At 43.9% G+C, this 49,632-nt stretch carries 47 protein-coding genes (1 of these 47 cut by a window edge); 28 read left to right on the top strand and 19 right to left on the bottom strand.

Features of this window, described 5'->3' with window-relative positions:
* Positions 1-210: 210 nt before the first annotated feature.
* Positions 211-1,257, top strand: coding sequence for a lactonase family protein (locus ED652_RS07840; protein ID WP_122054183.1), 1,047 nt, complete (start codon positions 211-213; stop codon positions 1,255-1,257).
* A gap of 88 nt (positions 1,258-1,345) precedes the next feature.
* Here ED652_RS07840 and ED652_RS07835 read toward each other — a convergent pair whose 3' ends face one another.
* Positions 1,346-2,521: a 2-octaprenyl-3-methyl-6-methoxy-1,4-benzoquinol hydroxylase gene (locus ED652_RS07835; protein WP_122054181.1), complete on the bottom strand. Its 1,176-nt coding sequence runs from the start codon at positions 2,519-2,521 to the stop codon at positions 1,346-1,348.
* Positions 2,522-2,830: 309 nt separating this feature from the next.
* On the opposite strand from ED652_RS07835, the gene miaB reads away from it, so the two are divergent.
* The 5 genes from miaB to lnt all read left to right on the top strand — a co-directional run bounded on the left by miaB (position 2,831) and on the right by lnt (position 8,557).
* Entirely contained in the window at positions 2,831-4,255 is a 1,425-nt protein-coding gene (gene miaB, locus ED652_RS07830) for a tRNA (N6-isopentenyl adenosine(37)-C2)-methylthiotransferase MiaB (protein ID WP_017104422.1), read from the top strand.
* 160 nt (positions 4,256-4,415) lie between these two features.
* Positions 4,416-5,537 carry a PhoH family protein gene (locus tag ED652_RS07825; RefSeq protein WP_065104948.1) on the top strand — a complete coding sequence of 374 codons (1,122 nt, stop codon included), beginning with the start codon at positions 4,416-4,418 and terminating at the stop codon, positions 5,535-5,537.
* On the top strand, positions 5,538-5,999 hold the full coding sequence (ybeY, locus tag ED652_RS07820) for an rRNA maturation RNase YbeY (protein ID WP_065113503.1): 462 nt from the start codon (positions 5,538-5,540) through the stop codon (positions 5,997-5,999). It begins immediately after the preceding gene.
* Positions 6,000-6,119: 120 nt separating this feature from the next.
* Positions 6,120-7,010 (top strand): CNNM family magnesium/cobalt transport protein CorC, encoded by an 891-nt coding sequence (gene corC, locus ED652_RS07815; RefSeq protein ID WP_017104425.1) that lies wholly within the window; start codon positions 6,120-6,122, stop codon positions 7,008-7,010.
* Between the two features lie 32 nt (positions 7,011-7,042).
* On the top strand, positions 7,043-8,557 hold the full coding sequence (lnt, locus tag ED652_RS07810) for an apolipoprotein N-acyltransferase (RefSeq protein WP_102525798.1): 1,515 nt from the start codon (positions 7,043-7,045) through the stop codon (positions 8,555-8,557).
* A gap of 113 nt (positions 8,558-8,670) precedes the next feature.
* Here the strand turns inward: lnt and ED652_RS07805 are convergent, their stop codons facing one another.
* Positions 8,671-9,141, bottom strand: coding sequence for a zinc ribbon-containing protein (locus ED652_RS07805; RefSeq protein WP_099167163.1), 471 nt, complete (start codon positions 9,139-9,141; stop codon positions 8,671-8,673).
* Positions 9,142-9,406: 265 nt separating this feature from the next.
* On the opposite strand from ED652_RS07805, the gene leuS reads away from it, so the two are divergent.
* From leuS to lipA, 12 genes are all read left to right on the top strand, one after another.
* Positions 9,407-11,983, top strand: coding sequence for a leucine--tRNA ligase (leuS, locus tag ED652_RS07800; RefSeq protein ID WP_102340706.1), 2,577 nt, complete (start codon positions 9,407-9,409; stop codon positions 11,981-11,983).
* Between the two features lie 213 nt (positions 11,984-12,196).
* The gene (gene lptE, locus ED652_RS07795; protein WP_122054180.1) at positions 12,197-12,853 is read left to right on the top strand and encodes an LPS assembly lipoprotein LptE; all 657 of its coding nucleotides are present in this window, start codon (positions 12,197-12,199) and stop codon (positions 12,851-12,853) included.
* Positions 12,854-12,862: 9 nt separating this feature from the next.
* Positions 12,863-13,888 (top strand): DNA polymerase III subunit delta, encoded by a 1,026-nt coding sequence (gene holA, locus ED652_RS07790; protein ID WP_017104430.1) that lies wholly within the window; start codon positions 12,863-12,865, stop codon positions 13,886-13,888.
* Positions 13,889-13,954: 66 nt separating this feature from the next.
* On the top strand, positions 13,955-14,272 hold the full coding sequence (rsfS, locus tag ED652_RS07785; protein WP_017104431.1) for a ribosome silencing factor: 318 nt from the start codon (positions 13,955-13,957) through the stop codon (positions 14,270-14,272).
* 3 nt (positions 14,273-14,275) lie between these two features.
* Complete coding sequence (rlmH, locus tag ED652_RS07780; protein WP_065104956.1) at positions 14,276-14,746, top strand: 23S rRNA (pseudouridine(1915)-N(3))-methyltransferase RlmH; 471 nt, start codon at positions 14,276-14,278, stop codon at positions 14,744-14,746.
* A gap of 6 nt (positions 14,747-14,752) precedes the next feature.
* A complete protein-coding gene (gene mrdA / locus ED652_RS07775; protein ID WP_122054178.1) occupies positions 14,753-16,645 on the top strand; it encodes a penicillin-binding protein 2 in 1,893 nt (630 codons plus the stop codon).
* Positions 16,645-17,766: a rod shape-determining protein RodA gene (rodA, locus tag ED652_RS07770; protein ID WP_065104958.1), complete on the top strand. Its 1,122-nt coding sequence runs from the start codon at positions 16,645-16,647 to the stop codon at positions 17,764-17,766. Before mrdA ends, rodA begins: the two co-directional genes overlap by 1 nt.
* Positions 17,767-17,769: 3 nt before the next feature.
* A complete protein-coding gene (locus tag ED652_RS07765; RefSeq protein ID WP_122054177.1) occupies positions 17,770-18,609 on the top strand; it encodes a septal ring lytic transglycosylase RlpA family protein in 840 nt (279 codons plus the stop codon).
* A 93-nt stretch (positions 18,610-18,702) separates the two neighbouring features.
* The gene (locus ED652_RS07760) at positions 18,703-19,884 is read left to right on the top strand and encodes a serine hydrolase (protein WP_170961303.1); all 1,182 of its coding nucleotides are present in this window, start codon (positions 18,703-18,705) and stop codon (positions 19,882-19,884) included.
* A gap of 231 nt (positions 19,885-20,115) precedes the next feature.
* The gene (gene ybeD, locus ED652_RS07755) at positions 20,116-20,394 is read left to right on the top strand and encodes a DUF493 family protein YbeD (protein ID WP_029223455.1); all 279 of its coding nucleotides are present in this window, start codon (positions 20,116-20,118) and stop codon (positions 20,392-20,394) included.
* Between the two features lie 195 nt (positions 20,395-20,589).
* Positions 20,590-21,249, top strand: coding sequence for a lipoyl(octanoyl) transferase LipB (lipB, locus tag ED652_RS07750; RefSeq protein WP_076668146.1), 660 nt, complete (start codon positions 20,590-20,592; stop codon positions 21,247-21,249).
* 4 nt (positions 21,250-21,253) lie between these two features.
* A complete protein-coding gene (gene lipA / locus ED652_RS07745) occupies positions 21,254-22,219 on the top strand; it encodes a lipoyl synthase (protein WP_017110197.1) in 966 nt (321 codons plus the stop codon).
* 159 nt (positions 22,220-22,378) lie between these two features.
* On the opposite strand, the gene ED652_RS07740 is transcribed toward lipA, so the two are convergent.
* From ED652_RS07740 to ED652_RS07730, 3 genes are all read right to left on the bottom strand, one after another.
* Positions 22,379-23,740, bottom strand: coding sequence for a sodium-dependent transporter (locus ED652_RS07740; RefSeq protein ID WP_017104438.1), 1,362 nt, complete (start codon positions 23,738-23,740; stop codon positions 22,379-22,381).
* Between the two features lie 274 nt (positions 23,741-24,014).
* Complete coding sequence (locus ED652_RS07735) at positions 24,015-24,773, bottom strand: YggN family protein (RefSeq protein ID WP_017104439.1); 759 nt, start codon at positions 24,771-24,773, stop codon at positions 24,015-24,017.
* Positions 24,774-24,860: 87 nt separating this feature from the next.
* Positions 24,861-25,334 (bottom strand): GreA/GreB family elongation factor, encoded by a 474-nt coding sequence (locus ED652_RS07730; protein WP_102514098.1) that lies wholly within the window; start codon positions 25,332-25,334, stop codon positions 24,861-24,863.
* A 145-nt stretch (positions 25,335-25,479) separates the two neighbouring features.
* On the opposite strand from ED652_RS07730, the gene ED652_RS07725 reads away from it, so the two are divergent.
* A complete protein-coding gene (locus tag ED652_RS07725) occupies positions 25,480-27,414 on the top strand; it encodes an ATP-dependent DNA helicase RecQ (RefSeq protein ID WP_122054185.1) in 1,935 nt (644 codons plus the stop codon).
* 66 nt (positions 27,415-27,480) lie between these two features.
* Here the strand turns inward: ED652_RS07725 and dinB are convergent, their stop codons facing one another.
* A complete protein-coding gene (gene dinB / locus ED652_RS07720) occupies positions 27,481-28,557 on the bottom strand; it encodes a DNA polymerase IV (protein WP_122054175.1) in 1,077 nt (358 codons plus the stop codon).
* Between the two features lie 162 nt (positions 28,558-28,719).
* Between dinB and ED652_RS07715 the strand changes: the two genes are divergently transcribed.
* Positions 28,720-29,949 (top strand): response regulator, encoded by a 1,230-nt coding sequence (locus tag ED652_RS07715; RefSeq protein ID WP_065104964.1) that lies wholly within the window; start codon positions 28,720-28,722, stop codon positions 29,947-29,949.
* Positions 29,950-30,143: 194 nt separating this feature from the next.
* On the opposite strand, the gene nqrM is transcribed toward ED652_RS07715, so the two are convergent.
* From nqrM to bolA, 9 genes are all read right to left on the bottom strand, one after another.
* A complete protein-coding gene (gene nqrM, locus ED652_RS07710; protein WP_017104444.1) occupies positions 30,144-30,398 on the bottom strand; it encodes a (Na+)-NQR maturation NqrM in 255 nt (84 codons plus the stop codon).
* Between the two features lie 16 nt (positions 30,399-30,414).
* Positions 30,415-31,419: an FAD:protein FMN transferase gene (locus ED652_RS07705; RefSeq protein ID WP_122054174.1), complete on the bottom strand. Its 1,005-nt coding sequence runs from the start codon at positions 31,417-31,419 to the stop codon at positions 30,415-30,417.
* Positions 31,420-31,592: 173 nt separating this feature from the next.
* Positions 31,593-32,819: an NADH:ubiquinone reductase (Na(+)-transporting) subunit F gene (gene nqrF, locus ED652_RS07700; protein WP_009848376.1), complete on the bottom strand. Its 1,227-nt coding sequence runs from the start codon at positions 32,817-32,819 to the stop codon at positions 31,593-31,595.
* 29 nt (positions 32,820-32,848) lie between these two features.
* Positions 32,849-33,445, bottom strand: a complete 597-nt coding sequence (gene nqrE, locus ED652_RS07695; RefSeq protein WP_004735211.1) for an NADH:ubiquinone reductase (Na(+)-transporting) subunit E — start codon at positions 33,443-33,445, stop codon at positions 32,849-32,851.
* 7 nt (positions 33,446-33,452) lie between these two features.
* A complete protein-coding gene (locus ED652_RS07690; RefSeq protein ID WP_004735210.1) occupies positions 33,453-34,085 on the bottom strand; it encodes an NADH:ubiquinone reductase (Na(+)-transporting) subunit D in 633 nt (210 codons plus the stop codon).
* Positions 34,085-34,852 carry a Na(+)-translocating NADH-quinone reductase subunit C gene (locus ED652_RS07685; RefSeq protein ID WP_122054172.1) on the bottom strand — a complete coding sequence of 256 codons (768 nt, stop codon included), beginning with the start codon at positions 34,850-34,852 and terminating at the stop codon, positions 34,085-34,087. The genes ED652_RS07690 and ED652_RS07685 overlap by 1 nt, the downstream gene beginning before the upstream one ends.
* Positions 34,842-36,086, bottom strand: coding sequence for an NADH:ubiquinone reductase (Na(+)-transporting) subunit B (locus tag ED652_RS07680; protein ID WP_122054171.1), 1,245 nt, complete (start codon positions 36,084-36,086; stop codon positions 34,842-34,844). Before ED652_RS07680 ends, ED652_RS07685 begins: the two co-directional genes overlap by 11 nt.
* Positions 36,087-36,091: 5 nt before the next feature.
* Complete coding sequence (locus ED652_RS07675) at positions 36,092-37,432, bottom strand: Na(+)-translocating NADH-quinone reductase subunit A (protein ID WP_122054169.1); 1,341 nt, start codon at positions 37,430-37,432, stop codon at positions 36,092-36,094.
* A 521-nt stretch (positions 37,433-37,953) separates the two neighbouring features.
* Positions 37,954-38,262, bottom strand: coding sequence for a transcriptional regulator BolA (gene bolA, locus ED652_RS07670; protein WP_017064186.1), 309 nt, complete (start codon positions 38,260-38,262; stop codon positions 37,954-37,956).
* Positions 38,263-38,437: 175 nt separating this feature from the next.
* On the opposite strand from bolA, the gene ED652_RS07665 reads away from it, so the two are divergent.
* The 7 genes from ED652_RS07665 (at position 38,438) to csdA (ending at position 46,098) form a co-directional block, all read left to right on the top strand.
* Positions 38,438-39,589, top strand: coding sequence for a methyltransferase (locus ED652_RS07665; RefSeq protein ID WP_122054168.1), 1,152 nt, complete (start codon positions 38,438-38,440; stop codon positions 39,587-39,589).
* A gap of 67 nt (positions 39,590-39,656) precedes the next feature.
* Positions 39,657-40,226, top strand: coding sequence for a YajG family lipoprotein (locus ED652_RS07660; RefSeq protein WP_017104451.1), 570 nt, complete (start codon positions 39,657-39,659; stop codon positions 40,224-40,226).
* The gene (locus ED652_RS07655) at positions 40,226-40,774 is read left to right on the top strand and encodes a peptidylprolyl isomerase (RefSeq protein WP_017104452.1); all 549 of its coding nucleotides are present in this window, start codon (positions 40,226-40,228) and stop codon (positions 40,772-40,774) included. The genes ED652_RS07660 and ED652_RS07655 overlap by 1 nt, the downstream gene beginning before the upstream one ends.
* Positions 40,775-40,828: 54 nt before the next feature.
* The gene (locus ED652_RS07650) at positions 40,829-42,187 is read left to right on the top strand and encodes an MFS transporter (protein WP_122054166.1); all 1,359 of its coding nucleotides are present in this window, start codon (positions 40,829-40,831) and stop codon (positions 42,185-42,187) included.
* Positions 42,188-42,968: 781 nt separating this feature from the next.
* Positions 42,969-43,796: an outer membrane protein OmpK gene (locus tag ED652_RS07645; protein WP_102312289.1), complete on the top strand. Its 828-nt coding sequence runs from the start codon at positions 42,969-42,971 to the stop codon at positions 43,794-43,796.
* A 110-nt stretch (positions 43,797-43,906) separates the two neighbouring features.
* Positions 43,907-44,800 carry a 2-dehydropantoate 2-reductase gene (panE, locus tag ED652_RS07640; RefSeq protein ID WP_122054164.1) on the top strand — a complete coding sequence of 298 codons (894 nt, stop codon included), beginning with the start codon at positions 43,907-43,909 and terminating at the stop codon, positions 44,798-44,800.
* A gap of 86 nt (positions 44,801-44,886) precedes the next feature.
* On the top strand, positions 44,887-46,098 hold the full coding sequence (csdA, locus tag ED652_RS07635; protein ID WP_122054162.1) for a cysteine desulfurase CsdA: 1,212 nt from the start codon (positions 44,887-44,889) through the stop codon (positions 46,096-46,098).
* Between the two features lie 69 nt (positions 46,099-46,167).
* On the opposite strand, the gene csdE is transcribed toward csdA, so the two are convergent.
* The 4 genes from csdE to ED652_RS07615 form a co-directional block, all read right to left on the bottom strand.
* Entirely contained in the window at positions 46,168-46,596 is a 429-nt protein-coding gene (gene csdE, locus ED652_RS07630; RefSeq protein ID WP_122054160.1) for a cysteine desulfurase sulfur acceptor subunit CsdE, read from the bottom strand.
* Positions 46,597-46,633: 37 nt separating this feature from the next.
* Complete coding sequence (gene tcdA / locus ED652_RS07625) at positions 46,634-47,443, bottom strand: tRNA cyclic N6-threonylcarbamoyladenosine(37) synthase TcdA (protein WP_122054158.1); 810 nt, start codon at positions 47,441-47,443, stop codon at positions 46,634-46,636.
* Between the two features lie 113 nt (positions 47,444-47,556).
* Positions 47,557-48,669, bottom strand: a complete 1,113-nt coding sequence (mltA, locus tag ED652_RS07620) for a murein transglycosylase A (protein WP_162929929.1) — start codon at positions 48,667-48,669, stop codon at positions 47,557-47,559.
* An 81-nt stretch (positions 48,670-48,750) separates the two neighbouring features.
* Positions 48,751-49,224 carry a DUF2850 domain-containing protein gene (locus tag ED652_RS07615; RefSeq protein ID WP_065104976.1) on the bottom strand — a complete coding sequence of 158 codons (474 nt, stop codon included), beginning with the start codon at positions 49,222-49,224 and terminating at the stop codon, positions 48,751-48,753.
* Positions 49,225-49,387: 163 nt separating this feature from the next.
* Here ED652_RS07615 and argA point away from each other — a divergent pair, with 163 nt between their 5' ends.
* Positions 49,388-49,632, top strand: the beginning of a protein-coding gene (argA, locus tag ED652_RS07610; RefSeq protein ID WP_122054156.1) for an amino-acid N-acetyltransferase. The gene runs 1,093 nt beyond the window's last position; 245 of the gene's 1,338 nt are visible here — the first part of the coding sequence; its start codon is at positions 49,388-49,390; its stop codon lies beyond the right edge, outside the window.

Raw genomic sequence — 49,632 nt, 5'->3', positions numbered from 1 at the left:
TTTAGGTTCTGGCGCCGAGAGGTGTGAGAGTTCAAGTCTCTCCGACCGCACCATTATTGAATAGAACCCAGCTTTTTAGCTGGGTTTTGTTTTATCTGGAATATGTAAATCTGCAAGCCAAGTCACCAAGTATTCTCTCCTAAAACCTCACTTTTACTGCGTTTTTATTAGACAATGTCTGCTCCATTTCCTAACTGAGTATGACTACCTATGAAAACCCTCCCTTTAACGATCGGTTGCTACACAGATTCTCCAAGTAATAGCCAAGGTGTTTATCAAACTCAGTTAGATCTAGAAACGGGAACGCTGTTGCCTTTAGAACTTATAGCGGCCTGCACTAACCCCTCATTTGTGACCACGACACAACTAGGGATCTACACTGCTTCTGAAGTTGACCAAAAGACACAACCACAGCTAATTCATATACCGAATGCTGATTCAACAATAGCGTCAAATACTGGGCCAATTTCAGGAGATCATCCTTGTCATGTCGCGATAGATCCCCACAATAAGTTTGCTATTACATCGCAATATTCATCAGGGACATTCGATATCTTTAGTTTAAGTATCAATGGCAATATTGATAAACGGCTCAAAACACTCAAAATGGTTGGTTCTGGACCTAATGCAGAAAGACAAACGGGCCCACATGCTCATCAAAGCCTTTTCCTGAAGAACTCTCCGCAGTTTGTCACCGTCGATCTCGGAGCCGATCGAATCAACTTCTATTGTTTTGACGAAGAGCAAGAAGAGTTCCTTGATGAACCAATGCAATCTATCAAAGTGCGTGCAGGGAATGGACCTCGTCACCTAATATTTAACCAAGCAGAAGATAGAGCCTATGTGGTGTGTGAGCTCTCTGAAACGATATTGATTTTGGAAAAATCCTTAGGGGGGTGGGGTATTGTGGAAGAGGTTGATGTATTAGCAAATATGGAGAAAGGAGAAGCAGCGGCTGCAATTAAGCTATCGCCAGATGAGCAATTCCTTTATGTATCTTGCCGACATCAATCAAGAATCAGTTGTTTTAGAATAGACTCCGTCACTCAAAAGCTCATCTTTATGGATAGTTACGATGTTGAAGGTAAGTTCCCTCGCGACTTTCATATCACTAATGACGGGCAATGGCTCATCGCCGCAAACCAGCATTCCAACAACCTCACGTCATTCAAACGAAATATTGAGGATGGCTCCCTCATCTATACTGGATGCTCTTTAGCCATTGATGCGCCTGTTTGTGTGACGCAAAAGCACTAAGCACTAAGCACTAAGCACTATCATGAAATCAAAAAAGGAGAGCCTCAGCTCTCCTTCTTTTTATAACTAGATAATTTGGACTAACCAATCACAACCCTAAAGCGTATTTAAGTACCTGTGATTTAATCGGCCCTGAGTTTTCTGCTAGCTTTAGTGCAGCATTACGCACAAACTTGAGCGGGCCAATATCATTACTGAACGTTTTGTAGAAAAAGTCCATGCCACTTTGCATCATTAGATTGTCACCTCTTCTGATCACTTCATAGCGTCTCGCCACAGATTGATTCAATTCACCTTTCTCTTTGGTGATATCCAATAGTGCTGCCACATCTTTAAAGCCCAAGTTAACACCCTGCCCTGCTAGAGGGTTAATCGTATGTGCAGAGTCCCCGACTAGAATACAATTATTCTTCGAGTATGATTGAGCATGACGTCGAGTCAGAGGGAATGAGCCCGAGTTCAACACTTTCACATCACCCAGTTCTTCAGGGAAGCTAGTGATAACTTCATTACGTAATTTTTCTGGGCTCATCGCAGAAAGTTGCTTAATACGAGATGGCGAGTCATACCATACTAAAGAACCCTGCCCCACCTCTTTGCCTTCAGACATTAGCGAGCACAATGGAAGGAATGAACGAGGCCCACTCGGTAAAAACTGTTGCCAAGTAATATCTTGCTGAGGAAGTTCTGTTTCTACATTGATAAGCATGCAGTGCTGTCGGTAATCCCAAGCTGTAATACCAATCCCAGCTTGCTGACGAACGACTGAATTTGCACCATCAGCGCCAATCACCCATTTCGCTGATAACTGAGTACCCGACTGAAGTTTCACGATATTGGTTTCGCCAAATTCAATCGTGTCCAATTTCTCTGGGCATAACAGTTCTAAATTGTCATAAGTATCAAACTGACCCCATAAACCCAATTGGATTAATCGATTCTCAACGATGTAACCTAAACGAGGTAAATCAAGAGATGTGGCATCAAAACGTGTACGACACTCTGGGTGCTCCCAAGTTTCCAAACGTTTGTAAGAACAGACACGCATTGCAGCGATGCTTTGCCATGCACCCAGCTCTTCAAGCAAATCAACTGAAGCCTGAGAAATTGCTGATACACGGATATCCATTGCTTGTGAGTCATCATAAGCTTTTGGAGCAAAGCCTTCGATCACGGCAACATTCAGTCCTTGTTTAGCAAAGCCGATTGCAGTCGCAGCACCAACCATGCCACCACCCACTACTACAATGTCGTAACTGTTCATATTTTGTACTTATCATTTTGATTCTTTGACTGTTTTCAATTGTACGTTTTCACAACTAACTTGTAACCAAAAACCTTATTCGAAAAAAGGGTTACCCCTTGCTGTACCTAGCGTTAACGATAATAAAAACCACTACCGAAGAGATTTTATCAGACTACTAGTCAGTCGGTTTTGAAACCAGTACAATACGCGGCTTGCTGCCAGAGCCAGTCATAAAAGCTGAACGAGTTAATATGACAAACGGCACTTGCAGATGAATACTGGGCGATTTGCTCCCTTAAATTAAACTAACGATCGAGCGAACAAAAAATGAGTAAGAAACTGCTAATTAAAACTTGGGGCTGTCAGATGAATGAATATGATTCATCAAAAATGGCTGACCTGCTTAACGCTGCAAATGGCTATGAGCTAACTGAAGTACCTGAGGAAGCAGATGTACTACTCCTGAATACTTGTTCTATTCGTGAAAAAGCGCAAGAAAAGGTATTCCACCAGCTTGGTCGTTGGAAAACGCTCAAAGATAAAAAAGAAGGTGTGGTGATCGGTGTGGGTGGCTGTGTAGCAACTCAAGAAGGCGACCATATCCGTCAACGCGCACCTTATGTTGACGTTATCTTTGGCCCTCAAACATTACACCGTCTGCCAGAAATGATTAAGTCATCTCTGTCTAACGAAAAACCTGTAATGGACATCTCATTCCCTGAGATCGAAAAATTCGATAACCTTCCAGAGCCAAAAGCAGACGGCGCAACGGCGTACGTTTCTATCATGGAAGGTTGTTCTAAATACTGTACTTACTGTGTTGTGCCATATACTCGTGGTGAAGAAGTTAGCCGTCCAATGGATGATGTACTTTACGAAGTTGCACAACTTGCAGAACAAGGTGTACGTGAAGTAAACCTACTTGGCCAAAATGTAAACGCATTCCGTGGTCCAACTCACGAAGGCGACATCTGCACATTTGCAGAACTACTTCGCCTAGTTGCGTCTATTGATGGTATCGACCGTATTCGTTTCACAACAAGCCACCCGCTTGAGTTCGGCGACGACATCATTGAAGTTTACAAAGACACACCGGAACTAGTGAGCTTCCTTCACTTACCAGTACAAAGTGGCAGTGACCGCATTCTAACAATGATGAAGCGTCCACATACGGCAATCGAATACAAATCTATCATTCGTAAACTGCGTAAAGCTCGCCCTGATATTCAAATCAGCTCTGACTTTATCGTTGGTTTCCCAGGAGAGTCTAAGCAAGACTTCCAAGATACGATGAAACTGATCAAAGAAGTTGATTTCGATATGAGTTTCAGCTTTGTTTTCTCTCCTCGTCCAGGTACACCGGCTGCAGATTACCCATGTGATGTGCCAGCACAAGAGAAGAAAGATCGTCTATACGAGCTGCAACAAACGGTGAACACTCAAGCTATGCGTTTCTCTCGCCTAATGTTAGGTACAGAGCAGCGTATTCTTGTAGAAGGTCCTTCAAGAAAGAACCTAATGGAGCTTCGTGGCCGTACTGAAAACAGCCGTGTTGTGAACTTCGAAGGTTCTGCTGACCTAATCGGCCAGTTCGTAGATGTGAAGATCACTGAGGTTTACACCAACTCACTACGTGGTGAACTGGTTCGTACAGAAAAAGACATGGGTCTACGCGTGGCAATGACTCCAGCAGAAATGATGGAAAAAACTAAACGCGAAGATGAGCTAGGTGTAGCAACATTTACGCCTTAGTCAGATAACGTTTGAGAACAAAGCTCAAACGAAAAGCTTGAAATTACTTAACTAAGTGACCATCTTAGAAATAGGGAATCACCATCAGAAGCCCGGTCTAAATCGGGCTTCTTGCTCTTTTTTTTATTTAAGAGTGAGTGGCACAAAATGAGAGGCTAATTTGAGCAATAAAATCGTTACTTTAGAGATCAACCTAGAACCTGCCGACAACCTACGTTTGGCAAGCTTATGTGGTCCATTCGACGACAATATCAAACACCTTGAACGCCGTCTTGGCGTTGAAATTAATTACCGTAGTAACTTCTTCACCATAGTAGGCAAGCCTCACACCACAGCGGCCGCTCTAGATATCATCAAGCACCTCTATGTAGAAACGGCTCCTGTCAAAGGCAACGTGTCCGATATTGAACCTGAACAGGTTCACCTCGCGGTCACCGAGTCAGGCATTTTGGAGCAACATGTAGAGTCTGAAATCGACTACGGCAAAGAAGTGACCATTAAGACTAAAAAAGGTGTTATCAAGCCACGTACACCCAACCAAGCTCAATACTTGATGAACATGGTCACTCATGACATCACCTTTGGTATTGGCCCTGCTGGTACAGGTAAAACGTACTTAGCAGTAGCGGCAGCGGTAGATGCTCTTGAACGCCAAGAAGTTCGCCGAATCCTACTGACTCGCCCTGCCGTTGAAGCGGGTGAGAAGCTTGGTTTCCTTCCGGGCGATTTAAGCCAGAAAGTCGATCCATATTTACGTCCACTTTACGATGCGCTCTTTGAGATGCTTGGTTTTGAGCGTGTTGAGAAACTGATTGAGCGTAACGTGATTGAAGTTGCTCCTCTGGCTTACATGCGTGGTCGTACACTGAATGATGCATTTATCATTCTAGATGAGAGCCAAAACACTACGGTAGAGCAGATGAAAATGTTCTTAACCCGTATAGGTTTTAACTCTCGCGCTGTTATCACAGGTGATATCACTCAAATCGATTTACCTCGTGGTGCGAAATCAGGCCTACGCCACGCGACTGAAGTGCTCAGTGACGTTGATGACATTAGCTTTAACTTCTTCATGTCTGAAGACGTAGTTCGTCACCCTGTGGTTGCTCGTATCGTCAACGCGTACGAGAAGTGGGAAGCAAAAGACCAGAAAGAGCGTAAAGAGTTTGAACAACGTAAGCGTGAAGAGCGCGAAGCTAAGCTTCTTGAGGCTCAACAAGCCGTTACGACACAATTAGCAACACAAAATAGCTCTGTAATTGCAGAACAAGGTGATAAATAGATGTCTATTGAACTAGACCTGCAAATAGCGGTCGAAAATGAGCAAGGTCTTCCAACCGAACAAGATATTCAGCTTTGGTTGGATAAGACAATTCCTCAGTTTCAAGAGAATGCCGAGCTCACCGTTCGTATTGTTGATACAGAAGAGAGCCACCAGCTCAACCATGACTATCGTGGAAAAGATAAGCCAACTAACGTGCTGTCTTTTCCATTTGAAGCGCCACCAGGAATGGAATTAGATCTACTGGGTGACCTTATTATCTGCCGCCAAGTTGTCGAAAAAGAAGCAGAAGAGCAAAATAAGCCTCTGCTAGCACACTGGGCTCATATGGTTGTACATGGCAGTCTGCATCTGCTAGGTTATGATCATATCGAAGATGATGAAGCTGAAGAGATGGAGTCACTCGAGACAGAAATCATGCAAACTATGGGCTTTGAAGACCCTTACATTCTAGAAAAGTAAATTGACTCTAGTAACCTAGATTGCAGAGAAACAAGAACTCATCGAACCTGTTATTTTCACAGGAATCTGAGTTTTAATGTGTGCTATCACACTTCTGATAGCGTTATTTTTTGAGAAATCATGAACGAAGGTAACCCCCCCACTTCTGAGGGAAGTAAAAAATCTGAAGGTCCGAGTAGAAAGTCCTTCTTTGAACGTCTAGGCCAAATATTTCAAGGCGAAGTTAAAGATCGCCAAGAACTTGTGGATGTTATCCGCGGTTCTGAAATCAATGACCTAATTGACCACGACACTCGCGACATGCTCGAAGGTGTTATGGAAATTTCAGAGATGCGAGTACGCGATATCATGCTGCCTCGCTCTCAAATGGTTACAGTTGAACGCACCGACGATTTAGATACGTTGATTGCGCTTATTACTGATGCTCAACACTCTCGCTACCCAGTGATCAGTGAAGATAAAGACCATGTTGAAGGCATTCTATTAGCGAAGGACCTACTTAAGTATTTGGGTTCAGAAAGTGCCCCATTTGATATCGAACAAGTGATTCGCCCTGTCGTGGTTGTTCCTGAAAGTAAGCGAGTTGATCGCCTGCTCAAGGAGTTCCAAGAAGAGCGTTACCACATGTCTATCGTTGTTGATGAGTTTGGCGGTGTTTCTGGCCTGGTAACCATTGAAGATATCCTCGAAGAAATCGTTGGTGAAATTGAAGACGAATTCGACGATGAAGAAGAAGTAGATATTCGTAAGCTGAGTAAGCATACCTTCGCTGTTAAAGCTTTAACCACTATTGAAGATTTCAACGATACGTTTGAGACCTCTTTCAGTGATGACGAAGTGGATACAGTCGGCGGCATGGTAATGACAGCATTAGGTCACTTACCGGTTCGTGGCGAAATTGTAGAAATCGAAAACTACCATTTCAAAGTGACTTCAGCTGATAACCGTCGTGTGATTCAGTTGCAGGTAACGATACCTGACGAACAACCTCTTCCAACTATCGAAGAATAACAACTTCTCTCTAAAGAGATGACAGAAATTAGATGACTAAACTATTTAATCATCGCCTATTACGGCCGCTTGCGGCCGTTTTTGTTGGCGCTATAACTACCCTTTCATTCGCTCCGTATTCAATATGGCCTCTTGCTATTCTCAGCCCAGCGTTATTGCTTTTACTGATCAACAATCGCTCTCCTAAAAGTGCGCTTTGGATTGGTTACGCATGGGGCTTAGGCCAATTCACAACAGGTATTAGTTGGGTATACGTCAGTATTGATGGCTTTGGCGGAATGCCTCTGGCTGCCAATTTATTCTTAATGGCATTGCTTGTTGGTTATCTTGCGATCTACTCAGGTCTATTTACTTGGAGTTTAAACAAATTCTTTCCAAGCAATAACCTAAGCCGATTTTTTCTTGCTGCCCCTGCACTATGGTTAATCTGTGATTGGCTACGCGGTTGGGTAATGACTGGCTTCCCGTGGTTATGGCTAGGTTACAGCCAAATCGACTCTCCACTAGGTTCATTCGCACCGATTGGTGGTGTCGAGCTTGTGACGCTAGCGATTATTGTGTCGGCTTCTGCACTCGCTTATACGATCATCAACAAAGCATGGAGTGTCGCTGTCATTCCTGCTGTTGTATTTAGCACGGGTTTTGGTCTTCGCAATGTCGATTGGGTAACGCCAAACCCTGAGAAAACAACGTCAGTGGTATTGATTCAAGGCAACGTCGATCAAGACAGCAAATGGCTACCTAGCCATCGCTGGCCAACCATGATGAAGTACACAGACCTAAGCAGAGAAAACTGGGACGCCGATATCATCATCTGGCCTGAAGCGGCTATTCCAGCATTCGAAGTTGAGATTCCATCTTTCCTACGCAACTTAGATAGCGCAGCGAAGATGAACAACAGCTCAATCATTACTGGCGTGCTGAATCAATCTAAAGATAAGAAGTACTACAACAGTGTTCTTTCACTTGGTGTGAATCCATATGGTGAGTACAGCTACGATCCAGACGAACGCTACCATAAGCATCACCTGTTACCGTTTGGTGAGTTTGTTCCGTTTGAAGATATCTTGCGCCCATTAGCACCTTTCTTTAACTTGCCAATGTCATCATTCAGCCGTGGCGACTTTGTTCAACCAAACATCGTGGCAAATGGTCGTCATCTAGCGCCTGCATTGTGTTATGAGATCATATTTAATGATCAAGTTAGACAAAACGTAACAGATGAAACTGACTTTATTCTAACGCTCTCTAACGATGCGTGGTTCGGCCGTTCGATTGGACCATTGCAACATATGGAAATCGCACAGATGCGTGCTCTGGAGCTTGGGAAGCCGCTAATTCGCTCTACCAACAATGGTGTAACGGCAGTAACGGATCACAAAGGCAAGATCATCAAACAAATACCGCAGTTTGAAACGGCAGTGTTGAAAGCTGAACTCATTTCAACGGATGGTCAAACCCCTTATCACGTGGTCGGTACTTGGCCGCTGTATATCTGGGCATTGCTGAGTTTGGTGGCGGGCTGGTTTATGAGAAGAAAAGACTAGATTCGAGATTCGAGATTCGAGATTCGAGATTCGAGATTCGACGGAAAGTTGTTGAGGGTTGGCTAATTCAGTCAACCCTTTTTTATTGCTGCGGTTTAATATGGTTCAGGAACTTATGGCTTAAGCGCTTTACGGCTAAACCCTGTCGAGCCACATTTAATACACGGAATAATCGTCGTTGGGTGGTTATATTCGGTTTGATGCCCACACTCATCACAAACGAGTGTACCGAGTCCGATAACCTCTTCCGCTTGATACAAACCTTGATGTTCTAAGTCTTGAAACAGTTCAACCCATTCCACCTTAGTGCGATCAGTGATATCCAAAAGCCCTTGCCAGATAGAATCTGTGATCATCAAATAAAATGGACCACCTTTACTCTCTTCATAGCTTTCGGAAAACTCTTTTAAATCCGATTTCACGTAAGCGGAAATCAACGACAGCTCGTCTTTGGTCATGTCATTGGCTGCTTTCGCATACTTACCTGACGTTTCTATTTTGTTGTTAAGCTCTTCAGGACTATGCTTCAGCGTTTCTATCACCTCTTCGACGACTTCTTCATAGAGTGCTTTTTTCTTCGGCATAACGACCTCCTTAAGATGACCAAGCTTTATCTTAGTGAACTGACCTTAAGTGAAGCGACCAGTTCCTAACAAACAAATGCAATTCATACCCTTAAGTATAGCTGTCCTAAGTAATTCGGTTGAATTTACGCAATCAACCATGCTGCAACTGCAAGTATGAAGGGTATAACTATTGTTGTACTAAGCTCCTTTAGGTATTCTATGACGATCTGTAAGATTCTGTTCTAACCGAACTCACAAATTCCAAGATAACCGGATACCATCGATGCAAGAACAATATAACCCGCAAGAGATTGAACAAAAGGTTCAACAACACTGGGATGACAGCGAGACTTTCGTTGTAAGTGAAGACCCAAATAAAGAAAAATTCTACTGTCTTTCTATGTTCCCGTACCCAAGTGGCCGACTGCATATGGGTCACGTGCGTAACTACACCATCGGTGATGTGGTATCTCGTTTCCAACGTCTACAAGGCAAAAACGTAATGCAGCCAATCGGTTGGGATGCATTCGGCCTACCTGCAGAAAACGCAGCTGTAAAAAACAACACAGCGCCTGCTCCGTGGACTTACGAAAACATCGAATACATGAAAAACCAGCTTAAACTTTTAGGCTTTGGTTACGACTGGAAACGTGAATTCGCAACGTGTACACCTGAGTACTACCGTTGGGAACAAGAGTTCTTCACAAAACTCTACGAACAAGGCCTAGTTTACAAGAAGACTTCTTCTGTTAACTGGTGTCCAAATGACCAAACTGTACTAGCGAACGAGCAAGTAGAAGACGGTTGCTGCTGGCGTTGTGATACTCCGGTAGAACAAAAGAAGATCCCACAGTGGTTCATTAAGATCACTGAGTACGCTCAAGAACTGCTAGATGATCTAGACAACCTTGAAGGTTGGCCTGAAATGGTTAAAACCATGCAGCGCAACTGGATCGGTCGCTCTGAAGGTGTTGAGCTATCTTTCGCTGTTAACGGTGAAGAAGCGCCACTAGAAGTTTATACAACTCGTCCAGACACACTAATGGGCGTATCTTACGTTGGTATCGCTGCGGGTCACCCACTTGCAGAGAAAGCGTCTAAGAACAACCCAGAGCTTGCTGCATTTGTTGAAGAATGTCGTAACACCAAAGTGGCTGAAGCTGAACTAGCAACGATGGAAAAGAAAGGTATGGATACTGGCCTAACGGCTATCCACCCTCTTAACGGTCGTGTTGTTCCTGTTTACGTAGCTAACTTCGTTCTTATGGATTACGGCACAGGTGCTGTAATGGCGGTTCCTGCTCACGACCAACGTGACTACGAATTCGCAACTAAGTACGGCATCGATATCATCCCAGTAATCAAGCCAGAAGATGGTTCTGAGCTAGATGTGTCTGAAGCGGCTTACACTGAGAAAGGTGTACTGTTCGATTCTGGTGAATTCGATGGTCTTGCATTCCAAGAGGCATTCGATGCAATTGCTGCGAAGCTTGAAGCTGAAGGCAAAGGTAAGAAAACAGTAAACTTCCGTCTGCGTGACTGGGGCGTTTCTCGTCAGCGTTACTGGGGTGCTCCAATCCCAATGGTAACCACTGAAGATGGTGAAGTTCACCCAGTACCAGCAGACCAACTACCCGTTATTCTTCCAGAAGACGTGGTAATGGATGGCGTAACTAGCCCAATCAAGGCGGATAAGTCTTGGGCTGAAACCACATTCAATGGCGAACCGGCTCTACGTGAAACTGATACGTTCGATACGTTCATGGAATCTTCATGGTACTACGCACGTTACTGTTCACCACAAGCTGACGATATTCTAGATCCAGAGAAAGCAAACTACTGGTTGCCAGTTGACCAATACGTTGGTGGTATCGAGCACGCATGTATGCACCTGCTTTACTCTCGCTTCTTCCACAAGCTTCTTCGTGATGCGGGTTACGTGACATCTGATGAACCGTTCAAGCAACTTCTATGTCAAGGCATGGTTCTAGCTGACGCGTTCTACCACACGAACGAGAAAGGCACGAAAGAATGGATTGCTCCAACTGACGTGACTATCGACCGAGACGCGAAAGGTCGCATTGAAAAAGCAATCGACAACCAAGGCCGCGACGTTGAGCACTCAGGCATGATCAAAATGTCTAAGTCTAAGAACAACGGTATCGACCCACAAGAGATGGTAGACAAGTACGGCGCTGATACAGTACGTCTATTCATGATGTTTGCATCGCCGGCAGACATGACGCTTGAGTGGCAAGAGTCTGGCGTTGAAGGCGCAAACCGCTTCCTTAAGCGTGTTTGGAAACTGGTTCACGCTCACTCTGCTAAAGGTGCGGCTGAATCTGTTGACGCTTCTGCGCTGTCTGGTGATCAGAAAGCACTTCGTCGTGATATCCACAAGACTATCGCGAAGGTAACGGACGATATCGGCCGTCGCCAAACATTCAACACTGCCATCGCTGCGATCATGGAACTGATGAACAAGCTAGCGAAAGCACCTCAAGAATCTGTACAAGATCGTGCAATTCTTGATGAAGCGCTAAAAGCAGTGGTTCGTATGCTTTACCCAATGACTCCACACATCTCTTACGAAATGTGGATTGCATTAGGTGAATCAAACGTAGACTCAGCAACATGGCCAACTTTCGATGAGAAAGCGCTAGTTGAAGACGAGAAGACTATTGTTGTAATGATCAACGGTAAGTTACGTGCGAAACTAACGGTTGCTGCTGACGCGACAGAAGAGCAAGTTCGTGAGCTTGGTCTAAACGATGAGAACGCTAAGAAGTTCCTAGATGGTTTAACTATCCGTAAAGTTATCTTCGTACCTGGCAAGCTTCTGAACATCGTAGCTAACTAACATTGGCTAACTAACTAGTTGCAGATTAAAGCGAACTATCTTTAGTCTGCACATATAACTACTGAAGCGAACTTATTTTGTTTTCAGTAGTCTTTAGACAGGGTGCAACATTGCCCTGTCTACTTATTTAAGTGCTTTAGACTCAGAACCCTACGATTCAAAAGCTCTAAAGCCTTTAAATAAGTATTCTACCTTCATGAGAGCCATCAAATAATGCGCCTGATTTCACTATCTTCATTGAAAGTTACTATTGTTGTTTTAACCGTTAGCCTGCTAAGTGCCTGTGGTTTCCACCTACGTGGTGATTACTCCGTACCAGAAGAACTCAACAAGATCTCTGTGACCAGTTACGACCAATACAGTACGTTCACACGTATGATGAAAGGCCAGCTGCGTATGAATGATGTAGAAATTGTGCCACCAGCTGAGAACACACCTAACTTGCACATTATTAGTGAGAGTGTAGGTGAGCGAACGCTGTCTCTATACCAAAACACTCGTGCAGCAGAAAAAGAGCTGACGTTCCGTTCTTCATATCGAGTAACCATCCCCGATCTAGGTTCAAAAACATTCTCAACCAGCGTAACCCGCAGTTACCTTGATAACCCATTAACAGCACTCGCAAAATCGGTTGAACGAGACATGATTGAAGATGAAATGCGTAAGCTTGCGACAAGCCAGATCCTTCGTCAAATGGCTCGATTGAAAGCGAACATTGCAGCCGGTAGCATGGACCTACAAGCTCTGGAAAACGTTCAAGTAAAAGAGCTAGAAAAGCAGTACAACATCAAGAACATCGAAATTGACGACGTTGAGATCGACGCCAATGCAGCACCAGATGCTGAGCCTAGCGTAACGGTTGAGCAATAGGTTTATTCGATGCGTATTTTTGCCGATCGTTTATCTGAGCAACTTGCTAAGCAGTTAAGCAACGTTTACCTAATTTTTGGTAATGAGCCTTTGCTGCTGCAAGAAAGCCGAGAAGCGATTCAAAAAACAGCCAAAGAGCAAGGCTTCGAAGAGCGTCACCGTTTTGCGATTGACAATAGCCTCGACTGGAATCAAGTCTATGACTGCACTCAAGCATTAAGCCTATTTTCAAGTCGCCAGATCATCGAACTTGAGCTGCCTGAGTCTGGGGTTAACGCTGCGATAGCGAAAGAGTTACTCGCAATTTCTGAGCATATTCACAACGACATCTTATTGATATTGGTTGGCACTAAGCTGACGAAAGCCCAAGAAAATGCAAAATGGTTCAAAGCACTCTCGAATCAAGGGCATTGGGTAAGCTGTTTAACTCCTGATGTCAGCCGCTTGCCTCAGTTTGTCCAAGCGCGTTGTCGTCAGGTTGGCCTATTACCTGATCCAGAAGCGATTCAAATGCTGGCTCAATGGCACGAAGGCAACCTCTTCGCCCTAACTCAAAGCCTTGAAAAGCTCGCTCTTCAGTATCCTGATGGAAAACTCACGTTAGTCCGACTCGAAGAGTCACTCAGCCGACATAACCACTTTACACCATTCCATTGGAGTGATGCGTTATTGGCAGGCAAAGGTAACCGTGCACAAAGAATTCTGCGTCAGTTAGAAGCCGAAGGTGTCGAACCCGTCATCTTACTGCGTAGCATACAACGTGAGCTTGCTCTGCTATTACAAATGCAGCAACAAATGAAACAGATGCCAATCGGGCAGGTTTTTGACAAGCACCGTATATGGCAATCTAAGAAACCTCTTTATAACGCAGCGCTAACAAGAGTTTCGATTTCTCGATTACACTCCCTGTTTGCGTTGCTCACTCAAGCTGAATTGATGACAAAAACCCAATATGAGCAGTCGCCTTGGCCACTAATTCATCAGTTAAGCGTAGAGTTTTGTATCCCTTCCGCTTCTATACCGTTTCACGCATAAAAGCGTGTTATATTCTAGGGTCAAAATACCCTAAACAAAGCTAAATTCAGATTAAAGGAACACCCAGTGTTACGTGAAGAACTAAAAGACTTTCTTGCAGACAAAGCCGACGACATGAAAGCAGAATCGATTGTAACTATCGATGTAGAAGGCAAATCAAGTGTGACTGATTTCATGATTGTTTGTACTGGCACTTCTAAGCGCCACGTTGCCTCTATTGCACAACATGTCGCAGATGAAGTAAGAAAAGTAGGTCTACAACCGCTAGGTATGGACGGACAAAAAGAAGGCGAATGGGTTGTCCTAGATATGGGTACGAGCATGCTGCACGTTATGCAAGAAGAGCATCGTGAGCTGTATCAACTAGAAAAGCTTTGGAGCTAAGCGTTGAAAATCCAACTGATTGCTGTTGGCACTAAAATGCCAAAGTGGGTTGAAGAAGGCTTTCAAGAGTATCGCCGCCGCTTCCCTCACGACATGCCATTAGAGCTCATTGAGATCACTGCAGGTAAACGTGGCAAAAATGCCGATATTGCACGTATTCTTCAAAAAGAAGGTGAAGCGATGTTGGCAGCGGTTCCAAAAGGCAACCGTATTGTCACGCTCGATATCCCAGGTAAAAAATGGGATACACCACAGCTTGCTGAACAATTAGAAAGTTGGAAGTTGGATGGACGCGATGTGTCCATCCTCATTGGAGGGCCTGAAGGATTAGCCCCTGCATGTAAAGCAGCCGCGGATCAAAGCTGGTCTTTGTCAGCACTGACCTTACCTCATCCATTAGTACGCGTTATCATGGCTGAAAGCTTGTATCGAGCTTGGAGCATCACTGCTAACCACCCGTACCACCGAGAATAAGCGTTAATGTTACGTAAACGTAGCCAAATCCGTGACTACAAAGCAGAAGCACGACTATTCACTAGCCGTGCTTTTGTTGCGTTTATAGGGATCATAGTAATGATGACTATGTTGGTTGTTAACCTGTATAACATTCAGGTCAACCAGTATCAGGACTATAAAACTCGATCGAATGACAACCGAATAAAGGTTGTGCCTATCGCGCCCAATCGCGGTCTGATTTACGATCGAAACGGAGTACTCCTTGCGGAAAACCGCCCGGTTTTCAACCTAGAGATCATCCCAGAAAAAATTAAAGACATGGATGACACGCTCATCCGTTTGCAAACCTTAATTGAGATTCCTCCTGAACGTATCGAGCGCTTTAATCGTGATCGTCGTAATTCACGACGCTTTAAGTCGGTACCGATTCTTAATCAGCTCACTGAAGAACAAGTGGCCGTTTTTTCAGTCAACCAGCATAAATTTCCAGGCGTAGAAGTCACCGGAACTTTAAAACGTTTCTATCCTTATGGTGATGTTCTCACCCACGTAATTGGCTATGTCTCACGAATCAACGATCGCGACATGCAACGTTTAGTTCGAGAAGAAAAAGACGCCAATTATCAAGCAACTCGTGATATTGGAAAGCTCGGTATTGAGCGCTATTACGAAGACATGTTGCACGGAACTGCTGGCTATCAAGAAGTTGAAGTCAACAGCCGCGGACGCGTAATTCGCACACTCAAATTTGTCCCTTCAGTACCGGGTAAAGATATCGTGCTCAATCTCGATATCAAACTGCAGACGTACGTGCACAAATTGCTCGACGGGCGCAGAGGTTCAGCTGTCGTTCTCGATCCTAAAGACAATGGTGTATTAGCGATGGTATCAAGCCCAAGCTATGACCCGAACGCCTTCGTGCACGGTATTTCATCGAAGGGTTACAATGCTCTATTGCAGGATAAAAACCGACCTTTGGTTAACCGGGCGACTTTAGGTATATACCCACCCGCTTCGACCATCAAACCTTTCATTGCTGTTGCAGCATTGCAAGAAGGTGTCATTACACCGAACACGATACGAAATGACCCAGGTTATTGGAAAATACCTAATTCAAAAACCAAACCGTTTCGTGACTGGCTTCGCTGGGGACACGGTAAAGTTGATATCGTCAAAGCAATTGAAGAGTCTGTTGATACCTTCTTCTACCAAATATCCTTTGATCTGGGCATCGACCGCTTATCTAAATGGATGATGATGTTCGGTTTCGGTGATTACACCGGTATTGATATCTACGAAGAAAGTAAAGCCAACATGCCAACCCGCGAATGGAAAATGGCGCGACATCGTGTGCCTTGGTATCAGGGTGACACCATTCCCGTTGGTATTGGACAAGGTTACTGGACAGCGACACCCATGCAGATTGCGAAAGCGACCTCGGTATTGGTTAATGAGGGTGAAGTAACAGCACCTCATCTATTGCGCTCAACCATAGAGAACGGTCGTCCATTCGATGAACAAGTTCTTTCGGAAATCGAGACCTATCCACCAGTAACAGGTGTAAAACAGAAGTATTGGGATATTGCCCAAGAAGGCATGAAGCTGGTAAACCACGGAAAAAAAGGCACGGCAAGACGCTCATTCCAGAAGATGTCTTACGTCTCTGCCGGTAAATCCGGTACCGCACAGGTATTCGGCCTGAAGGAAGATGAAGAGTACAACGCAGACGAGATTGCCGAGCATTTACGCGATCACGCCCTCTTTACTGGTTACGCTCCTTTTGAAAACCCTGAAGCAGTGGTCACCATTGTTTTAGAAAATGCAGGTGGTGGTTCATCCAATGGTGGCCCAGTAGTAAGAAGGATTTTAGACCATATTATCCTTGCAGAAGATTATGAAAGTAAGGCAATAAAATAATGAAACTTGACCCTTCAACTGGACGAAATAGAGCCTTATTCGAACGGCTACATATCGACCTGCCACTATTGCTCGGTATTCTGGTTTTAATGGGCTTTGCCTTATTGATCATGTATAGCGCAAGCGGCCAAAGCCTTGCGATGATGGATCGCCAAGCGATGCGTATGGCTCTGTCTTTAGGTGTAATGATCTTCTTGGCTCAACTCTCACCACGCACTTATGAGAGCTTAGCTCCCTTACTATTTGCAGGCGGCGTTATTTTGCTACTCGGAGTACTGTTCTTTGGTGAAGCTTCTAAAGGTGCACAACGTTGGCTGAACTTCGGATTTGTTCGATTCCAGCCCTCAGAGCTACTAAAGCTTGCAGTTCCTTTAATGTTGGCTAGGTTTATTGGTAAACGTTCACTACCACCGACTTTCCAAACCCTTGCGATCTCCTTGGTGATGGTGTTTGTACCCACCATTCTCATCGCTAAACAGCCCGATCTAGGAACGTCAATCCTGATTGCGGCCTCTGGTATCTTCGTTATCTTCCTTGCTGGTATCAGCTGGAAAATAATTATGAGTGCAGCGATTGCACTGGGTGGATTCATCCCGATCCTGTGGTTCTTCTTGATGCGTGAATATCAGAAAGTACGTGTAAGAACCCTTTTTGATCCTGAATCAGATCCATTAGGTGCGGGCTACCACATCATTCAGAGTAAAATTGCGATAGGTTCTGGTGGTGTATCCGGAAAAGGTTGGTTACAAGGCACGCAATCACAATTGGAGTTTATTCCAGAGCGACACACTGACTTCATCTTTGCAGTAATTGCCGAAGAATGGGGCATGATCGGTATTTTGTTTTTGCTCGCTATCTACCTATTCATTATTGGACGTGGTTTATTTCTGGCGAGCCAAGCGCAAACGGCATTTGGCCGAATGATGGCTGGCAGTATTGTACTGAGCTTCTTCGTTTATATTTTTGTAAACATTGGCATGGTAAGTGGCATTCTACCTGTAGTTGGAGTCCCTCTTCCGCTAGTCAGCTACGGCGGCACCTCAATGGTTACTCTCATGGCTGGATTTGGTATTTTAATGTCGATCCATACACACAGAAAAGCATTCTCAAAGGCAACCTAATTGATGTCTATTAAAGCATTCCCCCTAACAACATCTTTGGTCAATGAGCTGCCAATCAAAAAAATGCTGTCTATCGTCAGCTTGGCGGTTTTGATTAATGGTTGCTCTTCCCAAGAGCAAAAAGGCCGTTACGACATTGATTCAGATATTGCGCCAGATGTGCCAATCTCAGTCGAGCACCTAGAGGACGCTCACCCTCAATATGAACCTTACAGCTTAGGTGGTAACACTAACTACACTCTACGTGGTGAAGACTACAAAATCGTAAAGAAGACCGAAGGGTTTACCGAGAAAGGAAAAGCCTCTTGGTACGGTAAGAAATTTCATGGCCATTTAACCTCAAATGGCGAGATCTACGACATGTATTCGATGTCAGCAGCGCACAAAACATTGCCCATTCCAAGCTATGTAAAAGTGACAAATACCGATAACAACAAAACGACGATTGTTCGTATCAATGACCGAGGCCCATTCCACGAAGGCCGAATCATTGACCTTAGTTATGCAGCAGCTTACAAGCTCGATGTATTGAGAACAGGCACAGCAAATGTTGAGATAGAAGTCATTACTGTAGCTATGCCAACCGACGCAAATAAAAAGGCCGCTTTGCCGCAATTTATTATTCAGGTTGCCACATCTCCGCATGAAGATAGAACCGAGAAGTTAGCCAAAGATCTAGGCGAAAAGCTAGCTGTAGCAACGTTCTTGCAGCCAAATGACGACAACTACCGTCTGATGCTTGGCCCATTTCATGACTATGCTCTGACTCAAGAGAAATTAGAACAAGTTAAGCTAATGGGTTACCCGTCAGCTTATATAAAAAAGCACACGCTAACTCGCTAATTAATCTAACAGTTACTTCTGGTAATCAGCGCTCTGGTGTGACAGAGTGATTCTGTTAATATATGAATAGTTCACCAAATAATTGCATTCAAAATGATTAAATCTAATAAACTTGTTAAATCGATTTTTGCTACTTCTGTTGCTCTTTCTGCAACGATAGCTACATCGTCATTCGCCGCTCCTATTGTTGTACCTGATGCACCTCAAATCGCCGCTAAAGGTTTTGTTCTGATGGATTACCATTCAGGCAAAGTACTAGCAGAGAAAGAAATGAACACTCAGCTTTCTCCAGCAAGTTTAACCAAGATGATGACGAGCTACGTGATTGGCCAAGAGCTTGACCGTGGTAACATCAACTTAAACGACGACGTTGTCATTAGCGAAAACGCTTGGGCTAAAAACTTCCCAGACTCATCTAAGATGTTCGTTGAAGTGGGTACAACGGTTAAAGTTGAAGAACTGAACCGTGGCATCATCATTCAATCAGGTAACGATGCTTGTGTTGCAATGGCTGAGCATATTGCTGGCTCTGAAGACGCATTCGTTGACCTAATGAACGCTTGGGCAAGCTCTATTGGTATGAAAGACACGCACTTTGCTAACGTGCACGGTCTAGACAATCCAAATCTATACTCAACGCCTTATGATATGGCTCTACTTGGTCAGGCACTGATTCGTGACGTCCCTGATGAGTACCGTATCTACTCACAGAAAAAATTCACTTACAACGGCATCACCCAGTACAACCGTAACGGTCTGTTATGGGATAAGAGCATGAACGTTGATGGCATTAAAACTGGCCACACGAGCAACGCAGGTTACAGCCTAGTAAGCTCAGCAACAGAAGGCAAAATGCGTCTTGTTGCGGTTGTGATGGGCACGAAGAATGCGAACGCTCGTAAAACAGAAAGCAAAAAGCTACTGAGCTACGGTTTCCGTTTCTTCGAAACAGTGGCACCACATACTGCTGGCGAGACATTCGTTGAAGAAAAAATCTGGATGGGAAATAAGGACACAGTTGCTCTAGGTGTCGACGAAGATACTTTCGTGACTCTACCTCGTGGCCAAGCGAAGAACCTAAAAGCTAGCTTCGTTCTTGAAAAAGAGCTGGAAGCACCGATTAGCAAAGGCGATGTTGTAGGTAAACTATTCTACCAAGTTGATGGTGAAGACGTTGCTGAATACCCGCTACTTGCACTTGAAGATGTAGACCAAGGCAGCCTATTTAGCCGTCTATGGGATTACCTAGTACTGCTATTCAAAGGTTTATTCTAAACGAGTCAAACGTTTGTTCTAGCAATACATAAAGTTCTTGTATAGCTAACCTAATGAGTAAATTACTTATTTACGCATTAACGAACCAAAAGCCGCCATGTGCGGCTTTTGTTGATCTTGAGTTCGGTGATATTTACACGTAGTATTCCGCCTTATTACTCGTGTCTGTTGACCGAACACGCTTTTTATCGACATTTCGCCAATTTGCGAGAGTCTAGCCTTTTGGAGCTAATCATGAACATCAATTCTGATGCAAAACTAAAAGACCTCTTAGAGTTCCCTTGTTCATTCACTTACAAAGTAATGGGCTACGCTAAGCCAGAGCTTACAGAGCTAGTGCTAGAAGTGATCCAGCGTCATGCTCCTGGTGACTACAGCCCAACACTAAAACCGAGTGCGAAAGGTAACTACCACTCTGTTTCAATCAATATTACAGCGACTTCTATTGAACAAGTAGAAACGCTATACAAAGAGCTGGGCGATATCGAAATCGTTCGTATGGTTCTGTAATCGACGATTACGCATGGAAAACAGCGGCTTATTGCCGCTGTTTTTGTTTGAAGCTCCCTATTGGACTCAAAATCATTCAACTTAATTTTCAATAAATACAAAGAAAGTTGAAAAACCTTGCAGTCCGTCTGTAGTTAGAATCATGTTTCGCGTTTATAATGCGTTCACTTTATTAATCCTTGAGGGAGTGCAGCTTTGCAAAATAAGCTAATCGTAAAAAAATTAGGCCGTCAGGATTACGAACCTGTGTGGAAAGCCATGCATAAGTTCACAGACGAACGCACAGAAGAAGACGTAGACCAAGTTTGGTTGGTTGAACACAACCCAGTCTTCACTCAAGGACAAGCAGGCAAAGCCGAGCATGTACTAAATGCTGGTGATATCCCTGTCATTCAAAGCGATCGCGGTGGCCAAGTGACTTATCACGGCCCGGGCCAGTTAGTCGCTTACTTTTTGATTAACATCCGCCGCAAAAAATTCGGTGTACGTGATTTAGTGACTCATATTGAGAACCTCGTAATCAACACTCTGAAAGCTTACAATATAAATTCAACTGCCCGACCTGATGCTCCTGGTGTCTATGTCGATGGCAAGAAAATCTGTTCACTCGGATTACGTATTCGACGCGGCTGCTCATTTCATGGGCTTGCACTCAACGTCGATATGGACCTGTCTCCGTTCCTACGCATTAACCCATGTGGTTACCAAGGTATGGAAATGGCGCAGGTAAGCCAGTTAGGCGGACCCAGTGAATTAGAAAGCGTTGAGCAACAGTTAATACAAGAGCTAGTAGAACTACTCGGCTATGACCAAGTAGACATTCAAGCCACCAGTAACATTACAGCAGAAGCATAAAATCATGAGCAAACCAATCCAAATGGAAAAAGGCGTTAAATATCGTGACGCTGACAAAATGGCATTAATTCCCGTAAAGAATATGCCTGCTGAACAGAAAGAAGTTCTACGTAAGCCTGCATGGATGAAGATTAAACTTCCTTCAGACAGCCATCGTATTCAAGAAATCAAATCAGCAATGCGTAAAAACAACCTGCACTCAGTTTGTGAAGAAGCGTCTTGCCCTAACCTAGCCGAGTGTTTTAACCACGGCACGGCAACGTTTATGATTCTTGGCGCTATCTGTACTCGTCGCTGCCCGTTCTGTGATGTTGCCCATGGTCGTCCTGTTGCTCCTGAAGCAGAAGAGCCGAAGAAACTGGCTAAGACGATTAAAGACATGAAACTGAAGTACGTTGTAATCACTTCAGTTGACCGTGATGACCTGCGTGATGGTGGTGCTCAGCATTTTGCTGACTGTAACCGTGAAATTCGCGAACAGAATCCAAACATTCGCATTGAAACACTGGTTCCAGACTTCCGTGGTCGTATGGACGTTGCGCTTGATCTGATGAAAGACAACCCGCCAGATGTTTTCAACCACAACCTAGAGACAGCGCCACGTCTATACCGTAAAGCTCGCCCAGGTGCGAACTACAAGTGGTCTCTTGATCTGTTGAGAAAATTCAAAGAGCAACACCCAGACATCCCAACTAAATCAGGTGTGATGATGGGTCTTGGTGAAACGAAAGAAGAGATCGTTCAAGTATTGAAAGATCTTCGCGAACATGGCGTAACGATGCTGACACTAGGCCAATACCTAGCACCAAGCCGTCACCACTTACCAGTAGAACGCTACGTGCCACCTTCAGAGTTTGATGAGTTGAAAGAGATAGCTCTTGAACTAGGCTTCACTCACGCAGCTTGTGGCCCGTTTGTACGTTCTTCTTACCATGCCGACTTGCAAGCTCAAGGTATGGAAATTAAGTAATCACGAATACTTAAACCAAAATTAAAAAGGCGCTGAACTGTATGTTCAGCGCCTTTTTTCTATCGATCAAAACAAGCTTGTTCAATACAAAAACAACAAAGCCACCCATTAAGAGTGGCCTTGACTGCAAATCTAATCATCTAGATGTTAAATGGTCTACTAACCAAATGAAGCCCAGATAACTGTTGCCACCAAGATTGGGCACACGAACTTCACATACATTGGCCACACTTTACCAAACCAACCAAGCTGAAAGTCAGGGCAGCCATGTTCAAGCTCTTTCACTTTTGAAGCTCGACTCCACACCCAGCCACCAAACAGGCAGAACATCAGTGCTGCGACCGGTTGAAGATACTGAGTCGCTATCATCGCAACCATGCCAAACATCGCGGCAAAGTTGTAAACAATGACCACACTGAACAATGCGATGGCACCACCAATCACCCAGCTTGTTGGCGTTCGTCTTGTATTGAAACGCTCACTCACTAGCGCTACAGGTCCTTCCAGCATCGAAATTGAAGAAGTAAGAGCAGCTATCGTTAGCAACAAGAAGAAGACAATCGCGAAGATCTGACCAAGTACGCCTAAGCTATCAAACATCAAAGGCAGAACCGTAAATACCAGCGTGTCAGAGCTCAATAGTGAACCATCTTCAGCGTAGATTTGAACACCCTTCTGCATCGCAACAAACATTGCTGGCATAACCACTAAGCCAGCAATAAAAGCGACAGCGGTATCAACCAAGGTTACGTTCATCGCCATTTTTGGTAGGTTCTCTTTCTTGCTTAAGTAAGAACCGTAAACCAACATAGAGCAGCCACCAATGGTTAGCGAGAAGAAGCCTTGTCCCATTGCCGCTAGAATCAGTTTTCTATCCCACACTTTCTCAAAGTCTGGAACCAAGTAATGTTTCAGCCCTTCCATCGCACCTGCTTGCGTCATGATGTAAACAAACAGTAAGCCAAACAAAATGAACAATGCCGGCATTAAGCGAGTCGACCACTTCTCGATACCTTGCTTAACACCACCCTGAACAATCAAGATAGTCAGCACATAGAATGCGACCGTACCAAATACATTGCGCTCAACACTGAAGCCTTTAAACCAATCAGCAACAGCTTCTAGACCGACAAGATCAGCGACTGCACCAATTAGGAAGCAAATCAACCAACCGCCGACAATACTATAAAAGGCTAACACGGCACTTGGGACACTTAAGCCAATCCAACCGACAAATTCACCGACTTTCTTACCTAACGGATTTGTCGTCAACGAGCGCATACTATCGACAGGGTTCGCTTGACCATGACGGCCAATCGCCATCTCAACCACCAGCATCGGGAAAGCAACCACGAAAATCATGATTAGGTAAACAAGCAGAAAAGCGCCACCGCCGTTACTGGCAACTTGAGTTGGGAAACCCCAAATATTACCTAAGCCAACAGCTGCACCCGCCGCTGCTAAAATAAAACCCAAACGAGAGCTAAAGTGCTCTCTTGAAGAGGAAGATTGTTGGTCCATATTGCCCGCATCAAAAATCAGTGAACTAGTTGAGAAGTACAGTAATCAAAAGCAATGATAGGCACAACCAATAAATGAACAATTATCTTATTTTTACAATCCATTTAGTATTTAACACCAAGTTATTAACAATTACCCAGACCAACTGACCACATAAAATCCAGACAGCAATTGATCAGCCTACTGAGAGGTGTTCCTAAGTTAATTGTTAGCTTATTGCACCCATAAAAAAAGAGCACCAATCGGTGCTCTTCTAACGAATCTGAAACTCAGGCTAGATAGTAAATACTTGGTAATCTTTTAGGTTCGGAATGATTTTATGCAGCTCTTGCTCCTGCTCTGCCATCTCATCTAGAGAATCACAGAACTCATTCGCTTCCTCTTGTACTTGTTGAGAGTGTTCTTTCATTCGCTCTTCAACTTTAAGCTTTAATTCAGCCATGCTATCAGCCATTTCGGTCAGATTTAGTCCGCCGTCTTGCTTCATTTTTTCTGACATCGCATTAAAGGCACTTGAGATAAACTCTTGGTTAAAGATCTCCTTAGCCTTTTCGAAATCTTCAGACCAACCATTCGCCATCGAATCGAAACTATTAGCCGGTAGGACTAACTCGCCATCTTTATAATAACGAGCCTCTAATTCAGCAAAGTACGTTTTCATTGATTCTTTTACATTATCAAACGACTCTGGAGAATCTAGGCTGGCAGCGATGTCATCAATAACATCATTCGCCAAGGCTAAGCTGTCATTCGCCATTTGTTTTGCGCGTGGTAAATACTCATTCATGCTGTCGCGGTATTTTTCAATTGCCGCTTGTTGGTCAGCATCAAGTGCGACCTTTTCACCATGAATATAAAGATCGTTATTGCCATCAAGAATAGCTGTATCACCATTTACTTGATGGATTTCGACTTTCTGCTCGTCAATTCGTAGTTCATTTTTCAAATCAACTCGACACTGAGCTGCAAAAGTTGGCAGGCTCACAACAGCGGTAGCCACTGTTAATGATGCAATTAATACGCTTTTTTTCATAACACCCTCTCATCAATCTGCCCAACGACTATACCGCTAGTTTATGCTTCTTTGTCAGAAAAACGTTTATATTTATAAGCCTGTCATTCAGTCAATCGATACTACTTCATAGCAAAACTGTTTATCAGCGACCCTAAACTCAATTTCATCACCGACTTCTTTGCCCATAAGAGCCTGACCAAATGGTGCATTCGCCGTCACGATGGCAATCTCATTTTCGTTCCATATAACAGAAAGCCCCCCAACTCTTGGCCCTAGGAAAAAGTGCTTATGTTCATCATGTTCGTCAATGACCACAACATAGCTGCTGACGGTAATTCTTTCACTGTCTCGTAATACGAGGTTTCGGTAACACTGGATGTCATCTTCACACTCTTGAACCCGCATCGCTTGTCCATGGGCAAGGTACGAGGCTTCTAACGCTAAGGTATCGTACTTGTGCTCTGGCACGGTCTCTTCATCGGTGGCAGCATCAATAGCTCGCTGAGTCGCAGATTGTGCGATGCTTAACCGTGATTCGAGTTGCTCTAAAATTATTTGTCGAAGCTCAGACTTATTCATACTTTTGGAGTGCTTTTCTATAGGAGCTACAGAATAGAATTAGGTACAATCAGGTGCAAGACATTTGATTCATCAAGCGACGCGATCATTGACAGGCGAACGCTTTAGCATCAATACGACACTTAACAACTCAGGTAGAACACAAATGATTGAGCAGAAGCTAAAACAAGTATTCGGATTCGATTCACTGCGTAATGGGCAAAAGCAAGTCATTGATAATGTTCTATCCGGTCACTCTACCGCGGCCATCTTCCCAACGGGCTCAGGTAAATCGCTGTGCTACCAGCTACCCGCGTTAGAACTTCCTCATTTAACCTTGGTTATTTCTCCACTGTTAGCCTTAATGAAAGACCAGTTAAGCTTCTTACACAGTAAAGGGATCAGCGCTGCTGCGATAGAATCTAGCCAAGACAGACAAACCACTCAACAGGTGATGCAGTCTGTGCGTAACGGAGACACCAAGATCCTGATGATCTCCGTCGAGCGTTTAAAGAATGAACGCTTTCGCCAGTTTATCTCCCAAGTGCCTATCTCGTTACTTGTGGTCGATGAGGCGCACTGTATTTCTGAGTGGGGACACAACTTTAGACCCGATTATCTCAAGTTGCCTCAATACCAGAAGCAACTGAATATCCCGCAGGTGTTACTACTCACAGCAACTGCAACCACCTCAGTTATCCAAGACATGAAGTCTAAGTTTGATATCGATGAGCAACGCGTTGTTGTTACTGGTTTCTATCGTCAAAACCTCGACCTGTCGATTCAGCCTTGTGAACAAGCTAGTAAGCTAGAGACGCTGTGCTCTGTCGCCAATCAAGCGCCTCAAGCTCCAACCATCGTTTATGTGACCCTTCAGCAAACGGCAGAGATGGTGGCTCAACAGCTACGCAATGCTGGAATCAACGCAGTCGCTTACCATGCGGGGCTTAAACCAGAAAATAGAGATGCCATTCAACATCAATTCATGAATGATGACGTGCATTGTATTGTGGCGACTATTGCTTTCGGGATGGGCGTCGACAAGTCAAACATTCGCCGTGTGATTCACTTCGACTTACCCAAATCGATAGAGAACTACTCACAAGAAATCGGCAGAGCAGGCCGAGATGGTCAACCTTCAACATGTATTCTTCTCGCCAACAAGTATGGCCTCAGTACACTCGAGAACTTCGTATTTGGTGATACGCCAGACAACATCTCGATCCAAGCTGTATTGAAAGAGATCTACGAAAACCAAAATATAGGCGCTTCTGGTACAAACCAATGGGAGATCATGCTTAACCAACTATCGCGTGAATCTAACATTCGTCAACTTCCGCTAAAAACACTGTTGGTTTATCTCGAAATTGAAGGTGTGATTGAGCCTAAATACAGCTACTTTGCTGACTACAAATTTAAGTTCATTCGTCCTAAGCAGCAGATCACCGAGCAATTCCAAAGTGAACGTCGCCATTTTGTAGAAGCGATTTTCCAATGTTCTCCTCAAGCCAGAGTTTGGTGCCAAGTCGATTTTGATGCGCTTTGGACTCACTTCCAAGCCGATCGTCAGCGTGTGATTGCGGCTATCGATTACTTCAATGAACAAGGCTGGATTGAGTTGGAAAGTAAGCAGATCACCGATGTTTACGCGATCAACAAGACATCTGAAGATATGATGCAGTTATCTGAACGTTTAACTGAGTTGTTCAAAGCAAAAGAGAACAGTGAAATAAACCGTCTTAACCAAATGCTGAGCTTCTTTGAGGCTGATACCTGCCTAAGCTCACGCCTTGCGAGTTACTTCGCCGATGACAAGGCACCCAAAAACTGTGGTCACTGCTCAGTATGCCGAGGTGAAATTGCCACACTACCAAGCGTGAAAGCTGAAACTATAGATGAAGAGATCGTCGTCGCTTGGATTCAAGAATTCATCGCCAACAGCCAACAACTGATTACCGATGAAGCCATTACTCGCTTTTTATGCGGAATCGCGACACCGCTTTCTACCAAATTAAAAGCCAGTAAAATGTCGGGGTACGGAAAGTTAGAGCAACAACCGTTCAGTGAAACCCTAGCATTGGTAAAACGATTACCAAGATAAGAAGATTAAAAGACGCTGCTAGTGCTAATAAGTCAGCTAGGTTTGAATAAACCTAGCTGATGAAAATTAAAAGAAACTCAGCTGCTTCACTTGTTCTTTGGGTTGTAACATCACACTCAAACCGAGCAGGCGTATCTCTCGCCCTTGTTGTCTTTTTAAGATCTCACTCAATAGTTCTTTGAAGTGTTCTCGATCCAATGAAGCATGTATGTGTTCTATGGTCGTTTGCTGGAAATCGGCAAACTTGAGCTTAATGCCCTGCTTGATGATCGCTTTGCTTGGGCTGGCTTTTTCTAAACGCACCTCAAGCTCAGGAAAGAGCTTATCTTCAATCACCTGCCAGCACTCAGCATAAGTCGAAATATTTTGAGTAAACGTGCGCTCAACGCCTACGGATTTACGCTCGCGTTCTATGATGACTTCTCTTTCATCGATACCATGGCTTCGCTTCCACAACGATGCACCTTGTCGACCAAACTTCAGAAGCAAGTCTCGATAGTCTGCCCCTTTGATGTCCTTGCATGTAAAGAATCCCGCTAGATGGAGCTTTTCAATGCTGACCTTGCCAACGCCTGGGATTTTCTCCAGTGGTAAATCATCAATAACAGCTTGTACATCTTGTGGAGGGATAACAAATTGTCCATTGGGCTTATTCATATCCGAAGCCACTTTAGCCAAGAATTTTATCGGAGCGACACCCGCAGAAGCCGTAAGGTTTAACTCGTTCCAAATATCACGGCGAATTGACTCGGCAATCAGGGTCGCAGAACCGTGACACAATGTTGACTCAGTCACGTCGAGAAACGCTTCATCCAGAGAAAGAGGTTCAATCAGTGCTGTGTATCGAGAAAATATTTCGCGGATTTTTTTAGATATCTCAACGTAAACCTGCATTCTTCCCGGAACTACTAATAAATTAGGACAAAGCTGCAGTGCTTTCCCCGTTGGCATCGCAGAACGGATACCAAACTTGCGAGCTTCATAATTACAGGTACTCAAGACACCTCGTTGTTTTTCATGCCCACCAACCGCAAGTGGTCGATTTCGGTAAGCCGGGTTGTCGCGCATTTCTACAGCTGCGTAAAAACAGTCCATATCAACATGGATTATTTTTCTGATTTTATCTTGGCCTGCACTGCACATTTAGAAATAACTCAACCTTACAACTGTACCTATGAACAGTATAATCAATTATTCCACGATTTAAAATGATCTCGTGTCCAGCTCATGAGGTTTCACTTCAACAGCAGTCCACTCTTCTGATAGTATTGTAAGGAGTATTTAGTCTATAAGTAGGGATAGCTTTTGAGTGAAAAAATACTAGTGGTGGAGGACAGTCGAGCATTCCGAAACTATCTATACCAGCAATTAAAAAACAGTGGCTATGAAGTCGCACTCGCAGAATCAATTGAGGAAGCGAAAGCGATCTTAGAGCAAGAGACGGATTTCTTGTGTGCTGTGCTAGATTACTGCCTACCCGATGGTCAAGATGGTGAAATCATTGATTTAGTACTCGGCTACCAACAAAAAATCATTGTATTAACCGGTATGTTCAACAACACACTTCGAGAACAGGTTCTCGCCAAAGGTGTGCTTGATTACATCCTTAAAGACAGCATGTCATCGGTCAGTTACTTACTTCCTCTGGTTAATCGAATCTCGAATAATCGACACCATAAAGCGTTGGTGGTTGATGATTCAGCTGTAGTTCGTCGATATGTCGTCCAACTCCTCGAACATCAATATATTCAAACGATTCAAGCGAAAGATGGCGAACAAGCACTAGAGCTTCTCAGTAAAGATCCAGATATCACATTTGTCGTTACCGATCATGACATGCCGAAAAAAGATGGTATTTCGATGACCCGTGACATTCGAGTAAACCACGACCGCAACCAACTCGCCATTCTTGGTCTATCAGGTAGCGACGATCGCACCATGACCGCGCGCTTCCTCAAAGCGGGCGCTAACGACTTCCTCTATAAGCCATTTAACCAAGAAGAATTTTTCTGCCGTATTCACCAGCTTCTCGATATGAAGGAAGCGACCAATGAACTGTTTCGTCATGCCAATGAAGATGCACTCACGGGGCTATGGAACCGTCGCTATTTGTTCAATCAACCATGCAAAGGCTGTGAAGAACGAAATATCGCGATGATGGATATCGATTTCTTTAAGAAAGTGAATGATACCTTCGGCCATGATGGTGGCGATGCGGTACTGATTGCTGTGGGCGGCATCATTAAGGATCACTTCAACGATGATGTGGCCGTTCGTTTCGGCGGTGAAGAGTTTTGTATTCAGTCGTGTGGGTCGTTTGAAAGCTTCGTTGATAACCTAGAATCGATGAGAGTGGCAATAGAAGAGCATGAAGTGATTCATGAATCTCAAAGCATTAAAGTCAGCATCAGTATTGGTGTCACTGATTTAGATGGCAAGTTAGATGAACAAATAAAAGCTGCCGACGAACTGCTTTATACGGCCAAGGAACAAGGTAGAAACCGGCTTGTATGCACTCGCAATAAGAGTTCATAGGTAGTTATATAGATAGACAGATATAACAGCCAAACCCTTTATAGGCAGGCTTATAGGCGTTTCACTTTTAGCATTTAAGTCTATAGAAACAAAAGAGCTCAAGGTAATCCCTTGAGCTCTTTACGTTTAGAGAGCTAGATAACCCATTAGTTAAAGACTAATTAAGGAAAACTAGCATCAACCGTTATCACCGATTAAGCGATACGATCCTTGCTCCAAGCCGCCTCTTTTTCTTGACGCTCAGCCAGTTTCTCAACACGGTAAGCTTCACGTGCTTCGCGCTTTTTACGCGCATCACAAGGCTCTGGGCAATTACAGACTTTGTCGATACCAACAGCACCTAAACCACCACAGCTACCTTTCACAACTTTCTTTTGGACAATATAGCCAATCGACATTGCTGTGATCACGGCAAGAAAAACACCAAATGTAATCAGAAATGTATTCATAATTCTCTCGCTTACCTTATTTACCTAAGTATGGCTTAAATGCTTCTGAAGCAATTTCTTTAAAGCCATCTGCTGTTTTAACCACCATAAACGCTGGGATGTTATGCTGGTTAGCGATTTCCATTCCTCTTACTTCACCTAAGACCATAAGGCCAGTAGATAAGCCGTCTGCAGTCATTGAAGACGGGTTTAAAACAGTCACTGAAACCACTTTGTGATGAAGAGGTTTGCCTGTTTCTGGGTTGATGATGTGTGAGTAACGAACACCATCACGCTCGAAATAGTTACGATAGTCACCAGAGGTTGCGATCGCCATATCACCCGGTTCGATGATCTCTTGAATTGTACGCTCGTCTACACTTGGTTTCTCAATCGCTATGCGCCAACCCACATTGTCACGGTTTAGACCTTTCAAGCGAATTTCACCACCAATTTCAACCATGTAGTTATGAATGCCAATTGAATCAAGGTAGTCAGCTACAACGTCAACGCCCCAACCTTTTGCAATCGTCGAAAGGTCGACATACAGGTTTGGTAGATCCTTACTGAGTTTATTGCCTTCAATGCTTAGATGGTGAATACCCACCTTCGCTTTACGAGCAGCAAGCTCTTCGTCTGTTGGAACAACTTCTGGACGTGCTTCAGGGCCAAAACCCCACAAGTTCACTAAAGGGCCAACGGTAACATCCAACGCTCCTTCAGTAAGACCGTTCAAACGAATCGCTTCTTTCACTACAATCGCAGTTTGCTCAGAAACTTCAAATGCGTCTGCACCTTTGTGTTGATTAAAACGGCTTAGTTCTGAGTCTTCACGGTAAGTCGACATCTGATCGTTTACTTCTTCAAGTAAGCGATCAATCTCGGTGTGAATCTCTTTAGACTCAGGGAACTCATCACCATTGATGTATTTAATATTGTAGCTAGTACCCATCGTTGGGCCACTTAAATGCACTTGCTCAATCGGCTTGTCACAGCCAGCAAGAAAAATCAAAGAAGTTAATGCAACAAGCCAAATTCTCACTTGCTTACTCCTGTTTAATGTTGAGGATTTATATAAGGAAAAATAAGAGTAAATATAGGTCTTAAAGATACCTTACTCTTTCTTATATAAGCCAGTATGTTGTCAAAACGAGCTTTAGAAAAACAAATGGCTGACTCGTAGGAGTCAGCCATAATATCAATCACTTAAATGGATTAACCACCGAAGTCATCTAGTAGGATGTTTTCATCTTCTACACCAAGATCTTTCAGCATGCCGATAACAGCCGCGTTCATCATTGGTGGACCACACATGTAGTACTCACAGTCTTCAGGAGCTTCGTGATCCTTCAGGTAGTTTTCGTACAATACGTTGTGGATGAAACCAGTGTAACCGTCCCAGTTGTCCTCAGGTTGAGGATCAGACAGAGCACAATGCCACACGAAGTTTTCGTTCGCAGCCGCTAGGCCGTCGAAATCTTCAATGTAGAACATCTCACGCTTAGAACGTGCACCGTACCAGTAAGACATCTTACGAGTAGAGTTAAGACGCTTAAGTTGGTCGAAGATATGTGAACGCATTGGCGCCATACCTGCACCACCACCGATGAATACCATTTCATTGTCTGTGTCTTTAGCAAAGAACTCACCAAATGGACCAGAAATAGTACATTTGTCGCCTTCTTTAAGAGACCAGATGTATGAAGACATCACACCAGGAGCTACGTCAGGATTGTTTGGCGGCGGAGTTGCGATACGCACGTTAAGCTTGATGATACCTTTCTCTTCTGGGTATGAAGCCATAGAGTAAGCACGGATCGAATGCTCTTTAACGATAGACTCGTAACGGAACAGGTTGAACTTATCCCAGTCACCACGGTATTCCTCAGGAATATCGTAATCTGCGTATTTCACGTGATGTGGTTCAGCTTCAATCTGAATGTAACCACCCGCGCGGAACGGAACTTCTTCACCTTCAGGGATAGCTAGAGCAAGTTCTTTGATGAAAGTAGCTTCGTTATCGTTAGAGATAACAGTACATTCCCACTTTTTAACACCAAAGATATCTTCGTCTAGCTCAATCTCCATGTCAGTTTTCATAGCAACTTGACATGCAAGACGTTCGCCTTCGCGAGCTTCACCTTTTGTGATGTGATCAAGTTCTGTAGGTAGAATATCGCCACCGCCAGACTTAACTTTTACACGACACTGACCACAAGAGCCACCGCCGCCACAAGCAGAAGATACGAAGATACCAGCGCCAGCTAGGGCACCAAGTAGCTTGCTACCAGGTTGAGTAACGATCGCCTTTTCAGGGTCGCCGTTTACAGCAATAGTGATGTCACCTGATGGTACTAGCTTAGACTTAGCGAAAAGAATCACTAGTACTAGAGCCAATACAATAATGGTAAACATCGCTACGCCAAGAATAATGCTTTGCATTTGTTATTCCTTATTACTGGGTGCTTACCCTACAGTTGAACACCAGAGAAAGACATAAAGCCTAACGCCATCAGACCAACAGTAATGAACGTGATACCAAGGCCACGAAGACCTGGAGGTACGTCAGAGTACTTCATCTTCTCACGGATACCCGCAAGAGCAACGATAGCTAACATCCAACCCACACCAGAACCGAAGCCGTAAACAACAGATTCAGCAAAGTTGTAGTCACGCGTTACCATGAAAGATACACCACCAAAGATTGCACAGTTAACTGTGATCAGAGGAAGGAAGATACCTAGTGCGTTGTACAAAGGTGGGAAGAAACGGTCTAGAACCATCTCTAGGATTTGTACAAGTGCAGCGATAACACCGATGAATGCGATGAAGTTAAGGAAACTTAAATCGACACCGGCAACAAGTGCATTTTCTTTTAGGATGTGTGTGTAAACAAGGTTGTTTACAGGAACAGCGATTGTAAGTACTACAACTACCGCAACACCAAGACCAAAAGAAGTTTTAACTTTCTTAGAAACCGCTAGGAATGTACACATACCTAGGAAGAAAGAAAGCGCCATGTTTTCGATGAAAATCGATTTAACTAGCAGACTAATATAATGTTCCATGACTACCTTACCCCTTCGCTTCTACTTGTTCTGGTTTGAACACACGAATTGCCCAAATCAAGAAACCAATTAGGAAGAATGCAGAAGGTGCTAGAAGCATCAAGCCGTTTGGCTGATACCAACCACCGTTGCTCACTAGAGGTAGTACTTCCATACCAAATAGTTTGCCAGAGCCTAGAAGCTCACGGAAGAAACCAACAGTGATAAGAACGAAACCGTAACCAAGACCGTTACCAAGACCATCGATGAACGATGGGATTGGCGCAGACTTCATTGCGAATGCTTCAGCACGACCCATTACAATACAGTTAGTAATGATTAGGCCTACGAATACAGATAGCTGCTTAGAGATATCGTATAGGTATGCTTTAAGCACTTGGTCTACCACGATTACTAATGATGCGATAATTGCCATCTGAACGATGATACGCACACTGTTAGGAATGTGGTTACGGATCAAAGAAACAAAGAAGTTAGACAGAGCAGTAACGAACATTACCGCGATAGTCATAACAAATGCAGTTTCTAGCTTAGTGGTTACCGCAAGAGCAGAACACACACCAAGAACCTGTAGCGCGATTGGGTTGTTATCCAACACAGGCGCTAAGATGCTCTTTTTAATTTCTTTTGCACTAGACATTAGTTCAGACCTCCGTCACGAACTTTTGCTAGGAACGGACCAAAGCCCATATCACCTAACCAGAAGTCAAATGTATGTTGAACACCAACGCTAGTCAGTGTTGCACCAGAAAGGCCATCTACACCGTGCTCAGAACCTTGAGGAGCGCCACCTTTAACAACCTGGATAGCAGGTTTGTGGTTTTCGTCGAATAATTTCTTACCAACGAATTGAGCGCGCCAAGTTGGGTTCTCAACTTCACCACCAAGTCCAGGGGTTTCACCTTGCTCGTAGTAAGTGATACCAGAAACTGTGTTGCCATCAGTTTCTACCGCAACGAATGCGTACATCATTGACCAAAGGCCGTTACCGTGAACAGGGATGATAACTTTAGAAGTTTCAGCGCCATCTTTCACTAGGTATACAGTACCCGTGTTAGCACGACGAATGATCTTAGCGATGTCATCTTCAGCTGAAAGCTTGATTGACTGAGCTGGATCTTTTGACGCTTTACGTTGGTCGTATGCAGCAGCATCGCCGTCAACGAAATCGCCAGTAGCGAAATCAACTAGACGAGGTTCAATGTTCTCTGCGTACAGTGCTGGAATATTACCCGCAAGTTCAATGCCCGCAACTTCAAGGATCTTAGTTTGCTGATCCAGAACTGCGTTAGCTTGCTGCTTAGGTTTAAGAACAACTGCAGCTGTTGAAACGATGATTGAGCACACTAGGCTCAATGCGATAACAACAAACAGCGTCTTTTTAATGCTATCGTTATTACTTGCCATAGCGCGCTAGTCTCCGCTTAATGTTCTTCTCGATTACAACGTGGTCAAACAGAGGAGCAAATAGGTTTGCGAATAGAATCGCAAGCATCATGCCTTCTGGGTATGCAGGGTTAACTACACGAATCATTACACACATTGCGCCGATTAGGATGCCGTACCACCACTTACCTTTATTGGTAAATGAAGCTGATACTGGGTCTGTCGCCATGAAGAACATACCGAATGCGAAGCCACCTAGAACTAGGTGCCAGTGCCAAGGCATGCTGAACATTGCGTTAGTATCAGAACCGATCACGTTGAACAGCGTAGACACAGCAATCATACCGATCATTACACCAGCAATGATGCGCCATGAAGCGATACGCATGTAAACGATCATCGCAGCACCAATCATAAGTGCTAGAGTCGATACTTCACCGATAGAACCTGGGATGTTACCAATGAATGCGTCCATCCAAGTGATTGCTTCACCCGATGTTACGTTCATTAGTGCGCTACCACCGCCTTGAGCCCATTGGCTAAGAGCAGTTGCACCAGAGAAACCATCTGCAGCAGTCCAAACTACGTCACCTGAAATCTGTGCAGGGTATGCAAAGAATAGGAACGCACGGCCAGCAAGTGCAGGGTTCAGGAAGTTACGACCCGTACCACCGAAGATCTCTTTCGCTACAACAACACCGAAGGTAATACCTAGTGCTGCTTGCCATAGAGGAAGAGTTGGCGGAACGATAAGCGCAAATAAGATAGAAGTAACAAAGAAACCTTCATTTACTTCGTGCTTACGCACCATACAGAACAGAACTTCCCAGAAACCACCAACGATAAATACCGTTGCGTAGATAGGTAGGAAGTATGTCGCACCAAGTAGCATCTTGCTGCCAACACCTGCATCGGGCCCTAAGGAGGCTCCAAGCATTTCGGTTAGCCAGTAGTGCCAGTTACCATCGATAACAGAAACTAATTCAGCGCCTGCGTACATATGGTTAAGTGCAGCGATAGCTTGGCCACCCGCGTTGTACATACCCCAGAACATTGCTGGGAATACCGCGAACCAAACCATGATCATGATACGTTTTAAATCAACGCTATCACGAACGTGTGAGCTTTTCTTTGTGATAAGACCTGGCGTGTAGAACACTGTCGCTGCTGCTTCGTAAAGCGCAAACCACTTCTCGTGTTTACCACCTGGCTCAAAATGATGCTCGATGTCTTCAAGAAACTTTTTAAGGCCCATGAAAATTACCCTTCCTTCTCAATCGTATCTAGGCATTCACGAAGTAGTTGACCGTACTCATATTTACCTGGACATACAAAGGTACACAATGCTACATCTTCTTCGTCTAGTTCTAGCGCACCAAGTGCTTGAGCACTATCAATGTCGCCTGCACATAGATCACGAAGCAGCAATGTTGGTTCCATATCTAGAGGCATTACGCGCTCGTAGTTACCAATTGGAACCATTGAGCGGTCACTACCGTTTGTCGTCGTTGTCATGTTGAACAACTGACCTTTAAACATGTGACCAAGGAATGAACGAGTAACAGAGAACTTGTTCTTACCAGGCATAGCCCAGCCGAATAGCTCTTTATCACGACCTTCACGTAGAACAGAAACTTGCTGATGGTAACGACCAAGGTAAGCATGTGAACCTGTTGCTTCAGTACCCGTAAGTACAGAACCAGAAATCACACGAACTTCACCTGGCATTAACTCGCTGTCTGTCAACTCTTCAAGGCTAGCACCAAGTTGAGTACGAACTAGACGTGGGTTGTTTACCACTGGACCAGCCAGAGAGACAACACGCTCAGAGTAAATCTCACCAGTAAGGAAAAGCTTACCGAATGCGATAACATCTTGGTAGTTAATGCTCCACGCTACATTTTGTGCATTTACCGGGTATAGGTAATGCATATGCGTGCCTGCAAGGCCTGCAGGGTGTGGGCCATCAAAAACATGTTCTTCAACGTTAGACTGAGCTGAACGAGGTAAGCTAGTACCTTTTTTACAAACGTACACTTTACCGTTAGTCAGAATTGAAAGAAGATCTAAACCAGCAACGAAAGCATCAGACTGCTCGTTAATGATTAATTCTGGCTCAGCTGCTAGCGGATTAGTATCCATAGCAGTTACGAAAATAGCCTGAGTTTCAGAATCAATGGCTGGAACCTTGCTGAACGGACGAGTTCGCAAAGCGGTCCATGCGCCAGACTCAACTAACTGAGCTTTAACCGTTTCACGGTCAAGGCCTACTAGTTGGTTAGCTTCATAGTTATTGAACGTGATCTGCTCATTGCCTGCTACTTCAATCACTACTGATTGAAGAACACGCTTAGCACCACGGTTCACTTCAATAACTTTACCGCTTGCTGGAGAAGTAAATACAACACCTGGGTTCTTTTTATCTGCAAAAAGAACTTGGCCTTTCTTCACTTCATCACCAACGCGAGCATGCATCGTAGGACGCATACCAACGTACTCTTCGCCAAGCAAGGCGACTTTAGTGATGGACTTACCATCATTAATCACCTGGGATGGAGTTCCTGCGATAGGAAGATCCAAACCCTTCTTTATTGTAATCATACGCACTTGCACTACTTTATCGGGAAAAAGATTCTTTTAATTGCGTAAATTCAGGACGTTTTATTCCGCCCTTAGACACGACATTACAGTGTCCGGTTTCGGTAGATTTGAGATACCAAAATCGCAACATTATCTTAATAAATTCATCACACTAATTATGTGAGATTTATCAGGTGCAGTATTCTAGCATTTTTTGACAACTTGATGCCATGACCAATAACTTGAATACGGCCTTTATTTGGTGAGATTTGAAGCATATGGACTCTCAAATATGTATAAATTTGACGAGCCGCACAGATAAAATGGCTTTTAAATCGTGTTTTAAACAAGAGATTAATACTCTGTCACAAACTAATATTTTACGAGTTATGTTGAAACACTGTTAATAAAAACATTACTCATTGTAGGTATTTTTGACAGCTCAATTTGACATCAATCTGAGTGATATAAAACCTAAAAACACATAGTTTTGATGACAAAAGAGGCGGCATAACCACCTCTCTTTATATGTATTGAATCTATTACTTGCCACCGCCCATACACATTGGGCTGTCTGGCACGTTATCTAGCTGCTTCATCCATTCATCTTTTGTATAGGTATGAATGGATAGCGCGTGAATATTATTCGCCAGTTCTTCTGAAAGTGCTTTATTTACCGCTCGGTGACGAGCAATAAGACGCAGACCTTCAAACACATCGCTGACAACAATCACTTTAAAATGACTCTCAGAACCAGCCGGAACATTGTGCATATAGCTCTCATTCACCACGTTTAAATGACTTGGTGAAAACTCATTGTGCAATTTTGTTTCGATAACTTCTTGGATCATTGTGATTCCTTAAATAGCGTATTGGCATTATCTGTCGCTCCAGTATAAACCCTAACTAACCGACTGTCTGAGTATTTCATCGCTGACTCGAGGGGTTTAGTCGAGTTTTTTATATCTTGTTCAGGCTGCATTTGAGACAATATCTTTGTTATTTCTTATATAAGTATCTCAAGCAATGAAAACTGAACTTACCCTTCACGATAGAACTTTAACCCTAAATCGTTTCCCCAACCGTTCAAATGAAACCCTTCAAGCTTGGGATGCCGGCGACGAATACCTAATTAGCCATGTTGAAGAGATGAATCTTGAACCTGGTAAACACATACTGATCATGAACGACAGTTTTGGCGCCCTATCCGCTTGGTTCTCGAAAGACCATGATGTGACCATGATGAGTGACTCTTTCATTTCTCATCGCGGAACGCTAAAAAACTTACAGCGCAATCAGAGCAACCGTGTGAACTTTTTAAACACCATGGATGACATCCCACACGGTATCGACCTTGTGATCATGCAATTGCCAAAAACCAACCGCCACCTAATATGGCAATTGAGTCAATTACGCCAAGCATTGCCTGAAGGCTGCCAAGTAATTGGTGTGAATAAAGTAAAAGAGATCCACACTTCAACACTGAACCTGTTTGAAAAGTATCTGGGCGAAACCAAAACCTCTCTGGCTAAGAAAAAGCATCGCCTTGTGTTCTCTTCTCCAAACTGCCAACCGATTCAAACAGTAGAACCTTATATTGAATGGGATGTGGACGGTGAAGATATTCGCTTGAAAAATTTACCAAATGTTTACTCAGGCGAGTCACTCGATCAAGGCGCTCGTTATATGTTGGAACACATTCCACAAGATCCAGAATTGCGTCACATAATTGATTTGGGTTGTGGTAATGGTGTACTGAGTGTGAAAGCTGGTCAGTTAAACCCACAAGCTCGTATTACCTGTGTAGACGAAAGCTTCATGGCGGTGGAATCTGCGCGCCAAAATGTAAAAGACAATCTTGGCGAAGAAGGTAACTTCCAGTTCATCGCAAACAACTGTTTAGATGGCTTTAAGAAAAACAGCACCTACTTAGTTATGTGTAATCCTCCGTTCCACCAGCAACAAGCGATTACTGATCACATTGCATGGCAAATGTTCTGTGATGCAAAGCATGTTCTTAGCAACGGAGGCAAATTAATTGTTATTGGTAACCGACACCTCGGATACGATGTCAAACTAGCAAGATTATTTGGTGAAGCTAATGTCGAAACGCTTGAATTGAACCAAAAATTTGAGATATTACAGGCAACAAGAGAGCCTGCAAATTTTAATAAATAGGCAGTAGACTGCTTCATAAGAATTTAAAATACCGAGCTTCTGGTGTGAATTTAGAAAGGATAAAGGAATGAAAAAACTGATTTTGGCTGCTTCTATCATGGCTCTGACTGCCTGTTCAGCCCCTCAGCAAGAACAGATCAACGTAATGCCAGAAGCTTCACTAAGCTCAAGCAATATCGTTCAAGACAAAACATACACACTAACGAGCAAAGATGTTCGTGCCGCTCAGTATGTCGCTTTGGTTGATAGTGGCCGTTCAAATATCCAGCCGATTCACGCTAAACAAAACATGCGTATTTCTCTAGAGGACGCATTAGCAAAACAACTGGACTCTCAAGGTTTCCGTGCAAGCGTAAACAGTGAAAACTCAATTGTTTTAGAGATTCAAGAAGCGCTTGTTACCGTAGAACACACCATTATGGAAAACAAAATGGACGGTAAAGTAACACTTGAAGTAACGGCTGAAACACCTGAAGGTAAGCTCGTTAAAACATTCAACGGTACGGCAACTCGTACTGGTGCATTAAGCGCTTCAAACGACGATATCTCAATGGTTCTAAACGATGTGATCAACTTGGTTCTTACTGAAATCGCGAACGATCCTGAACTACAAAACTACATGAAGGAACGTTTCTAATGAGCCGTATTCTAACTTCTATTGCATTAATGCTGGTTAGCGTGAGCGTTTGGGCTGGCCCTAAAGTGAACGTAGAGACGACATTAGGCGACTTCACTATCGAGCTCAACCAAGAACAAGCACCGATTAGTGTTGATAACTTTCTTAAATATGTTGCCGACGGTAGCTATGAAGGCACTATCTTCCACCGTGTTATTCCTGGCTTTATGGCGCAAGGCGGCGGCTTCGATCAAGACATGAATCAACAAGCGACTTATGCCCCTATCAAAAATGAAGGCAGTAACGGTCTAAAGAATGATACAGCAACGATTGCAATGGCTCGCACTAACGCGCCAGACTCAGCAACTCGTCAGTTCTTTATCAACTTTTCGGATAACGATTTCTTGAATGCTAAAGGTGGCAACCCTGGCTACGCTGTTTTCGGTACGGTGACTGAAGGTTTCGATGTCGTACAAAAAATGGCAACCATTCCGACTAAGCGAATGGGCCGTATGTCAGATATCCCAGCCGACCCAATCATCATCAACAAAGTAACACTTCTTAAGTAATCTCATACAGCGCCCTTAACCTCTTAAGGGCGTTTTTCTATACAAGGACGCCCCATGTCATCTGGCACTCCCTCTCTTTCTTGGATGCAGACCTTCCGTAGCTACCTAGATAAACGTCTACTTTGGGTGTTTATGCTGGGTTGTTCGAGTGGCTTTCCTTGGGTTCTTATCGGCTCTAACATGTCAGGCTGGCTAAAAGATGCTGGCTTAACTCGTGCTGCGATTGGTTATTTCGGTAGTGTATTCGCCGTCTATGCCATTAACTTTCTTTGGGCACCATTGGTAGACCGGGTCAAACTGCCAATCCTACATGCAATATTAGGTCAACGACGCAGTTGGATATTCCTATGCCAAAGCTTTGTATTGGTCTGCACGCTCTTCATTGCCGGCGTAAACCCAGCCAATGACTTAATGTTCACCTCTATGCTTGCTCTCGGGATTGCGATCGCCTCTTCAACCCAAGATGTCGCAATTGATGCCTTCCGTATTGATTCATTTCCAAAATCAGAATCATCAAAGTTACCACAAGCATCCGCAATGGCCGTGATGGGATGGTGGACAGGCTATTCTCTTCCGGGTTACCTCGCCTTTATCAACGCTGATACGATAGGTTGGAATGGCGTGTATTACGGCATGGCTGGTGTTGTCATTATTCTAATGCTATTCACTTTATTTGTTGGGGAACCAACAACACAACGCGAAGCACTACAAAAAGAAGCACAGCAGCGCCATAATAAGGTTGTGGGTTCTAAAGTTGTGGCCTGGCTAAGCGTTACAGTGCTAGAGCCTTTCTACGATTTCTTTAAGAGAAACGGTGTTCAAGTTGCGATTACCCTGCTGCTGTTTGTATTCCTGTTTAAGATTGGTGAAGCCTTCTTAGGCAGAATGTCGATTCCCTTCTATAAAGAGATCGGCTTTAGCAATGAACAAATCGGCCACTACTCTAAGTTAATTGGTTGGGGTGCAACAATATTCTTCACCTTGTTAGGCAGTGTCTTCAATGTGAAATTTGGTATTGTACGTGGGCTGATGATTGGCGGTGTAGCAATGGCGGCCAGCAACCTAATGTTTGCATGGATTGCGCAAGTAGGACCAAATGAGCACTTATTTTTGGCAACCATTATTGTCGATAACTTCACAACCGCCTTTTCGACAGTGGCATTTGTCTCTTTCTTAACGCTACTAACAGGGCAAGCTTTCTCTGCAACGCAATATGCTCTATTAGCATCCTTAGGTAATTTTGGTCGAACGACGTTGGCATCTTTCAGCGGTGAATTGGTCGACTTCCTCAATGACTGGTCAACCTTCTTTATACTGACATCATTAATGGTGATACCGAGTTTGATCATGCTCTATTCGCTGCGCCACTTTTTCGCAGATTTACTAGAAAAAGCTAAAAACAACCACGAATAAGAGAAAAAGAAAACAGAATAAAAAGAGGGTAGCATTGCGCTACCCTCTCTTTTTTACTGTCAGTCACTCTAGGAACACAATTAGTCCGTCGTATCACCCGCGATTAAGTGAAAACCGACGTCCATCGAATCATCAATCACCACCACTTGATTCAACACTCCATTAGCTAATGGTTGTCGCTACAGAATCCACCTCGACAATAGATAATTAGCCAGCAATAAGAATGTCACAGAGCAAGTTCCCGCTGTAAAAAAAACCGTTCACGCAATCTTTGAGTTTCGTACAAATAACTGTCTCAAGAGTTCTGTGACAGAAAAAGCAACCATGTTCAAATTCCAGACGACTCATCACGTCAGTCGTTCATCAATTGATTCCACCACCATTACGAAGTTGGTTAAAAATAGATCAGGAAGTGGGTTTATATGAGGAGAGATTTATCCGCTTTTAGAGAGAAAATTACATAGAAAGGAATACTGTTGATTTTGATATGCATGTCACTCTATTCAGTAGAATCGTTTGCTTAGAGCAGTAATTCACCGATTTATCCACAAAATAATCGAATTTCAAAAAATCAATAGAATCAGTGGTGCATCAAGATGCATTTCCATCTTAAAGTTCCATCATTTAGATCATTAGTGTGATCAAGTTCACCTTAATAATTGCAATTTTCATCACGTCTCACTTTTATTTGAGAACAAAATCGCTATTATGCTCGGCATTCGGACATCATAAACACGCACGGATTAGCGGGTTACTTATTTCAAACATAGAGAGTTCCATTATGCGTAAATCACTTTTAACTCTTGGCCTACTTGCAGCAGCTTCTGCTCCGGTAATGGCAGCGGATTATTCTGACGGCGACATCCACAAAAATGATTACAAGTGGATGCAATTCAATCTTATGGGTGCATTTGATGAACTTCCAGGTGAATCATCACATGATTACCTAGAGATGGAATTTGGCGGTCGTTCAGGAATCTTCGACCTATATGGCTATGTTGATGTATTTAACCTACTTTCGGATCCAGGTAGCGATAAAGCAGACAGCCAAGCAAAAATGTTCATGAAGTTTGCTCCACGTATGTCTCTTGACGGCCTAACAGGTAAAGACCTTTCATTTGGTCCAGTACAAGAGCTTTACGTTGCATCTGAAATCACGTGGGATGGAGTGAATACAATTGCACCGGACGCAAATGGTGACAATGGTACATTTGGTGTTAACCAACAAAAAATCGGTCTAGGTTCTGACGTAATGGTTCCTTGGTTAGGCAAAATTGGCTTAAACCTTTACGGTAACTACGATTCAAACATTAAAGATTGGAACGGCTACCAAGTTTCTGCAAACTGGTTCAAACCATTCTACTTCTTCGAGAACGGTTCATTCATCTCTTACCAAGGTTACATTGATTGGCAGTTTGCGATGGAAGACGAGTACAGCGCAGAAAGCAGCGGCGGCGCAATGTTTAACGGTATTTACTGGCACTCAGACCGTTATGCTGTAGGTTACGGTCTTAAAGCTTACGAAACTATTTATGGTCTAGAAGACGGTGGATTCGCAGGTAAAACTTCAGGTGTGAGCCACTACCTAGCAGTAACTTACAAGTTCTAATAGAACTTCTAAGAAAGTTTCCAAAATGGCACCCTCAGGTGCCATTTTTTATTGCTTTCATTTAATGCCTCGTTATCCTTGCAGCATCACTTTCTTATCTCGGTATTGCTGTGAACATCTCAATTATTGGGCCTGGGGCTATCGGCTCTTTGTGGGCTATCAAACTCTCTCAAGCGGGTCATAATGTGTCTTTGTGGAGTCGCTCCACTGATAACTCAATTGACTTATCGCTTGATAGACAAACTTCACTTTCCTTCAGTAACAACAATATCGAGAAGCTATCAGAAAGTGATCTAGTGATCTTCACGGTCAAGGCTTGGCAAGTAGAAGAAGCCACCACCCCACTGCTTCAATATCTCGACCCTGATACCATTCTTATCTTCATGCACAATGGAATGGGCGCGGTCGATCAGATAGCAACTCAAATTGATGCTCACCCGGTAGTATTGGCGACCACCACCCAAGCGGCATTCAAACCCAATCGCAACAATGTATCCCACACAGGAATCGGCCAAACTCAATTGGGTGCTTTTAACCTCAAGGGTCAACAGTGCACTTTTTTAGTTGATGTGTTGGAGCATGCCTTACCTGCTGTAAGTTGGAACCCAGAAATAAAAACCGCACTCTGGACTAAGCTCGCCATCAATTGTGCCATCAACCCACTGACTGGGTTGGAACAAATCAAAAACGGAGAGCTTGCTGACAAAAGATTTAGCGAAGCTCTGAGTTCTATAATTAAAGAACTCACGCAAGTGATGCTAGCTGAAGGCATTACTTGTTCCTTCGACGAATTAGAAACAAGCACCAGCTTGGTTATTCAAGCGACAGCAAAGAACAATTCCTCAATGAAGCAAGATATGTTTTACCAACGAAAGACAGAGATCGACTTCATTACCGGACACCTAATAAAGACGGCACTTAAGCATCAGATAGAAGTTCCTGTTAACCAAAAACTCTTCGATCAGGTTAAAGAACGAGAAAATAGCTGGAATCATCAAGATTAGTCAGCAACGGTTAACAAGTCGCGATAAAATAACGATACCGCTCAGCATAACGCTAGCACCAATTTCCAAGATTTAGGTAAGAATAGATGCTTGATATCAATCACATCCGAGAGCAGTTTCCTGCGCTATCACAAACCATCAACCAACAACCGTTGATTTACTTAGACAGCGCGGCAACGACACAAAAACCTCAGGTGGTTATTGATGCTATTAGCCAATATTACTCCAAGCAGAATGCCAATGTTCACCGTGGCAGTCATAGCTTAACAGCTCAAGCAACCAGTCAATTTGAATCGGCTAGAGACAAGGTCGCTCAGTTTATTGGCGCGACATCGTCAAAAGAGATTATTTGGACTCGTGGTGCAACCGAAGCACTTAACCTGATCGCACAAACTTACGCAAGAAGCACGCTTCAACCTGGCGATGAGATCTTAGTCAGTGAAATGGAACATCACGCCAACATCGTGCCTTGGCAAATTGTTGCAGAGCAAACCGGTGCTAAAGTCGTGAAAGTACCAATGACATCAGATTGTGACTTTGACGTTGTTGCGTTTGACGCCCTTTTGAATGAACGAACTAAGATTGTCGCTCTGGCTCAGATAACCAACGTAACGGGTTCTCGTCAGCCGATTGAAACAGTTATCGAGAAAGCACATAAAATGAATGCAATTGTTGTGGTCGATGGCGCGCAAGGTATCGTTCATGAGCCCGTTGATGTTGCTACTTTAGGGGCTGACTTCTACGTGTTCTCAGGACATAAACTCTATGCTCCCGCTGGTATTGGAGTGCTTTACGGCAAGCTTGAATTGCTAGAAGCGATGCCACCTTGGCATGGTGGTGGCAAGATGGTTGAACGCGTGTCTTTCTCTGGCACTACCTTTTCTGAACTTCCGGGGAAATTTGAAGCGGGCACGCCAAACGTGGCAGGAGCCATTGCATTAAGTACAGCGATAGAGTGGTTACATCAGTTTGAGCAACACGATGTGGAAACTCACATCCACCAGCTACAGCACGAGACTTATCTTGCACTCAGTAAACTGGATGATATTCAGGTATTGGGTTATCAACCCAACGCAAGTGTGATTACTTTTGTGATGGACGGTGTTCACCATCAAGACATTGCTACGCTGTTGGATCAACAAGGTATCGCAGTTCGCGCTGGTCACCACTGTGCTCACCCATTAATGGATGCACTTAATGTGAAAGGCACGGTTCGAATCTCATTTGGTATTTACAACAACATGGATGATGTTGAAAAGCTTGTAGCGGCGATAGAAAAAGCCGTTGATATGCTTTAGCGAGTAGCGAAATTATGTAGGGTTGGCGTTTAGCGTCAACCCTTTTTGTTTCTGTGTATCTAAGAAATGTTAAGCACTTAACTCTTGGATTTGAGCAACAATCGCTTTTAATCCATTGCCGCGAGATGGGCTTAGGTGAGTAATTAAACCAATTTTCTCAAAGTATCCATCGATATCGAGCGCTTGAATCTGCTCTGATGTTTTACCGTCATACGCAGCCATCACTAAAGCAATAAGACCACGCACAATACGTGCATCCGAATCTGCGCAAAAATACCAAACACCGTCGATGTTCTGAGAAACTAGCCACACTTGGCTTTCGCAGCCAGAAACCACAACCTGATCACTTTTCAGTTCATCAGGCATCGTTGGCAGTTTCTTGCCCCATTGAATCACTTGGCGATAACGGTCTTCCCAGCCGCTGAATGTCTGCATCTTCGCGACAATATCATCACTGGTAATTTCAGTGCCGAATGGAGAGCTTGGGAATGTAGTCATTTTAATATCCAGTCGATTGTTAATTGAGTAGAAGACGTTACTTAGCGTGCTTTTGAATCAGCTTTTCTACGATACGTGAAACCGCCACAAAACCAAAAGTCGCGGTGACCACTGTCGCAGCGCCAAAACCCGTCGCACAGTCCATGCGTTTTGGACCTTCCGCTGTTGCTTTCGCAGCACATACACTGCCGTTAGCTTGAGGGTATTTCAGTTGCTCAGTCGAGAACACACAATCGATACCAAACTTACGCGCAGGGTTCTTAGGAAAATTATGATGACGACGAAGGGTGTCTTTTAGCTTCTTCGCGAGCGGATCTTGAATCGTCTTCGTCAGATCAGCCACTTTAATTTGAGTCGGGTCGACTTGCCCACCCGCGCCACCCGTGGTGATCACTTTGATTTTATTGCTACGACAATACGCCAACAACGAAGCCTTCGCTTTCATGCTATCAATCGCATCGAGAACAAAATCGAACTCTTTCGACAAGTACTCAGCCTGATTGTCTGGGCCAATAAAGTCATCAATCAGGTTCACTTTACACTCAGGGTTAATAAGCTTAACGCGCTCTGCCATCACTTCGATTTTGCTCTTGCCAACCGTACCCGACATAGCGTGGATTTGACGGTTGATGTTAGTCACGCACACGTCATCCATATCTATCAACGTCAGCTCACCTAAACCAGTACGAGCAAGCGCTTCAACAGCCCATGAACCCACGCCACCAATACCGATAACACACACGTGTGCGGCTCTAAGTATATCGACTTCACTATTGCCATACAGGCGACGAGTGCCACCAAATCGTTGGTCATAGTTTTCTGAAGCTGGAATGGTCAATTCACGCATTGTTGCCGCCAATTTATTTCTGAGAAAAAGAAAAGAGTGCGTTTTATACGCACTCTTGAATAAAAAGTCTAGGGGATTAGCGATTCGCTTTCAATGCCCTATTTTATTGCCGTTTACTCAACCTTCTCAGGAGGCAAAGCCCAAGGCGCTTCAGTTGCGCTACCATCTAGACCCAGCTTCCACACTCGACCAAAATGCTTGTAATGACCCGCTTCAGTACCCGCTCTTGGTCCCATACCGTGGTAGAGGTCTAAGTGGTTCTGCTTAACCGCACCACCGGTATCCAAAACCAATAGTAGTCTTAGTTGGTGCGCGCCGCTCCAAGTACCATCAGCATTCAGTAACGGAACCTCAGCAAGAATAGGTGTGCCCATCGGGAGAATAGAACGATCACCTGCAACCGCCGCCATTGGCAACAATGGAATGCCTGCGCTGCCCATTACCGATAAATCTTCCCTAGAACTAAAGAAAACAAAAGAAGGGTTTTGCTCAAGCAGCTCTTTTACCACTGAAGGCTCATTTGCCATTACCCACTCTTTAATGGCTTTTAATGACATTTTTTCGCGTGGCACTAAGCCTCGATCGATCAATACACGGCCAATGCTCACATAAGCTTTGTTGTTCTTACCCGCATACGCGAAATATTTAAGCGTGTCGTCATCACCAAAATGAACAAAGCCGCTGCCCTGAACTTCCATCATAAACGGGTCGATACGGTTTGCAGCGTAACCTAATTCCAGACCTTGACCTTCTAATGCACCGTTGTAGATCTCTTCGCGAGTAGGACAATCTTTATCACAATCAGGAAGCCCATAAACAGGGAATCGGTATTCTTCATTCGCTTCATGGCGCAGCTCCATCACAGGAGAAAAGTAGCCCGTGAACAAAACATTGCCTTGCTTATCGCCACCACCAAGTTGAGCGGTTTGAACACCGAAGTTAGCTAGCTCGCTCGGATCACCACTTTGCATCGCCCACTCATTAAGCTGCTGATAAAGCGGTTCATAGATTTTTGCCATCGAAGGGGATTTAGAAACCACCATCTCAGCTTGTTCTGAAAATGCGGTGTAGTCTCTTGGTTTATTAGATTCAACCTGATCGACCTTATTTAAGGTGCGGGGAAATTCATCATCAAGGTGTTGTTGAGCACGATCGGTTGGTTGAGCACAGCCAAATAGTAAAGAGGCGGCAACAAGGGGAAGCCATTTTTTAATCACAAGAGTCATCCTAAAAATTCTATGCATCGAGGATGACAAAAACGCTCAGATAACACAATCTTAGATTGTAAGAGTTTACAGTAAGATAACCTATCGGACGGAATTATCGATATAGCCTTTGAGGCGAAAGACTGGGTTGTAGTGCCCATCTGAATCTAGCACCATTTCTGTATGATCAGCTTTGGTCATGCGGAAGCGATACGTTTTATCCCCCGCCTTATATTCAAAGTAGTTACCATCGAACTCAAAGTTAGTCGAAATGACTGAACCACCGACTGAGACACCGTTGGCATTTAGCACAAATTCATCTGTCGCATAATGAGCAACATCTTGTTCGACCCAGGTGCCATACAGCAAGTGATCGGGTGTTGCTGCATCTTGTACTCGATTAATAACATCACCAAAAAGAGACACCACCGCAAACGTTCCGACCATAGCTAATGCCATTAGGCTGCGTTCAATGATCTTACGCTTCAATTTAGATTGGTTGCGTTGCTCAGCTTCACTGTAGAGGCCTTTGGTTATCTCATCGATCTTGTTCTTTCTTGCTGGAGCTTGTTGCATTCGGTGACTACTCATAAAGATGCTATGCGCATTCTACACTGAGACAGTTTATATAATGAACCCTAGATGAGAATAGTTTGCGCTTTATTCCAAAAAATGTGTTGTTTAACTTTGAATTTAAATGCTAAATTAACGAATAAATAAACAAAAATGGACTTGTTCTGTGAAATTAAGAAGTACAGCGCTAGTAAAAGGTTTCAGACAATCAACCCCTTACGTAAATGCCCACCGTGGTAAAACCATGGTAATTATGCTGGGAGGCGAAGCCGTTGCCGATAGAAACTTTGGTAACATTATTAGTGATATTGCCTTACTCCACAGCCTTGGAGTCAAGATTGTTCTTGTTCATGGGGCAAGACCGCAGATCAACCAACTGCTAGAAAAACAAGATTGCCATACGCCTTACCA

The organism is Vibrio sp. Evd11, from assembly GCF_900382755.1.
In the GTDB taxonomy this organism is placed as follows: domain Bacteria; phylum Pseudomonadota; class Gammaproteobacteria; order Enterobacterales; family Vibrionaceae; genus Vibrio; species Vibrio lentus.
The sequence above is the reverse complement of the archived record's forward strand: the minus strand, read 5'-3'. Positions and strand labels throughout refer to the sequence as shown.

Coding starts and splice junctions, on each gene's coding strand:
- ED652_RS07655 (WP_017104452.1), top strand. CDS start 40,226: ATGAGCCGTATTCTAACTTCTATTGCATTAATGCTGGTTAGCGTGAGC.
- mltA (WP_162929929.1), bottom strand. CDS start 48,669: ATGACTCTTGTGATTAAAAAATGGCTTCCCCTTGTTGCCGCCTCTTTA.
- ED652_RS07650 (WP_122054166.1), top strand. CDS start 40,829: ATGTCATCTGGCACTCCCTCTCTTTCTTGGATGCAGACCTTCCGTAGC.
- nqrE (WP_004735211.1), bottom strand. CDS start 33,445: ATGGAACATTATATTAGTCTGCTAGTTAAATCGATTTTCATCGAAAAC.
- ED652_RS07725 (WP_122054185.1), top strand. CDS start 25,480: ATGATTGAGCAGAAGCTAAAACAAGTATTCGGATTCGATTCACTGCGT.
- ED652_RS07805 (WP_099167163.1), bottom strand. CDS start 9,141: ATGCCGAAGAAAAAAGCACTCTATGAAGAAGTCGTCGAAGAGGTGATA.
- corC (WP_017104425.1), top strand. CDS start 6,120: ATGAACGAAGGTAACCCCCCCACTTCTGAGGGAAGTAAAAAATCTGAA.
- miaB (WP_017104422.1), top strand. CDS start 2,831: ATGAGTAAGAAACTGCTAATTAAAACTTGGGGCTGTCAGATGAATGAA.
- ED652_RS07615 (WP_065104976.1), bottom strand. CDS start 49,224: ATGCAACAAGCTCCAGCAAGAAAGAACAAGATCGATGAGATAACCAAA.
- csdA (WP_122054162.1), top strand. CDS start 44,887: ATGCTTGATATCAATCACATCCGAGAGCAGTTTCCTGCGCTATCACAA.
- ED652_RS07675 (WP_122054169.1), bottom strand. CDS start 37,432: ATGATTACAATAAAGAAGGGTTTGGATCTTCCTATCGCAGGAACTCCA.
- lptE (WP_122054180.1), top strand. CDS start 12,197: ATGCGCCTGATTTCACTATCTTCATTGAAAGTTACTATTGTTGTTTTA.
- rodA (WP_065104958.1), top strand. CDS start 16,645: ATGAAACTTGACCCTTCAACTGGACGAAATAGAGCCTTATTCGAACGG.
- csdE (WP_122054160.1), bottom strand. CDS start 46,596: ATGACTACATTCCCAAGCTCTCCATTCGGCACTGAAATTACCAGTGAT.
- ED652_RS07665 (WP_122054168.1), top strand. CDS start 38,438: ATGAAAACTGAACTTACCCTTCACGATAGAACTTTAACCCTAAATCGT.
- tcdA (WP_122054158.1), bottom strand. CDS start 47,443: ATGCGTGAATTGACCATTCCAGCTTCAGAAAACTATGACCAACGATTT.
- ED652_RS07765 (WP_122054177.1), top strand. CDS start 17,770: ATGTCTATTAAAGCATTCCCCCTAACAACATCTTTGGTCAATGAGCTG.
- ED652_RS07690 (WP_004735210.1), bottom strand. CDS start 34,085: ATGTCTAGTGCAAAAGAAATTAAAAAGAGCATCTTAGCGCCTGTGTTG.
- ED652_RS07760 (WP_170961303.1), top strand. CDS start 18,703: ATGATTAAATCTAATAAACTTGTTAAATCGATTTTTGCTACTTCTGTT.
- holA (WP_017104430.1), top strand. CDS start 12,863: ATGCGTATTTTTGCCGATCGTTTATCTGAGCAACTTGCTAAGCAGTTA.
- ED652_RS07680 (WP_122054171.1), bottom strand. CDS start 36,086: ATGGGCCTTAAAAAGTTTCTTGAAGACATCGAGCATCATTTTGAGCCA.
- ED652_RS07840 (WP_122054183.1), top strand. CDS start 211: ATGAAAACCCTCCCTTTAACGATCGGTTGCTACACAGATTCTCCAAGT.
- ybeY (WP_065113503.1), top strand. CDS start 5,538: ATGTCTATTGAACTAGACCTGCAAATAGCGGTCGAAAATGAGCAAGGT.
- dinB (WP_122054175.1), bottom strand. CDS start 28,557: ATGTGCAGTGCAGGCCAAGATAAAATCAGAAAAATAATCCATGTTGAT.
- lnt (WP_102525798.1), top strand. CDS start 7,043: ATGACTAAACTATTTAATCATCGCCTATTACGGCCGCTTGCGGCCGTT.
- mrdA (WP_122054178.1), top strand. CDS start 14,753: ATGTTACGTAAACGTAGCCAAATCCGTGACTACAAAGCAGAAGCACGA.
- nqrM (WP_017104444.1), bottom strand. CDS start 30,398: ATGAATACATTTCTGATTACATTTGGTGTTTTTCTTGCCGTGATCACA.
- bolA (WP_017064186.1), bottom strand. CDS start 38,262: ATGATCCAAGAAGTTATCGAAACAAAATTGCACAATGAGTTTTCACCA.
- ED652_RS07685 (WP_122054172.1), bottom strand. CDS start 34,852: ATGGCAAGTAATAACGATAGCATTAAAAAGACGCTGTTTGTTGTTATC.
- ED652_RS07660 (WP_017104451.1), top strand. CDS start 39,657: ATGAAAAAACTGATTTTGGCTGCTTCTATCATGGCTCTGACTGCCTGT.
- lipA (WP_017110197.1), top strand. CDS start 21,254: ATGAGCAAACCAATCCAAATGGAAAAAGGCGTTAAATATCGTGACGCT.
- ED652_RS07730 (WP_102514098.1), bottom strand. CDS start 25,334: ATGAATAAGTCTGAGCTTCGACAAATAATTTTAGAGCAACTCGAATCA.
- ED652_RS07645 (WP_102312289.1), top strand. CDS start 42,969: ATGCGTAAATCACTTTTAACTCTTGGCCTACTTGCAGCAGCTTCTGCT.
- ED652_RS07740 (WP_017104438.1), bottom strand. CDS start 23,740: ATGGACCAACAATCTTCCTCTTCAAGAGAGCACTTTAGCTCTCGTTTG.
- nqrF (WP_009848376.1), bottom strand. CDS start 32,819: ATGCAAAGCATTATTCTTGGCGTAGCGATGTTTACCATTATTGTATTG.
- ED652_RS07835 (WP_122054181.1), bottom strand. CDS start 2,521: ATGAACAGTTACGACATTGTAGTAGTGGGTGGTGGCATGGTTGGTGCT.
- ED652_RS07735 (WP_017104439.1), bottom strand. CDS start 24,773: ATGAAAAAAAGCGTATTAATTGCATCATTAACAGTGGCTACCGCTGTT.
- leuS (WP_102340706.1), top strand. CDS start 9,407: ATGCAAGAACAATATAACCCGCAAGAGATTGAACAAAAGGTTCAACAA.